The sequence below is a fragment of the Saccharothrix saharensis genome, from assembly GCF_006716745.1.
Lineage (GTDB): Bacteria > Actinomycetota > Actinomycetes > Mycobacteriales > Pseudonocardiaceae > Actinosynnema > Actinosynnema saharense.
This window is the reverse complement of the sequence record NZ_VFPP01000001.1, coordinates 1,721,764-1,778,895: the sequence shown is the minus strand read 5'-3', so window position 1 is coordinate 1,778,895 and position 57,132 is coordinate 1,721,764. Positions and strand designations below refer to the sequence as shown.

Below are 57,132 nucleotides of genomic sequence, written 5' to 3'. Positions count from 1 at the left end.
GTCCCGTCACGGGCAGCGGCACGAGGTGCACGCCGCAGCTCGCGCCGCCGTTGGGCGTGCGGACGACGTGCGCGGTGCCCCCGGGTCGGGTCCGCCGGAGCAGCAACGCCGATCCCGCGCCGTGCGGCACGGGCGGCGCCGTCCCGACGGGCAGCACCCCGGCGGCCAGTTCACCGCTCGTGCTGCCGGCGGCGAGCACGACGCCGGAAGCGGCCACGACCTCCCGGACGGTGCCGGCCACCAGCGCCACGCCACGCCGCCGGGCGGCTTCCACCGGGGCCGTGAGCACGGCGCGCGCGTCGACGCACCCCTCGCGGTGCAGGTGCAGCGCGCTCCGGGGCGTGCGTGGGGTGCGGCCGCGAGGCCGGGGACGTCGGCGGGGTCGACCAGGTCGTGCGGCTTGTGGCAGTCCAGCGCGGCCCGGCGCAGGGCGGCGAAGTTGTCCTCGGCGATCGTCCCGGCCCCGTTGGCCGGCACGACGAACGTGCCCGGCACGTGCGAGTCGAGCGCGGCGCGGCCCGCCTCGGGCCCGGCGTCGTCGACGAGCCGGTCGAGCCGGGCCGGCCACCGGTCGAGCGCCTCCCGGGCGAACGCGAACTTCGCGCGGGCCGCCGGGTGCCGATCGGTGAGCCGCGTGACCTCGCCGAAGCAGTTGAGCATCGCCCCGGCCGCCGGGCCGGCCGCACCGGGCCGGTCGGGCGGGCCGAGCACCCCGTTGCCCACGACCGCGACGTCGACGTTCGCCGTACCTTCCTGATCGGCCGGCGCGACGGCCGCTGAAAGCGCGGGACATCGCCCGTTGGGCGGAACGTCGTCCCGGTCGCGCGGGGTCCGCATCGTTGCGGCCGGTGATGCGCGTTGCCGTAGGACGATGACGTGCGGTGGGTACTCGGCGATGGCCCTGGAACGGGCGGAGAGCGCCCGGCCAGCGGGTGTGGGCGTTCAAGGGCGCCTACGTCCTGCAGGCCGGGCAGGACATCCACGTCCACGACGTGGTCGACCAGCGGCGTCCGCTCCGGCGCGGCGACCTCGTGCGGCGGCCGCTCCCGGCGACCGTCCAGCGGACTCCCCGCGCGCCGCTGCGGGGCCGCGCCGACGACCTGGCCTTCGTGCGCGACACGGTGGCCGCGGGCAGCCACGTGGTGGTGACCGGGCCGAAGGGCTCGGGCAAGACGCTGCTGCTCCAGCACGCGGCGACCGCGGGGCGTTGTCCGGGCGCGTGCTCGGCGACGACGTGGGCGTGGTGTGGTTGAGCGAGGGGTTCCGGACCGCCGCGCACGCGATCCGGGAGCTCGTGCAGGCGTGCTTCGAGGTCGAGGACGACTCGGTCGTGGACGCCGGGCTGGCGCGTGAGGAGCTCGGCCGGGTCCGCGCGCTCGTCGTGCTCGACGGGGTGGACCTGCCTCCCGAGGAAGCGCGGCTGCTGCTGGCGGCCATGCCGCGCAGCGTGTTCGTGCTGTCGTCCCGGCGCGACGACCTGTGGGTGGCGGGCCGGAGGCGGCCGTTGGGCGGGCTGCCGCTGGAGGACGCGCTCGCGATGGCTCGGGACGAACTCGGCGACGACGTGGACGCGGCGGAGGTGGAGAGCGACTGGCGGGCGTGCGGCGGCAACCCCCTGGACATCGTGGAACGCGCCGCGGTGCGCGACTCCGCCCGACGCGTGGGCGCGGTGCCCGAGGGCGCGTCCAGCGCCGAGGTGGTCGAGCAGGCGGTCGCGATCGTCCTCGGCTCGCTGACCGACGACGCCCGTGAGGCCTTGCGGCCGCTCGTGGCGCTGGGCGACGTGCGGTGGGGTGCTTCCCTGCTCACCGCGGCCTGCGGTGTGCCCGAGGGCCGGGGTGCCGCCGTCCTGGCGCGCACGCGCCTGGCGCACCGGGAGGACGGCCGCTACCGCGTCAGCGACGTCGTGACGCGGTTCGCCGGCGCCGAACTGGTGCCGCTCGTGGCCCGCCTCGCGGAGTGGGCGGCGAGCGCGGAACCCGCCGCGGTCGCCGGGGAGCTCGACGTCGTCGAACGCGCGTTGGCACGGGCCCTCGACGCGGAGCAGCACGAGAGCGCGCTGGCGCTGGCCCGCACGGCGTCCGTCGCGCTCGCGCGGACCCGGCACTGGGGCGCGTTGGCGGTCGTGCTCACGCTCGGGTTGCGTGCCGCGATCGGCGCCGGGTCGGTGCGCGAGGAGGTCTCGTTCCGCTACGCGCTGGCCGTGTGCCGGCTCAACGACGGCAGCAGCCGGCAGGCCGCCGAGCTGCTGGCCGGTGCGCTCAGCCTGGGCGGGGACGACCAGGACCAGCGGCTCGCGGCCCGCGTGCGCGAGCTCAACGCGGAGATCGGCCACCTGTCCGCCCGGTCCTCGCCGTCCACCGCGGACCTGGTCGTGGCGCGGGTCGCCGAGCTGGGCGGCACGGCGGTCGCGTCGGCGAAGGCCGTGCGGGACGCGTGCGCGACCGTGCTGGCGGGCACGCCGGGAGGCACCCAGCTGCTGAAGCTGGCGCAGGAGAACCCGGCCGTGGTGCGCGGTGTCGTGTCGATCGCGGCGGTCACCGGGCTCGTGCTGGCCACCATGTCCGCGTCGGGCAGCCGGGAGGAGGCGACGGCCATGCCGCCGACCACCACCGTGACCGGGCCGCCGTCGTCGGGGCGGACCGGCGTCGCACCCGGCCCGACGACCACCGCACCGGGCGGCACGGCACCGACCGCGTCCGTGACCGCGCCTGCGCCTGCGCCTGCGCGGACGAACGCCACCACGCCGGGTGGCGTCACCGAGGACGGGCAGCCGGGCACCGGCGAGGTCGGACGCCCCGCAGACCCCGGATCAGCCCCCACGCCCCGGGTCGAGGTCGCCGCCACGTGGGGGCACGCCCGCGTCTGGCCGGTGGACGGCGCGGTCGGGACCACCCGGGTGCTGTCCGGGCCGGCGGTGCCCAACCACAACGAGGCGAACTGGACCTACGGCCCGTGGGAGATGACCACACCCGCGGCCGGCTACCCGACCGCCACGCACCTCGAGATCGGCAAGCAGCGGATCCGGCTGCCCGCCGTCGGCGCGCCCGGCGGCAGCGTGAAGGTGACGGCGCAGGACTACGCCGCGTGGGGCGGCAAGGTCGGCTACCAGCCGGGCGTGTCGTGCCAGCCGTCGACGTGGTTCCAGGACGGCGCGGACGAGGTGGTCGACGTGGTGTGCTTCGACCGGGCGGGCAACCCGGACGACGTGCCGTTCTTCCTGCGGTACGTGGCCGGGTCGGCGTCGTCCCGGCGCGGGTTCGTCTTCGACGACCAGCCCACCGCGCCGACCTTCGTGCCCGACTGGCGGCACGGCGTGAACGCGGGCGCGGTCACCAGGACGGGCGTCGGCCGCTACACGGCGGACTTCCCGGGGTCGGTGGGCGGCGCGGTCGAGGTGACCGCGGTCGGCCCGGTGGCGCGCCACTGCGCCGTGGTGGGACGGCGCGGGCAGCTCGCCGACCTGGCCTGCACGGCGCCGGACGGCTCACCGGCGGACACGGCGTTCACCGCCGCGTTCACCGTCCGGCACAACCTGCTGGACGACCCGCGCAAACCGGTCGGCGACTACCTCGTGGCCGAGGACTCGCCGTCCGCGCCCGCTCCGGCGATCACCACCCGCTGGGCGTCGGGCAACGCCCCGATGACGCTGGAGCGGACCGCGACCGGCAGGTACAAGGCCCACTTCGCCAACGGCTACATCCGCAGCACCATGCACGTGACCGCGAGCGGCGCGGGCCACCACTGCGCCATCACGCAGCTCAACGACTACAGCTTCGCGAACGACACCTCGATCTGGATCGCCTGCTTCGACCCCGCCGGCGCCCTGGTCAACAGCGGCTTCACGCTGATCTACACGTCGACCCGGATCTACTGACGCCGCGCGGTCACCGCCCCCGGGTCATCCAGTCGCCCAGGTGCGGCGCTTCCGCGCCGATGGTGGTGTCGTCGCCGTGCCCGGTGTGCACGACGGTGTCGTCGGGCAGGGTGAGCAGCCGCCGCGAGATCGAGTCGATGATGACGTCGAAGTCGGAGTACGACCGCCCGGTGGCCCCGGGCCCGCCGTGGAACAGGGTGTCGCCGGTGAACACCGCACCGAGGTCGGGCGCGTGGAAGCAGCACGCGCCGGGCGCGTGGCCCGGCGTGTGCAGCACGTGCAGCGCGACGCCCGCCACCTCCACCACCTGGCCGTCGGCGAGGTCGCCGTCCGGCTTCGCGTCCGGGTGGGTCAGGTCCCACAGCACCCGGTCGGCGGGGTGCAGCAGCACGGGTGCGCCGGTCGCGCGGGCCAGGTCCGGCGCGACGCGCACGTGGTCGTCGTGGGCGTGCGTGGCGAGGATCGCCCTCACCTCGCGCCCGCCGACGACCCGCAGGATCGCGTCCACGTCGTGCGGCGCGTCGATCACCACGCACTCGGTGTCGTCGCCGACGACCCAGATGTTGTTGTCCACCGCGAACGTCTGGCCGTCGAGGCTGAACGTGCCCCGCGTCACGGCGTGGTCGACGCGCACCATCAGAAGACCACCACCGAGCGCAGCACGTCACCGTGGTGCATCTTGGCGAAAGCGTCCTCGACCTGGTCGAGCGCGATCGTCTCGGTGACGAACGCGTCGAGGTCGAGCCGGCCCTGGCGGTGCAGGTCGATCAGGTAGGGGAAGTCGCGGGAGGGCAGGCAGTCGCCGTACCAGGACGACTTGAGCGCGCCGCCCCGGGAGAAGAAGTCGATCAGCGGCATGTCGACGCGCATGTCCGGGGTCGGCACGCCGACCAGCACGACGGTGCCGGCCAGGTCGCGGGCGTAGAACGCCTGCTTCCACGTCTCGGGCCGGCCGACCGCGTCGATCACGACGTCCGCGCCGAACCCGCCGGTCAGCTCCTGGATCCGGGCGACCACGTCCTCGGTGCCCGCGTCCACGGTGTGCGTGGCGCCCAGGCCGCGCGCCCACGCCAGCTTCCGCGGGTCGAGGTCGACGGCGATGATCGTGGTCGCGCCGGCCAGGTGCGAGCCCGCCACCGCGGCCGCGCCGACACCGCCGCAGCCGATCACGGCGACGCTGTCGCCGCGGCCGACCTTGCCCGTGTTCACCGCCGCGCCGAACCCGGCCATCACGCCGCAGCCGAGCAGCCCGGCCACGGCGGGCGAGGCCTGCGGGTCGACCTTGGTGCACTGCCCGGCGTGCACGAGGGTCTTCTCGGCGAACGCGCCGATGCCCAGCGCCGGGGACAGCGGCGTACCGTCCGCCAGCGTCATGGGCTGCGTGGCGTTGTGGGTGTTGAAGCAGTACCAGGGCTTGCCCTTCAGGCACGCCCGGCACGCGCCGCAGACGGCGCGCCAGTTCAGCACCACGAAGTCGCCCGGTGCGACGCCGGTGACGTCGTCGCCGACCTGCTCCACCACGCCGGCCGCCTCGTGGCCGAGCAGGAACGGGAACTCGTCGTTGATGCCGCCTTCCCGGTAGTGCAGGTCGGTGTGGCACACGCCGCACGCCTGCACCCGCACCACCGCCTCACCGGGGCCGGGATCGGGCACCACGACATCGGTCACCTCGACCGGGGCGCCCTTGCCCCGGGCCACCACGCCACGAACCGTCTGAGCCACGAAAACCCTTCCTCGTCGTCACAGCGGGTGCACGCGGCCGGCCGGTCCCGAGGGTCTTCGGCCCGACCTCCGCCACGCGGACCCCGAACGCCACCCTGGCAAGCCCCGGCCCGGCCCGCAACCGCTGCGACCGGTCGGGCCGGGTGGTCGACGTGATCACGCGAGGGTGTTCCCGGGGGCGTTCGGCCGGGTTCGCGCTGGTGATCGCGGCCGAGCGCACTCAGGAGGACCGTGTGCGACCACACACCGTGACGACGTGGACCGGGCTGCGTTGGTCCGCAAGGTCACTGGCCCGTCCACTGTGGACGGCTCGACCGAGCCGGCCGGACGTCACCGCTCCACGGCCAGCCGGACGCCCAGCCCGATGAACACGCCACCGGTCGCGACGTCGATCCGGCGGCGGGCGGCGTGCCTGCGGCGCAGCCAGCCGCCGATGCGGCCGGCCAGCACCCCGACCGCGCCGTCCACCAGGAACTCCAGGGCGATCAGGATCGCGCCCAGGATGGCGAACTGGAGCCACACCCGGCCCAGGTCCGGGTTGATGAACTGCGGCAGGAACGCGATCGTGAAGGTGACCATCTTCGGGTTGAGCAGGTTGGTCGCCATCCCGGTGAGGAAGGCGCGGCGGCCGGACATGCCGCCCGTCACCTGCTCGCCGACGACGGCCCGCCCGCGGTGGCGGATGGCCTGCACGCCCAGGTGGACGAGGTAGGCCGCGCCGACCGTGCGGACCACCGTGAACGCCACCGGCACCGCCGCGAACAACGCCGCCAGACCGGCGGCGGCCACGACCACGTGGACGGCCTCGCTCGTCGCCACGCCGGCGGTGGCCAGCAGGCCGGCTCGTGGCCCGCCGCGCATCCCGCACCCGAGGACGAACAGCATGTCCGGGCCGGGCGTGATCATCGCGACGACGGTGGTCAGCGTGAACAGGACGAGCAGGTGCTGGTCGATGGGCATGCCGCGATGCAAGCACCCCCCGACCGCCCGCGCACCCGGATTCCCGGTGGCCGGACCCGCCCGTCGCGGCCGTCCCGGCGAACCTGTCGACGGGCCGGGATCGTCGTACCCCTTCGACATCATCGACCGCACCGGGGAGGCGGGTGCGCGGGCGGTGCACGTGGCGAGCAGGCGGCGTGGTGCGGCGTGGTCGGCGAAGCGCATCCGGGGGCGGCGGTGGTGGACGTGACGTCGAAGGGGTCGCAGCCGTGGGTGCGGCTCAGCCCGTTCCACCCGCACGGCGGCATCCCCGTGCCGTTCGCGCCCGACGGGCGCCGCAGTCGGTGGAGCGCGTCCGGCAGGCGTTGGAGGTCTTCGAGGGCGAGGATTTCGACCGGGGCAAGCTCGACGTGACCCGGGTGGCCGGCCCCAAGCGCACTCGCCGGAGGAGCCGGGCGGGGCGGGTGACGTGGTGCTGCTCGACTGCACGACGAACGGCGACGTGGCGGACCTGGCGACGCCGCTGTCGCACGCCGCCCTGATCGCCGGCCGCGCACCTGGAGGACCGCTGGCCGTAAATTGGTGCCATGAGCAGCGCGACGGGCAGCGGCCAGCAGCCGCGGGTGGTTTCCGGCAGGCAGTCGGAGCTGCTCGGTCTGCTGCGCGACGAGGGCGCGATGTCCCGGGTCGCGCTGGGCGAGCGGCTGGAGCTGCCGCGGGCCAAGCTGACGGCCGAGCTGGGCCGGCTGGTGGACGTCGGCCTGGTGCAGGTCGGCGGTCCGGCGGCCAGTCGGGGCGGGCGGCGGTCGACGTTGGTGCACCTCGCCGACGACCTGCGGGTGCTGGGCGTGGACGTGGGCGCGACCTCGGTGACGGTCGCGGTCACCGACGGCCGGTGCGAGGTGCTGGAGAGCCGCAGCGAGGACTGCGACGTCCGCAGCGGTCCGGCGCAGGTGCTCAGCCGCGTCGCCGAGCTGGCCGACGTCGTCTACGCCAAGGCACCGGGCCGGCTGATCGGCGCGGGCATCGGCCTGCCGGGTCCGGTGAGCTTCCGCGACGGCATGCCGGTCGCGCCGCCGATCATGCCCGGCTGGGACCGCTACCCCGTGCGCGACGAGCTGGCCGGCCGGTGGGGCTGCCCGGTGACGGTGGACAACGACGTGAACGCCATGGCGCTGGGCGAGCGGCACGCGGGCGTCGCGCGGTCCCTCGAAGACCTGATCTTCGTCAAGGTCGGCACCGGCATCGGCTGCGGGATCGTGCTCGGCGGCAAGGTGTACCGGGGCGTCGCGGGCACCGCCGGCGACATCGGCCACATCAGGCTGGACGACTTCGGCCCGGCGTGCGCGTGCGGCGAGGTCGGCTGCCTGGAGGCGTACTTCGGCGGTGCGGCGCTGGCGCGTGACGCGACGACGCTGGCCCGCAGCGGCCGGTCCGTCGCCCTGGCCGGCGCCCTGCACGACAAGGGCGTGCTGACCGCCGAGGACGTCGGCGCGGCCGCCGCGGCGGGCGACTTCGCGGCGGCGACCCTGGTGCGCGAGGGCGGCCGGCGGCTCGGGCACGTGGTGGCGTCCCTGGTCAGCTTCCTGAACCCGGGCATGGTCGTCATCGGCGGCGGCGTGTCGCGGCTGGGCCACTCGCTGCTGGCCGAGGTGCGCAGCGCCGTCTACCGGCGGTCGCTGCCGCTGGCCACCGGCAACCTGCCGATCGTGCTGTCGGAGCTGGGCGAGCTGGCCGGCGTGACGGGCGCGGCCTGGTCCGGGACCGACCGCGCGTTCTCCCCGGCCGGCTGACCCCGCGTCCCGCAACGCCGGCGCGCGACGGGACGATGCGGGGGTAGGGCTGTCGTCGGATCGGGGTGGGCCGGTGGGTGATCGGGCTCGGCGGGTGTTCGTCAGCCACACGTCCGAGCTGCGGCGGCTGCCCGAGGACGGGTCGTTCGTCGCGGCGGTCGAGCGGGCCGTCCTGCGGCTGCGGGACGCCCCGGTGGACATGGAGTACTTCACCGCGCGGGACCAGCCGCCCGCGCAGCTGTGCCGGGACCGGGTCGCCGAGTGCGACGTGTACGTGCTGGTGGCCGGGTTCCGCTACGGCTCGCCGGTGCGGGAGCGGCCGACCGTCTCGTACACCGAGCTGGAGTTCGAGGCCGCGACCGAGCTGGGCAAGCCGCGCCTGGTGTTCCTGCTGGACGAGGCGGCGGTCGGGCCGGGCCCGTTGTTCCGCGACCCGGAGTTCGGCGCGCGCCAGGAGGCGTTCCGCCGCCGGCTGCTGATGGACAGCGGCCTGACCGTGAAGACCGTGCGGACACCGGCCGAGCTGGAAACCGCCGTGGCGCAGGCCTTGGCCGCGCTCCCGGCCGCCGACACCGGCTCGCCGGGGCAGGCGCGTGCCGTGCGGGTGTGGAACGTGCCGGCGCGCCTGCACGGCTTCACGGGCCGGGGTGAACTGCTCGACGAGCTGGCCGCGGCCTTGGCGGACACCGGCCCCGTGGTGGTGCGGGCCATCGCCGGGATGGGTGGCATCGGCAAGTCCAGCACCGCGATCGAGTACGCGCACCGGCACGACGAGGCCTACGACGTGGCCTGGTGGGTGCCCGCCGAGGACCCCGACCTCGTCCCGCAGCACCTCGCCAGGCTCGGCCACGCGCTCGGGCTGGTCGACCCGGACGCCCCGGTCGCCGCCGCCGTGCCGCGCGTGCTGGGCGAACTGCGCCGCCGCGACCGGGCGCTGCTGATCTTCGACAACGCCGAGCACCCCGACGCCGTGGCGTCGTTCCTGCCGGGCGGCCGGGCCCGGGTCGTGATCACCTCCCGCTACCCCCGCTGGGACGGCGTCGCCAAGACCCTGGAACTGGACGTCTTCACCGCACCCGAATCGGCCCGGTTCCTGCGCTCGAAGGCACCCGTCCTCACCGACGACCAGGTCGAGGCGATCGGCGAGGCACTGGGCCACCTCCCGTCCGCCCTCGACCAGGCCGCCGCCCTGCTCACCGACGGCGGCCTGAGCCCCGGGCAGTACCTGTCCCTGCTCGACACCCGTGCCCGCGAACTGCTGCGCCGAGGCCACGACGCGGGTCGGGTGTCGGTGGCCGCGTCGTGGTCACTGGCCTTCGACAACCTGGCCGACCGGGACCCCGCCGCCCTGCAACTGCTCACCCTGATGGCCTGGCTGGCCCCTGAACCGGTGCCGCTGTCCCTGATCACCGACCACTCCGAGGTCCTGCCCGAACCGCTGGCCACCGTCGCCGCCGACCCCTTGTCGTTCACCGACACGGTGCGCGGCTTGCGCCACCGCGCCCTGGTCCGGGTGGACACCGACACCCTGCTGCTGCACCGCATCCCCGCCGCCCTCCTCCGCGCCGGCACCGACCGGGCGCCGGGTGGACCTGAGCACAACTGGGCCGCCATCGCCCTGTTGCTGCTGCATCGCAACCGGCCCGCTTATGCGTGGAACACCCCGGCGGTCTGGCCGCAGTGGCAACGGCTGCTGCCGCACCTGCTCGCCGTGGTCGCACCCGACCGCGAACCCCTGATCACCGCTCACCGCGAAGACCTGCTGACACTCCTGGGCGGCATCTCCACCTACCTCGCCACCACGGGACAGTCCGACCACGCCCTGGCGCACGCCCAGCGCACACACCGACTCGCCATCGATCACCACGGCGACGACCACGCCCTCACCCTGGTGTACGCCAACAACCTCGCTCTGCGACTGCACATCTCGGGCCGGCACGAGGCGGCGCGCGAGCTGAACGAGGACACCCTGCGCCGCAGCAGGCGCGTGCTCGGCGACGATCACCCCGACACATTGAGCTCCGCCAACAACCTGGCGGTGAGCTTGACGGAGTTGGGCGAGCACGAGGCGGCGCGTGAACTGGACGAGGACACCTTGAGCCGCCGACGGCGCGTGCTCGGCGACGATCACCCCGACACGCTCACGTCGGCCGCCAACCTCGCTGTCGACCTGTCGGCGGCGAACGAGCGCGAGGCGGCGCGTGAGCTGAACGAGGACACCCTGATCCGGCGGCGGCGCGTGCTCGGGCACGACCACCCCGAGACGTTCCGCAGCGCCAAGAACCTCGCCCTCGACCTGATGGTCCTGGGGGAGCACGGGGCCGCGCGCGAGCTGGCCGAGAAGACGCTGGCCGATTGCCGGCGCGTGCTGGGCGACGACCACCCGGACACCGTGCGAGCCGGGCTGGTCCTGGCCGAGGTCCTTCGCGCCGCCTCCGAAGGCTCCTGATCGCGCCGCGGCGCGGATCAGGCCGCGCACGGCGGTTCGCGAAAGCAATCACGAGCTTCTGTCAGAAGAGGGCCGACTTTTGCAACGAATCGACAAAAGTGGGCCCTAGTTCTTGTCAGAGCGCGCGACCAACTGTCAGGATCTGCCGCAACTCACCGGAGAACGTGAGCTGGACCACCTCGTTCGATCGACTCCCTCGACGAAGTCGGAGTACCGATGCAGGCGCAGACCGAAGGCAGGCGCGGGGCCAAGCGCGCCCTTCCCCTGCGCGCGCTCCGCGTCCGCGGTCCCCTCTCGCGCGCTCAACCGGCCGTCCGCTCCGGCTTGTCGAAGGTTGCCGTCGCCCCGCTCCCGGCCGACCTCGAGAACCGCGGCCTGGTCGAGCGGACGGGCACCACGACTTCCCGGAGCAGGCCCGGCCGGCTGGTGGAACCGCGGCCCGGCGCGGTCCGCCCGCGTCGCCGGGCCGACCGCGCCACGGCCGACCGGCCGCGCCGGCGCGACGGGGCCGTGGTGGCCGGCCTGCCCCTCTGCCGGCTCGACCTGGACAACGAGGTCGACCTCGCCGCCCGCGCCGAGCGCGGCAGCGACCCCGTCGACCACCTCGTGCACCTCAACGGCGACCGCACGGTGCCGGACCCGCTGGGCGGCACGTCCCGCGCGTGCGGCCGGCGCGGCTGCCGGGAGACGCGGGTCGGGCCGGGCGCGGACGCGCCACACCGCACGGCCGACGCCCCGGCGTCCGGCCTGTCGGTCCTGCTCACCCCGCGGAAGATCGTGCTCGGCGGCTACTCCGCCGCACTGCGGGACTGGTTGGCCGCACCGCGGCGGCACGGGCGGACGGCGATCGCCGCGTCCACGCCCGGCTCCACCGCGGGCGGCGGGGGCGCGGCGCCGGCCGCGCTGCGGCGGGTGCTCGACGACCCGGCCGTCGTCCCGGTCAAGGCAAGTGCCCCGAAGACGGGCGGTTCACACGAAGGGGCCTCGGCATGACCCTGCTCCGGATGACCGGCATCGGCAAGACCTTCCCCGGCGTGCGCGCGCTGGACCAGGTGGACCTGGAGGTCGCCGAGGGCGAGGTGCACTGCCTGCTCGGCCAGAACGGCGCGGGCAAGTCCACCCTGATCAAGGTGCTGGCGGGCGCGCACCAGCCCGACGAGGGCGAGATAACGTGGCGCGGCGAGAAGGCCACGCTCCCCTCGCCGGTGGCCGCGTTGCGGCTGGGCGTCGCCACCATGTACCAGGAGCTGGACCTGGTGCCGGACATCTCGGTGGCGGAGAACGTGTTCCTGGGCCACGAGCCGACCCGGTTCGGCTTCACCCGCCGCCGGGCCGCCCACGACCTCGCCGCGACGTTGATGGCCCGCCTGGGCCATCCCGAGATCGGGCCGGACCGGGAGGTGGGCCGGTTGTCCGCCGCCGGTCAGCAGCTCGTGTCGATGGCCCGCGCCCTGGCGCACGACGCGCGGCTCATCGTGATGGACGAGCCGACCGCCGCCCTGGCCGCGGACGAGGTGGACAACCTGTTCCGCATCGTCGGCGAGCTCACCGCGGACGGCGTCGCGGTCCTCTACATCTCGCACCGGCTGGAGGAGATCCGCCGCATCGGCAGCCGCGTCACCGTGCTCAAGGACGGCCGCACGGTCGCCGCGAACCTCCCCGCCGACACCCCGACCTCCGAGCTGGTCGACCTGATGTCCGGCCGCAAGGTCGAGACGGTCTTCCCGCACCGCGAAGCGTCCACGGTGGACACCGCGCGGGAAGTGCTGACCGTCACCGGGCTGACCCGCAAGGGCGAGTTCCACGACGTCGGCTTCCACGTGCGCGCGGGGGAGATCCTGGGCATCGCGGGGCTGGTCGGCGCGGGCCGCAGCGAGATCCTGGAGACCGTGTTCGGCGCCCGCAAGCCCGACACCGGGCACGTCGCGGTCGACGGGAAACCGGTCCGGCCGGGCAGCGTGGTCGCCGCCGTGAAGGCGGGCATCGGCCTCGCGCCGGAGGAGCGCAAGGCGCAAGGCCTGCTGCTGGACCTGCCGGTCGCGCACAACGTGACGCTGTCGAGCCTGTCCGCCTACAGCCGCGCCGGTTTCGTGGACCGCGCCCGCGAGCTGAAGGACTCCCGGGCCACGCTGGAACGGCTGGACCTGCGGCCCGCCGACCCGCGCCGGCTCGTCGCCGAGTTCTCCGGCGGCAACCAGCAGAAGGCCGTCGTGGCGCGGTGGCTGGTCCGGGGCTGCAAGGTGCTGCTGCTGGACGAGCCGACGCGCGGCGTGGACGTCGGCGCCCGCGCCGAGCTGTACCGGGTGATCCACGAGCTGGCCGCCGCCGGTGTGGCCGTGGTGCTGGTGTCCAGCGAGGTCGCCGAGGTGCTCGGCCTCGCCGACCGGGTGCTGGTGCTGCGCGACGGCGAGGTCATCGCCGACCGGCCCGCCGCCGAGCTGACCGAATCCGCCGTCTTGGACCTGGTGATGGCGGGCAGCGCCGTCACCGAAGCCGCCGTGAACGAGGAGGCCCCGTGACCGAGGTGAGGGTCCTCGACCCCAAATCCGCCGCTCCCCAGGAGCCGCGCAAACACCGCCGAGCCCTCGACCTGAGGCTCACCGGCCTGCTCGGCGTGCTGGTGGTGCTGTGCGTCGTCGGCTACGCCACCCGGCCGGACAGCTTCCTCACCGAGGCCAACATCTCCACGATGCTGCGGCTGGCGGCGGCGATCGGCGTGGTCAGCGTCGGCATGACGTTCGTGATCATCAGCGGCGGCATCGACCTGTCCGTCGGCTCGATCGTGGCGCTGTCGGGCGTGTGGATGACGACCGTCGCCACCCAGTCGTACGGCCCCGTGGTGATGGTGCTGTGCGCGCTGCTCGTCGGCCTGGGCTGCGGCCTGGTCAACGGGGTGCTGATCTCCTACGGCAAGATCGTGCCGTTCATCGCGACCCTCGCCATGTACGCGTCGGCGAAGGGCCTGGCCGAAAGGCTGTCCGGCCGCCGCACGCAGGTCGTCACCGAGACCGGGTTCACCACGTTCTTCCGCGGTGACATCCTCGGCATCCCGGTGCTGATCTGGCTGCTGGCCGCGGTGTTCGCGGTCGGCTGGGTGCTGCTCAACCGCACCACGTTCGGCCGCCGCACGTTCGCCGTCGGCGGCAACGCCGAAGCCGCCCGGCTGGCCGGCATCGACGTGCGCCGGCACACCGCGCTGGTCTACGGCCTGGCCGGCCTGTGCTGCGGCATCGCCGCGCTCATGGTCGTGGCCCGCACCACCTCCGGCGCGTCCACCAACGGCATGTTCTACGAGCTGGACGCGATCGCCGCGGTCGTCATCGGCGGCACGCTGCTCAGCGGTGGCCGGGGCTCGCTGATCGGGACGCTGATCGGCGTGCTCATCTTCACCGTGGTGGGCAACATCTTCACCCAGAACAACCTCGACACCGACATCCAGAACATCGCCAAGGGCGTGATCATCGTCGCCGCGGTGCTCCTGCAGCGCACCACCGCCCGCCGCCGCACGCACGCCACCTGACGCGCCACACCCCGCCTCCACGACCCCGCCTCCACCACCCCGACACACGACCCGGGAGTCCGCCATGCCCTCACTCGACCGCCGCCGCTTCCTCTGGGGCACCACCGCCGTGGGCACCGCCGCCCTGCTGGCCGGCTGCACGTCCAACGAGTCCGCCAACTCCGCGCCGAACGCCGTCGCGGGCGGCTCGGGCCAGAACAGCCAGCCCGGCAAGCAGGTCACCATCGGCTTCTCCGCGCCCGCCGCCGACCACGGCTGGATGGCGGCGATGACGAAGAACGCCAAGGCGCAGGCCGACGAGTTCTCCGACGTCACGTTCAAGGCCACCGAGGGCACCAACGACGTCAACCAGCAGATCGCCCAGGTCGAGACGCTGATCAACGACAAGGTCGACGTCCTGGTGGTGCTGCCGTTCGACGGCAAGGCGCTCACCGAGGTCGGCCGCCAGGCCATGGACGCGGGCATCCCGGTCATCAACCTCGACCGCGTCTTCGACACCCCGCTGGCCTACCGGCTGTGGATCGGCGGCGACAACTACCGCATGGGCGTCAACGCGGGCGAGTACATCGCCGCGCAGCTCAAGGCGAAGAACGTCAGCAACCCGGTGATCGGCGAGGTCGCGGGCATCGACTCGCTGCCGCTGACCCAGGAGCGCAGCCAGGGCTTCAAGGACGCCCTGGCGAAGGCGGGCTTCTCGGTCGGCCCGCGCGTCGCGGCGGCGTTCACCTCCGAGTCCGGCGAGCAGCAGACGGCCAACCTGCTCCAGTCCGCGCCCAGGCTGGACGCCCTGTGGAACCACGACGACGACCAGGGCATCGGCGTGATGGCGGCCATCGACAGCGCGGGCCGCAAGGAGTTCGTCATGGTCGGCGGCGCGGGCTCGCGCAACATGATGGACCTGATCAAGGCCGACAGCGGCGTGGTCAAGGCGACCGTGCTCTACAGCCCGTCGATGGCGTCCTCGGCGATCGCGCTGGCCCGCCTGCTCGGCCAGGCCAAGGGCATCGGCGACATGGCCGAGCACGACATCCCCGCGTCCATCACCACCTACTCCGCCGTGGTGACCAAGGAGAACGTCGACCAGTACCTCGACGTCGGCTTCGACTCCTGACCCGGTTCCCACCTGTCGCGAAAGGCTGCTGATGACGGAAGAGATCGGCGTGGGCATGGTCGGCCACGCGTTCATGGGCGCGGTGCACTCGCACGCCTGGCGCAGCGTCCACCGGTTCTTCGACGTGCCCCTGACGCCCCGCCTGGCCGTCCTCGGCGGCCGTGACCCGGTGCGCACGAAGGAAGCCGCGACCAAGTACGGCTGGGCCGCCGCGGAAACCGACTGGCGCGCGCTCGTCGCCCGGGACGACGTCCAGCTCGTCGACATCTGCACGCCCGGCGACACGCACGCCGAGATCGCGCTGGCCGCGCTCGCCGCGGGCAAGCACGTGCTGTGCGAGAAGCCGCTGGCCAACACGGTCGCCGAGGCCGAGGCGATGGCCGCGGCGGCGGAGGAGGCGGCGGCACGCGGTGTCCGGTCGATGGTCGCGTTCAACTACCGGCGCGTGCCCGCCATCGCGTTGGCCCGCAGGCTGGTCGAGGAGGGCCGGATCGGCGAGGTCCGGCACGTGCGCGCGGTGTACCTGCAGGACTGGCTGTCCGACCCGGCGTCGCCGATGACGTGGCGGCTGCGCAAGGAGAAGGCCGGTTCGGGTGCGCTCGGCGACCTGGGCGCGCACATCGTGGACGCCGCCCAGTACGTCACCGGTGACCTGATCACCGGGGTCAGCGCCACCACCGAGACGTTCGTCCGCTCGCGGCCCGACGGTGACGGGGTCGGCGAGGTGACCGTGGACGACGCGGCCGTGTTCCTGGCCCGCTTCTCGTCCGGCGCGCTGGGCACGTTCGAGGCGACCCGGTACGCGCTGGGCCGCAAGAACGCGATGCGGCTGGAGGTCAACGGCACGCGCGGCAGCCTGGCGTTCGACTTCGAGTCGATGAACGAGCTGTCGGTGTACTCGGCCGACGACGGCCCGTCGGCCGGGTTCCGGCGGGTCCTGGTCACCGAGGCCGACCACCCGTACGTGGGCGCGTGGTGGCCGCCGGGCCACCTGCTCGGCTACGAGCACACGTTCACGCACGAGGCAGCGGACTTCCTGACGGCCATCGGCGACGGTGTCGACCCGGCGCCGAGCTTCGCCGACGGGCTGCGGGTGCAACGGGTGCTGGCGGCGGTGGAGGACAGTGCCGGGCAGCAGTCGACGTGGACCACGATTGGAGAGTCGCGATGAGCCGACCGGTCACGCTGTTCACCGGCCAGTGGGCCGACCTGCCGTTCGAGGAGGTGTGCCGGCTGGCCTCCGGGTGGGGCTACGACGGATTGGAGATCGCTTGCGGGGGTGACCACTTCGAGGTGGACAAGGCGTTGGCGGACGACGACTACGTGCCCGCCAAGCGCGCGATGCTCAAGCAGTACGGGTTGGACGTGTGGACGATCTCCAACCACCTGGTCGGTCAGGCCGTGTGCGACGACCCGATCGACTTCCGGCACCAGGCGATCCTGCCGTCGCGGATCTGGGGCGACGGCGAGCCGGAGGGCGTGCGGCAGCGCGCCGCCGCCGAGATGGCGGACACCGCGCGCGCGGCGGCACGGCTGGGCGTGGACACCGTCGTCGGGTTCACCGGGTCCTCGACCTGGAAGTACGTGGCGATGTTCCCGCCCGTGTCGCAGGCCGTGATCGACGAGGGCTACGCCGACTTCGCCCGCCGCTGGAACCCGATCCTGGACGTGTTCGACGAGGTCGGGGTGCGGTTCGCGCACGAGGTGCACCCGTCGGAGATCGCCTACGACTACTGGACGACCCGCAAGGCGCTCGACGCGGTCGGCAACCGGCCCGCGTTCGGCCTGAACTGGGACCCGTCGCACTTCGTGTGGCAGGACCTCGACCCGGTCGGCTTCATCCTCGACTTCGCCGACCGGATCTACCACGTGGACTGCAAGGACACGAAGAAGCGCTTCGACGGCCGCAACGGGCGGCTCGGCTCGCACCTGGCGTGGGCCGACCCGCGCCGCGGCTGGGACTTCGTCTCCACCGGGCACGGCGACGTGCCGTGGGAGGAGTCGTTCCGGGCGTTGAACGCGATCGGCTACACCGGGCCCATCTCGGTCGAGTGGGAGGACGCCGGCATGGACCGGCTGCGCGGGGCTGAGGAGGCGGTCGGGTTCATCCGGCGGCACCTGTTCGACCCGCCCGCCGCCTCGTTCGACGCCGCGTTCAGCACGGGGGAGTGACCGACCGGCGCCCGCTCACGGGCGGGCGCCGACCTCCTACCGCACGCCCCGCGCCCGCACGTGCCGGGGCACGGTGACGTGCCTACCAGGTGACCGGCAGGGAGCGCAGCCCGTAGATCGGGGCGTCGAACTTGAACTCGACCTCCTCGAACGGCACGGCCACGCGCAGGTCCGGCAGGTCGGTCACCAGCGCGCGCAGCGCCACCCGCATCTCCAAGCGCGCCAACGAGTGCCCGATGCACTGGTGCACCCCGCTGCCGAACGCCAGGTGCGCCCGCGCGTCGCGCCGCAGGTCGAGGCGGTCGGGGTCGGGGAACGCGGCCGGGTCGCGGTTGGCGGCGAACAGCGACGCGATCACGCCCTCGCCCGCCGCGAGCGCCGTCCCGCCGACCACCGCGTCACGGGCCACCGCCCGCACCACCCCATGGTGCACGGGGCTGAGGAACCGCAGCAGTTCCTCCACCGCGTCGTCGACCAGGTCCGGCGACGCGACCAACGCCTCCCACCACGTCCGGTCCCGCTGCAACGCGAGCACGGACAGCGCGATCGAGTTCGCCGTGGTCTCGTGCCCGCCGACGAGCAGCAGCACGGTCATCCCCACGGCTTCCTCGTCGCTGAGCCCCGGATCCTGCACCAACCGGCTGATCAGGTCGTCCGCGGGCGTGGCGCGGCGGGACCGGATCAGGTCCGCCAGGTACCCGTGCAGCTCGTCCAACGCCGCCTGCACCTGTGGCGCCGACAACGACCGGTCCAGGTGGGCGCGGCTGCGGGTGGAGAAGAACTCCTGGTCCGTTATCGGCACGCCGAGCAGCAGGCAGATCACGTCCGACGGCACGGGCAGCGCGAACCCGCCCACCAGGTCCGCGGGGCGGGGCCCGGACCGCAGCGCCGCCAACCGCTCCCGGGTGATCCGCTCCACCTCGGGGCGCAGCGCCGCCATCCGCCGCACGGTGAACTCGCCGGTCAGCATCCGCCGGTACCGGGTGTGCTCGGGCGGGTCGGTGACCAGGAAGCTGCCCGGCGCGGCCTTGCGGTCCACCACGGGCCGCAACTGCGGGAACCCCGGCGTGCCCGGGTCCGACGAGAACCGGCCGTGGTCGCGCAGCACGGCCCGCACGTCGTCGTACCGCGTCACGAGGTGGGCCTGCTGGCCGTGCCGCAACGACACCGGGCACACCGGCGCCTGCGCCCGCAGCGACGCGAACTCCGCCGGCGGGTCGAACCCGGGTCGACGCGCGATCGGGTAGTCCATGGTGCCCGACACTATCGCCGCCGCACCCGACGTTGTGACGTCCCGATCCCCACGACCTCACCGAGCGGCCGGGCGAGCTGCTGGTCGTGAGGTCGGAAGAACTTGGGGTCGGGGCCGGCGGTCAGGTGCGAGATGGCCACGTAGCCGCCGCAGGGGAGGGCCGCCCGGTAGCCGCCGCCGAGGAGGTAGTCGTAGACGCGCGCGGCGGACGGGCGTTCGGTGTCGACGTCCGCGGGCACCCGGTCGGGATCGGTCACGGTGTCCCTCCTCCACGGCGGCCCGGCCTGGCCGGCGACGCCACCAGCCCGACCCTGGTCGTTCCGGCGCAACGGCCTGCCGCCGTTCGGCGCAGCCCCGCCCTCGGCTGTCCACAGAGGACTTCCCGGTCCGGTGTCCGGAGTGGCACGCGGCTCACCTGCGTGATCGACCCGCGTGGTGAAGGGACAAACGGGCACTGGAAGTGTTACGACTGAAACGCACGTTCGAGTGGTAGCCCGATCGGGTACCCCCGTCGCCGGACGTGCGCGCGACGTTGGGAGCACGGGTGGAGGACCGCACTATCGCAGGCCGGTACCGGCTGACGGAGAGGATCGGCACGGGTGGGATGGGGGTGGTGTGGCGCGCCGAGGACCAGCGGCTGCGTCGCGTCGTCGCGGTCAAGGAACTGCTGTCCCGCATCGGGTTCGACCAGGAGTCGATCGACCGGGCGGTCCGGGAGGGGCGCATCGCGGCCCGCCTGTCGCACCCCAACGTGATCGCGCTGTACGACGTGGTCGAGCACGACGGCCACCCGTGGCTGATCATGGAGTACCTGCCGTCGCGCAGCCTGGCCACGGTGATGACCGAACGCGGCACGCTGCCGGCCGACGAGGTGGTCCGGCTGGGCACGCAGTTGGCGAACGGGCTCGCCGCCGCGCACGCGGCGGGGGTGGTGCACCGGGACGTGAAGCCGGGCAACGTGCTGGTCACCGAGTTCGGCACGGTCAAGGTCACCGACTTCGGCACCTCGCGCGCGGCCGACGAGGCGACCGTCACCGCGTCCGGGATGCTCGTCGGTACCCCGGCCTACCTGGCCCCGGAGGTGGCGCGCGGTGGCAAGGGCGAGTTCCCGGCCGACGTGTTCGCGCTGGGCGCGACGCTCTACGCGGCGCTGGAGGGCACGCCGCCGTTCGGCGTGGACGGCAACACGATCGCCCTGCTGCACCGGGTCGCCGACGGCCGGTTCCCGCCGCCGCGCAACGCCGGTCCGCTGGAGCCGGTGCTGATGCGCCTGCTGGATCCGAACCCGGAGACCCGGCCGACCATGGCCGAGGCGGCGGACATGCTGCGCGGCGTGCGGTTCGACGGCGCCGCGCCGCCCGTGCCGCCGAAACCCGCGCCCACCGCGATCCTGGCCGCACCGCTGGACCCCGTGCCCGAGCCGGAACCCGCACCGCCGCCGGCCGCCGCGAAGCCCGAGCCGGAACCGGCCGAACCCGCGCCGACTCCCCAGCCGGCACCCGTCCAGCCGGCACCCGTCCAGCCGGCACCCGTCCAGCCGGCACCCGTCCAGCCGACACCGCCTCCTCAGCCGGCGCCGACGCCGACGCCCGCCGACGTGGCGCCGCGCGGCGAGGAGAAGCGCGGCGACCGGAAGGCGCTGATCGCGCTCGCCGTCGTGGCCCTGCTCGCCATCGCGACCGTCGCGTACCTGCTCAACCGGGGTGGTGAGGGCGGCTCGCCGTCGGCCGGTTCGGGCACCACCACCGCGACCACCGCCCAGCCCACGTCCGCCGCCGAGGACCCGCCCGCCCAGACCACCACCGACCAAGCCGAGCCGACCACGACCACCACCACGACCGCCGCGGTGGAGCCGACCTCCACCCAGGACACGACCCAGCCGCCCGCCGAGATCGGCCCGGACCAGGCGTTGAGCGACTACTACGGCCTGCTGCCGACCAACCTGGAACCCGCCTACGCCCGCCTCACCGACGGCTTCAAGGCCGCGCGGGCCCGGACCTTCGCCGACTACCAGGGCTGGTGGGGGCAGATGAGCGCGGTGAGCGTGAGCAACGTGCGCGCGGTCGGCCCGGAGCAGGTGACGGCGACCGTGTCGTACACGTTCAAGGGCGGCGCCACGCAGTCCGAGAACCACCTGTACACGCTGGTCAAGGTCAACGGGCAGTGGATGATCGACGGACAGCAGAACGCCTGACGGCGGAGGAGCCGGTCGTCCGCCGCGACGAGGGCCGGCGTCGTGAGCCGGCCGAGGGGCCGGCCCGACGCCCGGCCCTCACGCGACGCGGACCCGCCACACGTCGATGACCAGCACCGGCCGCATCCCCACCGACTCGTACAGGGTCAGCGCGGGCGTCGGGTTGTTCGAGTCGACGTGCAGGATCGTGCCGACCCGGCCGGCGGCGGCGTCCAGGTGGAACGCGTGCCCCAGCAGGTGCTTCGCCACGCCGCGGCCCCGCGCCTCCGGCACCACGCCCAGGTGGCCGACGTACCCGCACTTCTCGTCGGCGAACTGGTCGGTCCACGCCAGGAACCCGGCGGGCCGCCCGTCCAGCTCGGCCAGCCACAGGCCCGGCCAGTCGAAGGTGGACCTGGCCTCCAGCTCGGCGTGCCACTGCCCGTACGGCTTCGGCACGAACCCGAAGTGCCCGTCGAACGACGCGTTCCACACCTCGTGCGCGACCCGCCGCACGTCCTCGCGCACGCCCTGCCGCAGCACCAGCCCCGGCACGGGCGCGGGCGGCGGCACGGCGCCGACGTGGTCGATCCGCATCCGGTGGAACGTGGTCGCCGCCGCGAACCCCAGGGCCGCCACCCGGGCCCGCAACGCCGTGTCGTCCCGGTAGACGCCCTGGTCCACGGTCACCTCCTCGTGCCCGCCCGCGCGCCCGATCTCCCGCGCCCGGTCCAGCACCCTGGTGAACAGCCAGTCCGCGACCGCCGGGTCGGCCGACACCACGTCGACGTCGACCTGGTCGCTGCCGCTCTTGCCGTTCGCCGTCGCGTACCCGACCGGCGCGCCCGCCGCGTCGAGCACCAGCCACGCGTCGCGCGCCAGGTCGAAGCCCGGGCGGGACAGCTCGTCGCGCATGTCGTCGAGCGTGTAGTCGGCGAACCCGATCACCGCCGTGGTGTAGGCGTGCACCAGGCCGAGGATGGGTTCGGCGTCGTCCGGGTGTGGTGACCGGACGGTGAGGCCGGCGGGCAGGGCGTTCATGGCGCACATGGTGCGCCGCGCTCCGGGCCCTGTCGAACGTGTTTCCGCCGGAGTAGGGTCTGCCGATGATCCGCCGGGTGTTGGTCCCGCTCACGGTGATCGCCGTGGTGGGTGTGCTGGCCGTGCTCGCGTTCCGCCCGCCCGCGCCGGTGGCGGACGCCCCGCCGGCGGAGTTCGCCGCCGGCCGCGCCGAGCCGCACCTGCGGGCCGTCGCGCAACGGCCGCACCCGATCGGGTCGGCGGACAACGAGCGCGTCCGCGACTACATCGCCGACACCGCCCGCGGCTTCGGCGCCGAGGTGGCGGTGGAGTCCGACGACGTGGTCCGGCCGTGGCGGGGCGTGCTCCGGGTCGCCACCACCCACAACGTCGTGGCCCGCGTGCGCGGCACGGACCCGTCGGTGAGCGGCGGCAAGGCGTTGCTGCTGGTCGCGCACCACGACTCCGTGCCGACCGGCCCGGGCGCGGCCGACGACGGCGCGGCGGTGGCGGCGATGCTGGAGGCGCTGCGGGCGTTGACGTCCGGCGGCGGTGTGCGCAACGACGTGGTGTTCCTGTTCACCGACGGCGAGGAGGCCGGGACGCTCGGCGCGCAGGCCTACGTGCGGCGCAACGGGGTCGACGGGGTCGGCGCGGTGCTGAACTGGGAGGCGCGGGGCAGCGGCGGGCCGGTGTGGATGTTCCAGACGGGGGCGGACAACGCGCCGTTCGTGTCGGCGTTCGGCGGGGCGAGCAGCAGGCCGATCGCGAACTCCTTCGCCTACGAGGTGTACCGGCGGATGCCGAACTACAGCGACTTCACCGTGTTCCAGGAAGCGGGCGCACGAGGGCTGAACAGCGCGTTCATCGAGCACGTGCGCGACTACCACTCGCCGTACGACGACGTGGAGCGGTTGGACCGGGGCAGCCTGCAGCACCACGGCGAGACGATGGTGGGCCTCGTGCGGGCGTTGGGCGACCGAGACCTGCGGGTGCGCGGCGGCGACGCGGTGTACTTCGACCTGTTCTCGCGCGTGCTCGTGCGGTACCCGACGTGGCTCGCCGTGGTGCTGGCCGTCCTCACGGTGTCGGCCCTGGCGGCGCTGCTGGTGCCGGGTGCGCGTCGGGGACGTCTGCGGTGGCGGGGCGTGGCGGCGGTGGCCGGGGTGGCGGTCGGCGCGGTGGTCGTGGCGGGCGCCGTGTCGTTCGGGGCGTGGCTGCTGGTGGCGGCGGTGCGACCGGGGTTGGGTTTCCTGGCGCTGTCGGAGCCGCACGAGCGGGGCTGGTTCGTGGCCGGGTTCTGCGTGCTGGGGTTGGCGGCGCTGGTCGCGGCGGCCCGCGTGGCGCGGCGGTGGTCGGTGGACGAGGTGGTCGCCGGGGTGCTGGTGGTGACGGCCGTGCTGCTGGCGGTGTCCGTGGTGGCGGTGCCGGGCGCGAGCTTCCTGTTCCAGTGGACGCTGCTGGCCGGCCTGCCCGCCTTGTGGACGACGCGGGCCGCGTTCCTGCCGCCGCTGGTGGCGGCGGCGATCTTCCCGCCGCTGGTCGGCACGATGGCGGTGGCGCTGGGCATGCCGTTGAGCGCGGTGGCGGTGGTCTTCGGCGTGCTGGCGGGCGTGCTGCTGCTGCCGTTGCTGTCCACGGGCTCGTGGTGGCCCGCGCTCGGCGTCACGGCGGTCGCGGTGGCGTTGCTCGCGGTGGGCACCGCGCGGTTCGGCTTCGCGCCGGACGAGCCGCGTCCCGACTCGCTGATCTACCTCCAGGACGCCGACGGCGGCCGGTCGAGCTGGCTGTCCGCCGACCCCGAGCCCGACGAGTGGACCTCGCGGGTGCTGGGGCAGGACCCGGAACGGGTGGCGTCGGCCCACCCGGTGTCCGCGCAGCCGATGATGCGGGCCGACGCGCCCGACCTGGCCCTGCCCGCGCCCACCGCGACGCTGGTGACCTCCGCCGACGCGTCGGTGCGGACCGTGACGTTCCGCGTCACGCCGACCGGGCGGGCGTGGCGGACGCACGTGGAGCTGTCCGACCGGGGCCTGCGCGGCTGCCGCCTCGGTGCGGCCGACCTGCCCGGCTCGGCGTTCGAGCTGTACGGACCGGTCAGCCGGGAGATCACCTGCGACCTCGACCCCGGCGCGCCGCTGGAGGTGGCGGTGGCCGACCAGTGGGTGGGGCTGCCCGCCGAAGCGGCGTCGCTGGTCGGCCCGCGCCCGCCGGACGCCATGCCGGTCCAGTCCGGGAACCGGCCGTTCGACGGCGCGGTGGTGCGCGCCGCGTTCCGGCTCTGACCGGTTCCGGCCGCCGCTACGGTGGACGCCGGGGGTGGTGTCGTGGCGCGACCGGACGAGTGGTCCGAGGTGCTGACCGCGCTGGAACGGCAGTCGGGGTGGCGGCACCCGTCGCCGGACCGGGTGGACCTGGTCGACCTGATGCGGCTGTACGACGTGCCGGCGGTCAGCGTGGCGGTGCGCCGGGACGGCGAGGGGCACTGGGCGGGCGGCTTCGGCGCCGGTCCGCGCACGCCCTTCCAAGCCGCGTCGATCAGCAAGCACGTCGCCGCGTTCGGGGCGCTGCGGCTGGTCGACCAGGGAGTGCTGGACCTCGACGAGGACATCCACGCGTACCTGACGTCGTGGCGCGTGCCGGAGACCGGCGGGCGGCGGACCGTGATCACCCTGCGGCACCTGCTCGCGCACACCCGCGACCGTGGTGGCCCAACCGCCGCTGCCGCTGTCCCCGTTGCCCGACGGCCGGTTCCGCGTGGTCGACCTGAGCTGCGAGCTCACGTTCACCGACGACGCGGTGGAGGTCCGCCAGGAGGGCGTCACGCTGACCGCGCCGAGGGTCGGGCCCTGACCACCCCGGCCACCGCCACCGCCGCAGTTCCCCCGAAGCCGGGGGAACGCGCGCAGGTGCGGCCCCGCTCCGGGCCGCCCACCACCAGGGCACCGCTCGCCGCTCACGGAACGCCCGCACCTCCGCCAGCGCACGATCGTCGCGTTCGGCCCCGCCTGCTCCCGCGTCCGCGAGCAGACGACGTTCGGGGTCCGCCGCCAGGTCCCGGCGAACTCCACCATCGGCGCGGGCAGGGCCGCTCACCAGTCGTGGAGGGTTCCGTCCGCCAGCCGGTTCACCGGCAGGTACGCGGCGCGGTAGGGGAACCGGGCCGCGGCGGCCACGTCCAGCTCCACCCCCAACCCCGGAGCGTCGGACGGGTGCAGCAGGCCGTCCGCGAACGTGTACGAGGTCCGGAACACCTCCAGCGTCTCCGGCGCGTGCCGCATGTACTCCTGGATGCCGAAGTTGTGCACGGCCAGGTCCAGGTGCAGCGCGGCGGCCATGCCGACCGGCGAGATGTCCGTCGGCCCGTGCATCCCCGACTTCACCCCGTACACGGCGGCGAAGTCGAGCACCCTCTTCAACGCCGTCACGCCACCGGTGTGGGTGACCGCCGACCGGACGTAGTCGATCAACCGCTCGCCGAGCAGCGTCGTGTAGTCGTGGATCGAGTTGAACACCTCGCCGATCGCCAGCGGCGTGGTGGTGTGCTGCCGGATCAGCCGCAACGCCGCCTGGTCCTCGCCCGGCGTGGCGTCCTCCAGCCAGAACAGGTCGTACGGCTCCAGCGCCTTGCCCAACCGGGCCGCCTCGATCGGGGTCATCCGGTGGTGCCCGTCGTGCAGCAGCGGCAGCGACGGGCCGAACTCCGACCGCACCGCCTCGAACACCGACGGCACGTGCCGCAGGTAGGCGCGGGTGTCCCAGCTCTCCTCCACCGGCAACGCGGTGGGGCGCGCCGGCTCGTAGTCGTACCGGTCACCGCCGCCGGCCGCCGACGCCGCCACCCCGTACACCGTGTCCAGCCCGGGGATGCCGGTCTGCACCCGGATCGCCCGGAACCCCAGTTCGAGGTGCAGCCGGATCGAGTCGAACAGCTCCGGCAGGTCGCGCCCGGACGCGTGCCCGTACGCCAGCGCCCCGACCCGGCACGCCCCGCCGAGCAACTGGTACAGCGGCATCCCGGCCGCGCGCGCCTTGATGTCCCACAACGCCGTGTCGACGGCGGCGATCGCGGCCATCGTCACCGGGCCGCGCCGCCAGTACGCGCCCCGGTACAGGTACTGCCAGGTGTCCTCGATCGCCGACGCGTCCCGCCCGACCAGCAGCGGTACGACGTGCTCCCGCAGGTACGCCTCCACCGCCAGCTCACGCCCGTTGAGCGTGGCGTCGCCCAGGCCGGTGATCCCGTCCTCGGTGGTGACCCGGAGCGTGACGAAGTTCCGCCCCGGGCACGTCACCACGACCTCCGCCGCCGCGATCCTCATGCCGGCACCTCCCCGACGAGCACGCCGAACGCACCCAGCTCCACCGCGTCCCACGGCGAGCCGTCCAACCCCGCCAGCGACCCGCCGGCCACCACCGGCTTCACCACGACGGGTGACGGGTGCCCGCTCACGAACCACGCGAACACCCGACCGTCGACGGAGTGCTCCATCAACCCGGTCGACACCAGCGGGTCGTCCACCCGCACCCGCGGCGGCACGCCCGCCACCTCGGCCAGCGCCGCGTACAGCCGCCACGTGGGCTCCGGGTTGACCCGGGGCGTCATGGCGGCCATGTGCTCCACCGGGTAGGTGCACAGCACCAGCCACCCGTCACCGACCCGGTGCCGCAGCAGCGCGGGCCGACCGTGCCCGTTCACCGCGACGACTTCCGCCCCGTCCGGCACCACCGGCAGGAAAGCGCGGGACCCGTCCGTCCCACCGACCCGGAAGACCAGTTCCTCGCCCGCCCCGATGCCACCGAAGTCGCGCTGGAGCACCATCCGCAGCTCGTCGTCCTCGATCGGGTCGACCAGCCCGTACCGCAGCTGCTTCACCACGCCGAACGTCTCGTCCAGCCTCGGCCACCACGGTCCGCGCTGCGTCCGGTGCTCGCCGACGAAGTACGACGCGTAGACCACCGCGCCCGCCTCGGCCCGCTGCACCAACGTCCGCCACGTGGGCGCGGTGAGCTGCTTCATCGACGGCACGAGGTACAGCGCGCAGTCGTCGGGCACGCCGTCCAGCTCGCGCGCCACTCCCACCGGCAGGTCGGCCTCCCGTGCCGCGATGTACGCCTGCCGCGCGTTGTTCACCACGCTCGTCGCGTCCTCGGGCTGCGTGAACGGGTAGCGCGCTTCCAGGAAGGACGACACCAGCAACGCGATCGGGGTGTCCGGTCGCCGCAACCGCGCGAAGTCCGTGCGCCGCAACACCTCCGTGAACGCCCGCACCTCCCGCAGCCGGGCCTTCGGTCGCCCGGCGGAGTCGGTCAGCCCGAAGTGCATCTCGAACGGGTGGTGCCGGTACGGCTCCTGGTCGGCCAGGTCGTCGTAGTCGGTGTTGTTCCACGGTATCCAGCCGGTCGCGCCCGCCGGCAACGTCGTGTGCAGGACCTGCCGGTAGTAGTGGGCGGCGTTCTCCTCCGACGCGTGGTCCGACGTCACCCCGAACTCCTCCACGACCACCGGCTTGCCGCCGATGTCGAGCAGCTCGCACACGAACGCCGCGCCGAGGTGCAGCCGCAGCTGGTCGTCGTCCATCCGGTACACGTGCGGCCCGTGGAAGTCGATCAACGGGGTCGGATCGCGGACCCGGAAGCCGTTGTCCAGTCCGGCGACCTCCACGCCCCACGCGCCGTCGCCGACCGACACCGGCTGCGTCGCGCCCGCCGCCCGGATCTCGGAGAACAGCGCCGCCGCCCACGCCGTCACCGCGTCCGCGTCCAGCGTGCCGATGCCCCGCGACCGCCGGTCGGCGTAGATCGGGATCTCGTTGCTCAGCAGCCACCCCGCCACCGCCGGGTGGTCCTTCCACCGGCCGGTCAGCTCGCGCACGTACCAGCGCTGACGGTCCGGGAACGACGCGTCGGTGAAGATGCCCCGGCCGCCCCGCCACGCCGGGTCCCAGTTCTGGCCGGACATGTGCCCGACGACGAACGTGGGGACGGTCCGCATGCCCAGCGCGTGGTGCCGGTCGAGGAAGTCGTCGTAGCGGGTGAGCAGCTCGCCGTCCAGCGAGTGCTCGGTCGGCATGAAGTCGGGCCAGTGGAAGAAGCTGCGGGTCGGCCCGATCCCGTGCTCGCGCATCACCCGCAGCTCCTCGTCCACCACGGCCGGGTCGTAGTGGCGCCACATCAGCGGACCGCCCGTCCGCGACCAGTGGTTGACCCCCACCCAGGTGTCGGGGCCGGCGAGCCTGGCGGACTTGCGCTGCATGGCACAGGTATATCGTTTAACCTGGCGTCTGTCGAGGTCAGCCGCGCAACCGGTGTAACGTTTGCCGGGTGTCAGGTCGCAAGCCGACGATCACCGACGTCGCCGCTCTCGCCGGGGTGTCGGTGGCGGCCGTGTCGAAGGTCGTCAACGGCAAGGGCAGCATCTCCGCGGCCACCCGCGAACGCGTCCTCACCGCCGCGAGCAAGCTCCAGTGGACCCCGTCCGCCGCCGCCGTCGCCCTGCGCTCGGCGAAGACCCGCGCCATCGGCATGGTCGCCAAGCGCTCGCCGGACCTGCTCAGCGCCGACCCGCACTTCAGCCTGCTGATCTCCGGCATCGAGGGCGAGCTGTCCCCGCTCGGGTACGGCCTGCTGCTGCACATCGTCGGCGAGCAGCCCGGCCCCGGGGAACCCGACCCCGAGGAGGCCGCCTACCGCAGGCTGGCCGACGAACGCCGGGTGGACGGCGTCGTGCTGACCGAGAGCCGGATCGGCGACACCCGCTTCGAGCTGCTGCGGACCCTCGGCGTGAACGCCGTGCTGGTCGGCACGCCGTGGCGCGCCGACCCGGTGCCGTCGGTGCAGGCCACCGGCCTGGGCAGCGGCATCCGCGCGGCCGTCGACCACCTCGTCGGGCACGGGCACCGCCGCGTCGCCTACGTGTCCGGCCCCGAGGACCGCGTGCACACCGTCCACCGGCGGCGCGTGTTCGAGGACGCCCTGGCCGCCCGCGGCCTCGCACCCAGCCACTCGCTCGTCTCCGACTTCACCGCCGCCGGCGCGGTGGACGCGATCAGCGCGCTGCTGGCCGACCGGCGCCGCCCGACCGCCGTGCTGTTCGCCAACGACTCCATGGCCGTGGCCGGCCTGAGCGCGGCCCGCCGGCTGGGCGTCGACGTGCCCGGCGAGCTGTCCGTGATCGGTCATGACGACCTGCCGCTCGGTGAGCTGGTCTACCCCCAGCTCACCACCGTGCGCCAGGACCTGGTCGGGCTGGGCCGCGCGGCGGCCCGCGTGCTGCTCGCCTCGCTCGGGGAGGTCGACGCCGAACCGGTCGAGGTGCGCCCGCCGGAGCTGGTGGTCCGCGAGTCCACGGGCCCGGCTCCCGACCGCACGTAAAGTGGGGACATGCGCACACGGCCGACGCTGAGCTGGACGCCGACCGGTGCGCCGCTGCCGCGCACGACCAGCCTGGACGAGGTCGTGCGGGTGGTCGCCGCCGGGCGGGTGCTGGTGCTCAGCGGCGCCGGGCTGTCCACCGAGTCCGGCATCCCGGACTACCGGGGCGCGTCCGGCAGCCTGCGCAAGCACACCCCGATGACCTACGACGAGTTCGTCGGCGGCGAGGCGGGCCGGCGCCGGTACTGGGCGCGCAGCCACCTCGGCTGGCGGACCATCGCCCGCGCCGCGCCCAACACCGGCCACCGCGCCGTCGCCGAGCTGCACGCCCGCGGCCACCTCTGCGGCGTCATCACGCAGAACGTCGACGGCCTGCACCAGGCCGCGGGCACACCGGACGTGGTCGACCTGCACGGCAGCCTCGACCGGGTGATCTGCCTGGACTGCGGCGCGGTGAGCGCCCGCGAGGACCTCGACCGCCGGTTCCGCGCCGCCAACCCCGCGTTCGAGGCGACCGCGACCCGCATCAACCCCGACGGTGACGTGGACCTGCCCGAGCACGAGGTGCGGTCGTTCCGGCTGGTCGACTGCGCCGACTGCGGCACCGGGGTGCTCAAGCCGGACGTGGTGTTCTTCGGCGAGAACGTGCCCCGGCCGCGGGTCGAGCGGTGCTACGGGCTGGTGGACGCCGCCGACGCGCTGCTCGTGCTCGGCTCGTCGCTGACCGTCATGTCGGGTCTGCGGTTCGTCCGCCACGCCGCCGCCGCGGGCAAGCCGGTCCTCATCGTCAACCAGGGCGAGACCAGGGGCGACGTCCACGCGACCGTCCGCGTCGACCTGCCCCTCGGCCAGGCGCTCACCACCCTGCTCGCCCGCCTGTGACGCGCGGTCCTGTGGGCACCGTTGGGCGAGAAAGTTCTGTCACCTGACGGGGTGAGCGCTATCCGCCTGTCGTGTGCCGGCGGAACAGCCCGGGTACGCACCGTGCATGACGAGCGAAACCATCGAGGCGCCCGCGCGGACGCCGGTGGCGCCGGGCGGGAGGTTGGGCGCCGCGCGGCGGCACCCCGGCCTGAGCGATCCCGCGTACCTGCGCCGCCGGGACGCGATCGTGGCGGCGGCCGAGGGCCACGAGGTGGGCGCGCCCTCGCCGCCGGTCACCTACACCGAGCGCGAGCACGAGACCTGGCGACAGGTCCACACCGCCCTGACGGCGGTCCAAGAGGACACCGTGTGCCGGAAGGTGCTGCAGGCGCGGGACGCCGCGCCCGTCCCCGCCGACCACGTGCCGCAGCACGCCGAGGTCGGCGACCGCCTGCACGCGCTCACCGGGTTCCGGTTCACCCTCGCCGGCGGGCTCGTACCGGACAAGCGGTTCCTGGGTGCCATGGCGCGCGGGTACTTCCACGCGGTGCAGTACGTGCGGCACCCGGCGATGCCGCTCTACACACCCGAACCCGACGTCGTGCACGACGTGTACGGCCACGGCACGCACCTGTCCTCGCCCTGGTTCGCCGACCTGTACCGGCTGGTCGGCGCGGCGGCGTCCCGAGTGGACAGCGCGGACGCCCTCGACCTGATCAGCCGCGTGTACTGGTTCACCCTGGAGTACGGCGTCGCGCACGAGCGGGGACGGCCGAGGGCGTACGGGGCCGCGCTGCTGTCCTCGTACGGCGAACTGGGCCGGCTGCACCGCGCCGAGATCAGGCCGTGGTCCGTCGAACGCGTCGCGGACACCGCCTACACGGCGGCCGGGTACCAGCCGGTGCTGTACGCGATGCGCTCGCTGGACCACCTCGCCGACGCGCTGCACGACTTCCTGGACGGGTTCGACGACACCACCCGCGACCGCCTGCGCCTGCCCGCGCTGCACGAGCGCGGCGCGGTCACCTGACCCCGTCCTGGCCGCGCCTCAAGCGCAACACGATGTCCGAGCGCGTCCCGTGCTCGCCGTCGGGGCCGGTCAGCTCCCGCTCGACCGACTCGTCCACCTCCACCACCCACTCCGGGCCGAGGCGCAGCGACGCCAGCACGTCGGCGTTGGTCGGGAACACCACGTCCACCGGCGGGTTGTCCCGAAGGAACGTCGGCCAGCCCGCGTGTCCCACCACCAGCAGCACACCACCGCGCGCCACCGCCCCGGCCGCCCGCGCCAGGATGCCCTCCCGCTCACCCTCGCCGGCCACGGACGAGTGCAGGAACTGCGCCGACACCAGGTCGAACGACCCGGTCGGGAACGACCGCGCCAGGTCGTGCCGCTGCCAGTCGACCCGCGCGGCCACACCCCGCTCGACCGCCCGGGCCGCACCCCTGGCCAGGGCGACGGCGGACACGTCGACCGCGGTCACCCGCCAGCCCTGCTCGGCCAACCACAACGCGTCGCCGCCCTCACCGCAGCCCAGGTCCAGCGCCGTGCCCGGCTCCAGGTGCGCGACCTCGCGGACCAGCAGCTCGTTGGGCTTGCCGGTCCAGACCTGGTCCCGGTCGCGGTAGAAGGTCTCCCAGTACTCCTCAGTCGCGTTCATGCCTCGATCCTGCGGGCGGCACCGGTCGTCCGGCAAAGAAAGTTGCCGAACCGGCAACTCGCCCGGATGTCGTTGCGTGATCAGCAAGATCGCTCGATCGGGTAGTCGCCTATCGCTCGAACGTGGCGCGGACCTGCGGGTCCTACGCTGCCCTTCCGATATCGGGACCACACCGACCGCTTCCGCGCGCCGGCTGTCTCCACGGGCCGTCATCTCCAGGGAAGGGTCGCGTGACTGGCTACCTCGAACTCGCCGCCTCCGCGGTGCTGTACGCGCTGGGCGTCGTCGCCCAGTCGATCGCGTCCCGTCGCGCCGGCGAAGGCGGCGGCGGGCTGGGGCTGCTCGCCCGGCTCGCCCGCGACCGGCTGTACCTGCTCGGTTTCGCGGGCCAGGTCGGCGGGTTCGCGCTGGCGTTCCTGGCCCGCGCCCGGCTGCCCCTCTACCTGGTCCAGGCCGGGTCGTCGTGCGCGGTGGGCCTCGCGACCCTGTTCGGCATCGCCGTGCTCGGCTGGCGGGTCCGCGCGATCGAGGTCGTGGTGCTCGTGGTGATGGCGACCGGGCTGGTGCTGCTCGTCGCGGCGGCAACCCCCTCGGCCGCGCACGACGTGCCCCAGGGGCTCGGCATCGTCCTGTTCGGACTCCCCGTGATCGCGCTCGTCCTGGTGCAGCGGCGGATCGGCGGCGTCGTGCCGCTCGCCGCGCTCGCCGGCCTGGCGTTCGCCGTGGTGGCCATCACCAGCCGCACCCTGGCCGACGAACCGCTGCCCACCCTCCCGCTGTACCCGTTGACGTGGCTGATGGTCGCCGCCGCGCTCGTCGGCCAGTCCTACCTCGCGCTGGCCCTGCGCCGCGGCTCGGCCACCTCGACCGTGGCCACCATGGACGCCACCACCGTCGTGCTCACCTCGATCATCGGCATCGCCGCCCTCGGCGACCGGATCACACCCGGCCGCGAGTGGTGGGTGGCGCTGGGCGTCGGGCTCGTCGTGTGCGGCGTGCTGCTGCTCGGCTACGCCGACCGCTTCGCCAGGACCCCGGCGGAGGCGGCCCGGTGAACACCGCCAGCGTCTCCCTCGACCTCGACAACCTCTGGGCCTACCTCAAGACCCACGGCGACCCCGAGTGGGAACGCCGCCCGAGCTTCCTGGGCACCGCCGTGCCGCGCCTGCTCGACGTCTTCGGCGCGCACGACCTCACCACCACCGTGTTCGTCGTCGGCGCGGACGCCGAGCGGGACGACGGCGCGCGGGCCGTCGCCGACATCGTCGCCGCCGGCCACGAGATCGGAAACCACTCCTACGGCCACGAACCCTGGCTGCACCGCTACACCCGCGACCGGCTCGAAGCCGAACTCGCCCGCACCGAGGACGCCCTCGTCGCCGCGGGCGCGCCCCGGCCGACCGGCTTCCGCGGCCCCGGCTACAGCGTCACCCGGGACCTGCTCGAACTGCTCGCCGAACGCGGCTACCGCTACGACGCCAGCACCCTGCCCACCTGGATCGGCCCGCTGGCCCGCGCCTACCACAACCGCACCGCGCCGACCGGCGGCGAACGCGACCTGTTCGGCGGCTTCGCCCGCGTCCGCGCGCCCAACCGCGCCTACCGCTGGCGCGTCGGCGCGGGCCTGGTCGAGCTGCCGGTCACCACCATGCCGCTGCTGCGCGTCCCCATCCACGGCTCGTACCTGCTGCAACTGCACCAGCTCTCGCCGCGGCTGGCCCGCGCCCACTTCACCGCGGCGCTGCGGTTGTGCCGGGCGCGTGGCGTCCAGCCGTCGCTGCTGCTGCACCCCACGGACGTGCTCGGCGCGGCCGAGGCGCCCGGCATGGAGTTCTTCCCCGGCATGGCGGTGCCCGGCGCGCGGAAGGTCGAGTTCCTGGGCTGGGTGCTCGGCGCGCTGCGGGCGCACCACTTCGAGGTCGTCGGCACCGGCGCGCACGTCGACCGGCTGGACGCGGGCCTGCGCGAGCACGACCCGGACCTGCTGGCGCGGTGCGGCGGATGACCTGGCTGGTGCGGGCCCTGACCTGCACGACGGTGTTCGTCGCGCCGCTGGAGGGCTACCTGCTGCAGGTCCACGGCCACCTGGCCAAGGTGCCGCCCGCGCTGCTCGTCGCCACCTGGGCCGTCGTGCGCGTGCGGCAACGCCGGGCCCCCGAGCCGCACCCCGCGCACCTGGTCCTCGCCGCGCTCGCGGTCGTGCTGCTCGCGTCCTGGGCGGTGCACGCGGGCGGCCCGTACGCGACCGGGTACGCCCTGCGCTGGCTGCCGTTCCTGGTGGTCGCCGTGGTGCTGATCGACGTCGTGTCCCGCGAGGTGCCGGTCCGCGCGGTGCTCGCCGCGAGCGTGGCGGGCGCCGTCGTCGCCGCCGTGGGCGCGCTGCTCGGCATGGTCGCCGAAGGGCAGACGCGGGCCGCCGGCCCGTTGGAGGACCCGAACGACCTCGCCTACTTCCTCGTCGCCGCGCTGCCGCTGCTGGTCGCCCTGCGCCACCGCGCCCTGACCGCCGTGGCGGCCGTCGTCCTCGCGGCCGGCGCGGCGGCCACGTTCTCCCGGGGCGGCGCGCTCGCCCTCACCGCCGCCGTGGCGTGGCTGCTGGCCCGCCGCGCGCTGCCGCTGCGGGCGCTGGCGGGCGGAGTGGCCGCGCTGGCCGTGCTCGGCGTCGCCGCCGTGCTGTTCGCCGGCCCGGAGCTGGACCGGGCGGTGCGGGAGAAGACCCACGTCGCCGGGACCAACGTGGACACCCGCGAGCTGCGCTGGCAGGCCGCCGCGCGGATGGTCGCCGACCACCCCGCCCTCGGCGTCGGACCGGGCGGGTTCCGCGAGGGCTACCCGGCCGCCTCCCGCAACGCCGAGATCGACGAGCAGAGCCCGGTGGCGCACAACATGTACCTGGAGGTCGCGGCCGAACTGGGCGTGCCCGGCTTCGCCCTGTTCGTCGCGCTCCTGGCGCTCACCGCCGTCGTCAGCGAACGCGTGCGCCGCACCACCCCCGACCCGATGCCGGTCCTCGCCGTGCAGGCCTCCCTGATCGCCGTCGTGGTCGCCTCGACCTTCCTGTCCCAGCAGTACTACCTGCCGTTGTGGTCGCTGGTCGCGGTCGTGGCCGCGGCCGACCTGCGTCTGAGGAGGACGAGCGACGTTGCGTGTGCTCCACGTGATCAGTGAGATGGGAACCGGCGGCGCCGAAGCGCTCGTCGCCGGGATGGCCCGCTCCGGCGCCCACTACGGCTGGCAGTCGGCCGTGGCCAGCGGCGGCGGGCACCGGGCCGAGGCGTTGCGCGCGTGCGGCGTGCCGACGTTCACCGTGCCGGTGGCCCAGCGCAGGGCGACCGGTGTGCTGCGCGCGACCACGGCCACCAAGGCCGCGATCCGCACCTTCCGGCCGCAGGTCGTGCTGGCGCACAACGTGTCCGCCAGCCTCGTCGCGCGCCTGGCCGCGCTGCCGCGGAAACTGCCGCTGCTGACGGTGTTCCACGGCGTCGCGGACACCGACTACACCGGCGCGGCGCGCATCCTCAAGCACACCTCCCGCACGGTCGTCGCGGTCGCCGACGCCACCGCCGACCGGCTGCGCGCGGCGGGCCTGCCCGACCCGGTGGTGATCCCGAACGCGGTGTTCCCGCAACCCGAACGGGTGGACCGCACCGCGGTCCGCGCGGTGCACGGCGTCGCGCCGGACGCGCCGGTCGCGCTGTGCCCGGCCCGGCTGGAACCCCAGAAGCGGCACGACGTGCTGCTGGAGGCGTGGGCGAAGGTGGACGACGACGCCGTGCTGTGGCTCGCGGGCGACGGCAGCCTCCGCGACGAGCTGCGGCAGCGCGCCGCCGAGCTGGGCATCTCCGACCGGGTCCGGTTCCTGGGCAACCGGTGCGACGTGCCCGACCTGCTCGCCGCCGCCGACGTCACCGTGCTCACCAGCGACTGGGAGGGCATGCCGGTCGCGGTGCTGGAGTCGCTGGCCGCCGGGCGTCCCGTGGTCGCGACCGACGTGGACGGCGTGCGGCAGGCGCTGGCCGGTGGCGGCGGGCTGGTGGTGCCGCGCCGCGACCCGGGCGCGACGGCCGACGCGCTGAGGTCGCTGCTGTTCGACCCCGGAGCGCGTGCCCGACTGGCCGAGGAAGGCCTGGCGTCCGTGCACCGCGAGCACGACCCGCGTCTGCTGATGCGGTCCTACGACGAACTGCTGCGCACCGCGATAGGAGCGTCCTGATGGATCTGAGCGTGTTGCGCGACCTGCGCGTCCCGGACGTCCTGAAGCGCCCCCTGGCGTTCAGCGTCGCGGTCGCGCTGCTGGTCGCGGTCGCCGTGGTGGTGGCCGTCGAAGTGGCGGGCAAGGAGTACGAGAGCCGCGTCGGTCTGCTCGCCGTCCCGGCCGTCGGCGACCCGGAACAGCCACCGCCCGGCGGCTTCGGCGAGGTGGTCGCCCTGTCGCTGCCCGCGCTGGTCGAGGTCGCCCGCACCCCCACGGTGCTGCGGGCGGCGGCCGACGAGCTGGGCACCACCGCCGACGACCTGGCGCGCCGCGTGTCCGTGGAACTCGTGCCCGCGTCCGGCCTGGCGCGGCTGTCGGTCCGGGCCGACACCGCCGACCGGGCCGCGCAGGCCGCGACCCGGATCGCGCAGACCGTGGTGGACGCCGGCCTGTTCGCGCCCGTCGCCCGGCTGCGCCTGCTCGACCGGCCCGAGACCACGCAGGTCGCACCGGACCGCCCGCTGGCCTACGGCCTCGCGCTGATCGCCGGCGTGCTGGCGGGCCTGGCCGCGCACGCCGTCGGACACCTGCGCCGGACCCGGCCGCGCGACCTGGTGCGCGCCGCGCTCACCGCCGGTGGCGTGCGACGACCGGTGGCCGTGCTGCCCGACGACGACCCGGACCTGGCGCGACGGCTGGCGCTGCTGTGCGAGGCGTCGGCACGGCCCGCGCGCGTGGTCGCCGTGGTGCCGGGCCTGGCCGAACGCGCCGAGGAGCTGGCCGCGGAGCTGCCGGACAAGACCGGCGAGCCCGCCGACGGTGACGCGGTGATCGCGGTCGTGCCGGACGGCGGACCGCAGGACGAGCTGGCGACGGTGGTCGGCGCGCTGCCGGCCACGGCGACCCTGGTGGCGGTGGTGACGTGCTGAAGACCGCGGTGGTGAAGGACAAGGCGCGGCTGCTCACCGCGCTGGCGGCGGTGCTCGGCGCGGCGGCGGCGTGGCGCGCGCTGCGCCCGTCGTGGCAGGCGCCGGTCCCCACGTGGGCCAACCTGCCCGAGGAACGCCTCCAGGACTTCCGGGACGCGCTGTACTTCCCGATCCGCGAGTTCCTGGCGGGCGGCAACCCGTACCTGCCGGCGACGATGTTCGAGCACTGGCCGGTGCGGCAGGCCTTCAACCTCTACCAGCCCTACCACCTGGTGCTGCACGCGCCGTTCGCGCTGCCGGGCTACCGGGTCGGCGCGGTGGCGTTCACGCTGGCGTCCCTGGTGCTGCTGGTCGCCCTGGCGGTGCTCGCCGCCGGCCGGTTGCGCCCTCACGTGCCGCTCGCCCTGGGCACCGCGGTGATCGCGACCCTGCTCGTGCTCAGCCAGGTCGGCAAGGCGCAGCTGTACGTCGGCCAGGTGAACCCGCTGATCGCGGTCGGCGCGGCGGGCGCGTTGCTGGCCCGCCGCGACGCGCCGAAGTGGGCGGCGGTCGCGCTGGCCCTGGCGTGGCTCAAGCCGCAGTTCGGCCTGCCGCTCGCGGTGCTGCTTTTCGTGCGCGGGTCGCAGCGGGTGGCGGTGACCGGCACGGCGGTGGCGGCGCTCGCGAGCACGGTCGCGGTGGTGCCGCTGGTGGTGCGCGGCGGCGGGGTGGGTCCGTTCCTGGACGTCATCGCGGTGAACCTGGCGCACGCGGGCGAGACCGCGTACGGGGCGGTGGACTCGATGACGGCGCAGCGGGTCGACGCCGCGGCCGTGTTCTACCGCGTCACGGGCTGGCTGCCGGGAGGCGCGGAACCGCTGGCGCTGGCGGGCGTGCTGGTGGCGAGCGCGGTGCTGGTGCGCCGGCTGGACCGGATGGGCCAGCCCGCCGCCGCGGACCTGCTGACGTGCCTGGCGGTGGTGGCCGCCATCGTGCACCAGCCCGGTGACGTGCTGATCGCCGTGCCGTCGCTGGTGGCGGTGTGCGTGGTGTGGTGGCGGCGCAAGTGCGAGCGCGACTGGCGGCTCGGGCTGTCGGTGGTGCTGCTGCTGGTCCCGTTCGCGCACCTGCACTTCGTCAGCGAGGCCGTCCGGGAGGTGTCGAGCGCACGGGTCGACGTGACGGTCGACGGCGTCGCCGTCGTGGCGGCGTGGGCGTTGGCGGCGGTGTTCGCGGCGACCCGCCGGTGCTCGGCCGTCGGCACGGTCCGGACGTGACCCCTCGGCACGGTCCGGACGTGACACCGGTCGGCCGGCGGGCCGTGCGCGGCTCGCTGTGGCTGTTCCTGGTCAACCTGGTCGGCAAGGGCAGCCAGATGGCCGTCACGCTGGTGCTGGCCGCGTTCCTCACCGAGGAGGGCCTGGGGCTGGTGGCGCTGGCCGTGGCGCTGGTCAACATCGGCCAGGTGATCCAGTCGATGGGCGTCTACGACGTGGTCAGCCGCACCGGGCGCGACCCGCGCCGCATGGCCGGCACGTTGCTCGTGCTCAGCGCGGGCACCGGCGCGGTGCTGGCGGCGGGACTCGTGCTCGCGGCCGACGGCGTCGCGCACGCGCTGGACGCGCCGTCGGCGGCGCCGCTGCTGCGGCTGGCGGCGGTGAGCCTGCCGTTCTCGGCGGTGGCCGGCGTGCAGATGGGGCTGCTGCACCGGGACCTCGACTTCCGGCGTCGGCTGCTGCCCGACGCGGGCGGCGCGGTGCTCGGCGCGGCGGTGACGATCGCGCTCGCGGTGGCCGGCGCCGGACCGCACTCGCTCGTGATCGGCCTGCTGTGCACGGCGGTCGCGCAACCCGTGCTGGGCGTCGTGGTGGGCGTGCGGGTGCGGCCCGCGTGGGACGCGGACGCGGCGGCCGAGGCGGTGCGGTGGATCGCGCTGGTCGGGCCGGGCGCGCTGGTCGCGGTGCTGCTGATCAACCTGGACTACCTGGCCATCGCGCGGGTGCACGGGCCGGAGGCGGTCGGCGTGTACTCGTTGGCGTACCGGATCGCCTGGGTGCCGTACATCCTCGTCGCGGTCGTCATCGGCGGAGTGGTGCTGCCGTTGTGCGCCAAGCTGGTCCGGGACGGGGAACCGCTGTCCGAAGTGGTCGGACGGGCCACCGCGGCGGTCCTCGCGGTGACCGGCGGGCTGTACGCGGTGACGGCGGCGGTGGCCGACCGGGTCGTGGTGTTCGGCGCGCGGTGGTCTGACGCGGCCGTGCCGCTGGCGCTGCTGTGCCTGTACGGCTTGGGGATCGGCCTGCTGCACGTGTGGTACCAGGTGCTCAAGGCCGCCGGGCACGCCCGCCGCTACCTGGCGCTGGAGGTGACCCACCTGGTGCTGCTGGTCGGCGGGCTGCTCCTGGCCACCCGGCACGGCGTGGTGGCGGTCGCGGTGGTCCAGGTCGCCGCGGCGTGGCTGCTCGTGCCGTGCACGTGGTGGGCGTTGGCGCGGCGGGGGATCGGCCCGCCGCTGCCCGCCCTGGCCCGCGGTGGCGTCGGGGTGGTCGCGGCGGCGGGCTGCTGCGCGGCGGTGTCGTCCTCGGTCGGTGACGTGTTCGGGCCACCCGGCTCGGTGGTGGCCGCGCTCGGTGAAGGGGTCGTGTTGGCGGTGGTGTGCGGCGTGGTCGTGCTGGTGGCGAACCGGGAGGTGGTGCGCCGGTGAGGGTGGTGCACGTGAGCCAGCCCGTCACGGGTGGCGTGGCGGCGGTGGTGCTGGAGCTGGTGCGCGCGCAACGGGACCTCGGGTGGTCGGTGGTCGTGGTGTGCCCGCCGGGTCCGCTCGCCGACCGGGTGCGCGCCGTGGGCGTGGACGTGCGGACGTGGCGCGCCGGGCGGCACCCGGGGCTCTCGGTGGCCGGGGAGGCGGTCCGGCTCCGGCGCCTGCTGCGCGACATCGGGGCCGACGTCGTGCACCTGCACAGCTCCAAGGCCGGCATGGTCGGCCGGCTGGTGGTGCGCGGGCGTCGGCCGACGCTGTTCCAGCCGCACATGTGGTCGTTCCAGAGCGCCGGCGGCGTCGTGTCGCGGGCGGCCCGGATCTGGGAACGGGTCGCGGCGCGGTGGACGCACCGGCTCGTGTGCGTGAGCGACGACGAACTGGCCGCCGGGCGTGCCGCCGGGGTGCGCGGGTCGGCGGAGGTCGTGTGCAACGGCGTGGACGTCGAGCGGTTCCACCCCGGCGACCGGGCCGCGGCGCGGGCCCGGCTGGGGCTGCCGGACGTGCCCACGGCGGTGTGCGTGGGTCGGCTCGTGCCCTACAAGGGGCAGGACCAGCTCCTCGCCGCCTGGCCGCTGGTGCGGGCGCAGGTGCCGGACGCGCGGCTGGTGCTGGTCGGCGACGGCCCGATGGCGCAGCGGTGGCGCGCGGCGTGCGACGACGAGTCCGTGCGCTGGTGGGGCGCGGACGACGCGGTCGCCGACTTCTACGCCGCCGCCGACGTGGTCGTGCTGCCGTCCCGCGAGGAGGGCATGGCGCTGGTGCCGCTGGAGGCGATGGCGTGCGGGCGTTCCGTGGTGGCGTTCGACGTCAGCGGCGTGCGGCAGAGCGTCGGCGAGGCGGGCGCGGTGCTGCCCGCCGGTGACGTCGCCGGGTTGGCCGAGGCGGTCGCGGTGCGGCTCGCCGACCCGTCGGCGGCGGACCTGGAGGGCGCGCACGGGCGGCGGCGGGTGGAGCTGCTGTTCGACCGGCGCCAGGTGGCCGACCAGGTCGCGACGCTGGTCGACGAGGTGCTGGTGGGCGCGCGGTGAAGGGGCGGCTGCGGGTCGCGTACGTGCTGACCCAGGACAGCGGCGGGCCGGTGGACGTCACGGTGCGGCTGGCGCGGGCGCTGATCGCGTCCGGTGAGGCGGACGTGCGCGTGTTCGGGCCGGTGCCGCGACGGGGCGCGGACGTGCTGGCCGGGCACCACGAGGTCGTCGAGGTGGGCGACAAGGCGGACGTCCGGGCCGGGCGGCGGGCGCGGGCGCTGGTGCGGGCGTGGCGGCCGGACGTGGTGCACGCGCAGGACCGGCGGGCCGGGCTGGTCAGCGCCGGGCTGCGGTGGCGGCACAAGGTGCTCCAGACCTACCACGGCGTGCCGGACGACGTGGGGGAGGAGTGGTTCCGGGGCGTGCCGCGGGCCGTGCCGCCGTCGGCGTACACGCGGACCGTGCTCGCGGCGGACGCCGTGGTGGCGCGGGCCGTGCACCGCACGGTCGTGCCCGCGCCGGCGATGGGGCGGTTCCTGTCGGCCCGGTTGCGGGTGCCCGCCACCCGGTTGGCGCACATCGACAACTGCGTGGAACCCGCGCACGTGCAGCCGCCCGTCGGGCCCGTGCGGCGGTTGGTGTTCGTGGGGTTGCTGGTGGAGCGCAAGGGGTTGGCGGCGCTGCTGGCGGCGTTGGCGCTGCCGGGCGTGATGCCGGCGGACGCCACGTTGACCGTGGTGGGTGACGGGCCGGAGCGGGCGCGGGCCGAGGCGTTGGCGGGCGCGTTGGGCGGGCGGGTCGAGTTCCTCGGCTTCCGGGCCGACGTGCCAGAGCTGCTGCGGCACCACGACGCGCTCGTGCTGCCGTCCACGATGGAGCAGCAGCCGCTGGTGGTGGCCGAGGCGATGGCGGCGGGCAAGCCCGTGGTGGCGACGGACACCGGCGGGGTCGCCGACATGCTCGGGCCGGTGGGCTCGGCCGGTGCGCTCGCCGAGCCGGGCGACGTCGACCAGTTGGCCGCCCGGTTGCGCGCGCTGTTCGCCGAGCCCGACCCGGCCCGGATCGGGCTGTCGCTCGCCGAACGGGCCCGCGAGCGGTTCGCGCCGCACGTGTGCGCGCGGCGGCACCTCGACCTCTACCGCGACCTCATGGGGTGGGACTCGGCGACGACGTAGTGGTCGTGGTCGGCTCGGTGGTGGCCGTCGTCGTCGTTGTCGTCGGCTCGGTGGTCGTGGTGGTCGGGTCCGTGGTGGTCGTCGTGGTCGTGGTGCCCGGCTGCGTCGTGGTGGTCGTGGTGGTCGTGGTGGTCGCCGGAGTGGTCGCGGTCGGCGTGGGTCCCGCGGGGTTCACGAGGATCACGGCGTCACCGGAGGCCAGCTCGATCGTGGTCGGCGCGGCGGCACCGCCGTCGACGTTGACCAACCCGGGCGGTGGCGTGACCCGCGCGGACTTCCCGGTCGGGTTCACCGCCACGTACCCGCCGGTGAACCGGCGGTCCCACACGCCCGACGGCAGCCGGTTCGCGGTCTCCGTCGCCTCGCCCAGCTCCGCGTCCTGGTACTTCGACCAGTCCGGGTCGCGGTAGTCCCTCGTGGTCGCGCCGGACCAGCAGGTGTGCGGGCTCGCCAGCAGCGCCGCCGTGGCGTACCCGACGCGTTCCTCCCGCGCACCCTTGGTGTGGGTGATCAGCAGCAGCCACGTCTCGCCGAGCGCGGCCTGGGACCGCAGCTCCTTCCACTCGTTGCCCTTGAACGTGAGCAGTTCACCCGTGCCGGTGTCGCGCAGGCCGAAGTTCTCCTCCATCGCGCCGTCGTAGCGCGAGTGCGCCGTCCACCGTCCCGCGGTCAGGTGGGATTCGGACACGTTCGGGATCAGCATCTTCCCGGCCTTGTGCAGCGCGTCACCGGCCGTGGTGAGGAACGTGTCCATGCCCTCGCGGATCACCCGGTCGGACTCGGCCGCGTCCGCCGTGCCCTTGAGCACCGCGGACGAGTAGTACCTCAGGGAGCTGAAGTCGTTGTCGGCGAACACGCCGTCCCAGCCCTGCGCCACGACCTCGGCGGTGACCGCCTCGCTCCACGCCTTCTGGTAGGTCGGGTCCCACACCGTCATCTGCCAGTGCTTCGGGTAGACGACCCACTCGATCCGGTTGTCCTTGGTGTCCACCGCGAACCAGTGCGGGTTCTCCCGGTGCGCCTTGAAGTAGCCGATGCCGGTGGGCAGCAGCGGCGCGTCCGCCTCGCCCTCGACCGCGCCGGGGTAGTTGCGCGCGCTGGAGAAGTCCTTGTAGACCAGCACCTTGATCTTGGGGTTGAGCTGCTTGAGCCGGTGCAGGGCGGCCGTCTCGGTCGCGTTGAGCACCACCAGGCTGTAGTGCTCCGCGGCGAACGCCATGTCCCGGGGCGTGGGCGGCTCGCCGATGCCGTACCACCAGCCGCACGGCGCGAGCGGCTTCGGCACCGGGCCGAGGGGGTCGCCCGGCGGGGTCGGTCGGCCCGCGGCGGCGCCCGCCGTGCACGCCGCGCTCGACAGCAGGAGCGCGGCGGCGCACACCAGCCCGAGCACGCGACGGGGTCGTCGGTTCAGCGATTCCTTCGGCACACCAGTTCACCCACCGTCTGCAACAGGATTTTCACGTCCAGCCACAACGACCAGTTGGCTATGTAGTAGTTGTCGTACCGCGACCTGTCGACAATCGAGGTGTCACCCCGCAGGCCGTGCACCTGCGCCAGTCCGGTCAGCCCCGTGGGAACGCGGTGCCGGGCCCAGTATAGCTCGTGGATCGCGGAGAATTCGCGGACGAAACCCGGTCGTTCCGGGCGCGGCCCGACGATGGACATGTCACCCCGGAGGATGTTCCACAACTGGGGCAGTTCGTCCAGCGAAGTGCGCCGCAGGAATCGCCCGACTGGCCCGACCCGGCGATCCCCGACCACCGACCAGGTGACCTGGGAATCGTCTTCACCGTTCATTCTCACGCTGCGCAGCTTGTAGAGCACGAACGGCTGATCGTCCATGCCGACCCGGACCTGGCGGAAGATCACCGGTCGGCCGCTCTCCAGCAGCACGGCCAGCGCGCACAGCGCGATGACCGGCGCGAGCACGACCAGCGCCACGGCGGCCAGCAGCACGTCCATCGCGCGCTTGACCCACCAGCTCGGCCGGCTGGTCGGCGCGGTGCCCAGCCTCATCAGGGGGTAGCTGCGCAGCCGTTCGATGTCCGGCCCGTCCTGGTAGAGCTCGAACATCCGGGGCACGACCAGGGTGGTGCAGCCGAGCCGGTGGGCGGTGATGGCCGAGTCGACCACCGACGACTCGCGGGCGTGGGAGAACGCCAGCACGACCGTGCCGACCCCCAACCGGGTGATCGCGTCGGCCAGGTCCTCGTCCATCAGCTCGACCGGCAGCGCGGCGCGGTCCACGGCCGGCTCGGGGTCGACGAACCCGACCGGGCGCAGGCCGAACTCCGGGTGCGCCTGCATCGCGCCGACCAGGTCGATCCCCACCTTGCCCGCGCCGACCACGATCGTGCGGTCGCAGCGGTGGAACCGGCGCCGGCACCAGCGGCCGAACGCGAACACGACCAGCCGCGCCGGTTCGCTGAGCGCGGCGAACGCCAGCACCGCCCACTGCGCCGCCGCGCCGCCCGGCGGCCCGCCGCCGACCAGCCCGACCAGCGTGACCAGGGCGAACGCGACGGCCGTCGCGCCGACCGAGCGCGGCAGGTCGTGGAACCAGGACAGCCACAGCCGCCGCCGGTACAGCCGGCACGCGGCGCGCACGCCCAGCAGCGCGGCCACCAGCACCGCCGTCCACCGCGCGCCCGGCGCGTACCGCACCGCCACCGCGGCCACCGCCGTCACGTCCACCGCGACCAGCAGCACCGCCACCGCGTTCACCCGGCTGAGCAGGTCCGCGCCCGACGCCTCGCGCGGCCTCGGGTGCCGCCGTCGCGACGCCAGGGTCGGGGTGGTCGCCGAGCCGACCCCGTTCACCTCGGACCGCCCTTGCCCGGGACCGAACGCGTCCCGTCCACGCCACACCACATCCGGCCGACGTCCTTCCCACCATGAACCCGATTATTTGGTCACCCGTTCGAGACCATCCGAACGGGAAGCTCTGCTCACTCGGTGTGCATCAAACGTAGTTCAGTGGCGCTTATTCACTCTTTCGGTGATCACTATTCCCCTTCCTGGCGGCTTCCGCTTCCGAGTCCGGCGGTAATTCATCCAGACGTGCGACACCGATACCGGCGGGGTGGTCCAATCCCGGCGCGGTCCGGAGGCGAATAATTCTGGACCGTCATCCGCCATCCAGTGAAATGGGGCCCATTGAGCGTCGATGAAGGCGACGTGCGCACCGCGTCGGAACAGGGCGGACCGGCCCTCTCCGGCGAACCGCGCACCCACGCCCGTGCCCACGTCGTGCTGCCCGCCTACAACGAGGCCGCCTCGCTGCCGCCGCTGCTCACCCGGCTCGCGGAGGTCGGCCGCACCCGCGAGCTCACCGCCTGGGTCGTGGACGACGGCTCGTCGGACGGCACCGCCGACGTCGTCGCCGACGGCTGGCCCGAGCTGGACGTGCGGCTGGTCAGCCACCCGGTCAACCTCGGCCTCGGCCAGGCCGTCCGGTCGGGGCTGCGCGCCGTGCTGGCCGAGGCGGGCGACGAGGACGTCGTCGTCGTGATGGACGCCGACGACACCCACGACCCGGCGCTGATCCGGCGGCTGGAGGACGAGATCGCGGCGGGCGCGGACGTGGTGATCTGCTCCCGGTTCGTCGACGGCGGCGACGACGCGACCGCGCCGCCGGTGCGCCGGCTGCTCTCGCGCGGCGCGGCCGTGCTGTTCCGCCGCGTGCTGCGGGTCGACGGCGTCCGCGACTTCACCAGCGGCTTCCGCGCCTACCGGGTCGGCCTGCTGGCCCGCGCCGAGGGGCACTGGGGCGAGCGGCTGATCGAGGAGCGCGGTTTCGCGTGCATGGTCGAGCTGCTGCTCAAGCTGCGGCACTGCCGGCCGGTCGTCACCGAGGTGCCGCTGGCCCTGCGCTACGACCGCAAGCGCGGCCCGAGCAAGATCCGGATCGCCCGCACGGTGTGGCAGTACGTGAAGCTGCTGGTCCGCGACCGGCTCACGCCCGCGCCGTACCGGGCGCTGTGATGCGGCGGGCGGACCACGGGCACGTGGTCGTGGTCGGCGGCGGCATCTGCGGCCTGGCCACCGCGCACGAGCTGGTGCGCGCCGGCACCGGGGTGACGCTGCTGGAGGGCAGCGACCAGCTCGGCGGGCTCGGCACGTTCTTCGCCTGGCGCGACCGCTGGGTGGAGCGGTTCTACCACTGCGTGATGCCGACCGACGACCACCTGCTCGACCTGCTCGGCGACCTCGGGCTGCGTGACGCGATCGCGTGGCGGCCGACCCGGATGGGCATGGTGGTGGACGGCCGGGCGTTCCCGTTCAACACGGCGCTGGACCTGCTCAAGTTCACCCCGTTGGGTGTTCTCGACCGGCTGAGGTTCGGCGCCGTCTCGGTGCTGCTGCGGCGGTTGGGCCGCGGCAAGGACCTCGACCGCACGCGCACGGAGGACTGGCTGCGCGGCCTGTACGGCGACCGGGTGTGGGAGCTGCTGCTCGCGCCGCTGTTCGGGGCGAAGTTCGGCGCCCGGTTCGGCGACGTGCCCGCGCTGTACCTGTGGCAGCGCCTGGGCCGCGAGGGCGCGGTGTCGGTGCGCGGCTACCCCGACGGCGGCTACCGGGCCGTGATCGACGCGCTGAGGGCGTCGATCGAGGCCGGTGGCGGCGTGGTGCGCCTGGACGCGCCGGTGCGGCGGATCGGCGTGACCGGCGGGCGCGCGCGGATCACCCTGGACGGTGACGAGGTCGTGACGGCGGACCGCGTGGTGTCGACGCTGCCGCTGCCGTCGCTGCGCCAGGTCGCCGACGACGACCTGGCCGCGCGGCTGCCCGACGTGCGGCTGCCGTACCAGGGCGTGGTGAACGCGCTGTTCTTCCTGCGCCGGCCGCTGTCGGGGCACTACTGGACGCCGGTGGTGCGGTCCGGCACGGAGTTCGACGGGCTGATCCAGATGACGCCGCTGGCGGGCGTCGACCCGTACGACGGGCGGCACCTGGTCTACGCGATGCGCTACACCGACCGGGAGTCCGCGCTGTTCCAGGAGGACGACGCGGCGGTCGCGGCGCGGTGGACCGCGCAGCTGCTGGCGCTGCACCCCGGTCTGCGCCACGAGGACGTGGACGACGTGCGGGTGTTCAAGGCACCGTTCGTGGAACCGGTGTACCCGCTCGGGTACTCGTCGCGCCGGCCGCCCGTGGTGGTCGCCGGCACCCCGCTGCTGCTGGCGACCACCGCGCACGTCTACCCGGACGTCACGAGCTGGAACTCGAGTGTGGGACTGGCGCGGCGGGTCGTCGCGACGCTGGCGCAGGCACCACAACCCGTTCCGGGCTGAGCTGCCGGGCGTGCACCGGCTCGCCCCGGACGAGCTGCCGCAGCGCGGCGGCGATCCGCGCGGACGGCGAGCCGGTGCCGTACGGCGACGGGATGTGCTCCAGGCGTTCCCGGTGGCCCGGCACGTCGTCCAGCCACCGCAGCACCTCCGCGCACACCCGCGGCCCCGGCGGCACCAGCGTGCCGAACGTGCCCTCGATCTCGGGGCGTTCGGTGCTGCGGCGCACCACGACGACCGGCCGCTTGAGCACGCTGACCTCCTCCTGGATGCCGCCGGAGTCCGACACCACCACGGCGGCGCAGCGGGCCAGCGCGAGGAAAGCCGGGTACGCCTGCGGCTCGACCACCCGCAACCGGCCCAGCAGGGCGGTCAGGCCGAACGCCTCGACCCGCTTGGCCGTGCGCGGGTGCAGCGGCAGCACCACGGGCAGCGGCAGGCGGTTCAGCTCGCGCAGGACCGTCTCCAGGGTGACCGGGTCGTCCACGTTCTCCGGCCGGTGCACGGTGGCCAGCACGTAGCCGTCGCGCCGCAGCTCGTGCGCGGCCAGCACGACGGCTTCCTCGTCCCGGCCGGGCAGCGCGGTGACCAGCGCCTCGACCACCGTGTTGCCGGTGATCGCGATGCGCTCCTCGGGCACGCTCTCGGCCAGCAGGTTGGTGCGGTTGAGCGGGGTCGGCGCGCAGCACAGGTCGGCGAGGTGGTCGATGGCCACCCGGTTGTGCTCCTCGGGCATGGCCCGGTCGAAGCTGCGCAGGCCCGCTTCCACGTGCACCAGCGGCACGTCGTTGGCGTTGGCGGCCAACGCGCCCGCGAGCGCGGACGTCGTGTCGCCCTGCACGATGACGGCCTGCGCGGGGTGCCGGGCCAGCACCTCGTCCACGGCGGTGATGGCCGCGCCGAGCTGGCCGCCGCGCCGGCCGCCGCCCACGGCGAGTTCGTGGAACCGGCCCGGCCGGCCGATGTCCTGCCGGATCCGGTGGTACATCGCGGTGTCGTAGTGCTGTCCGGTGTAGACGACGGTGGCGTCGGCGCCCAGCACCCGGATCAGCGGCGCGAGCTTGATCAGCTCCGGCCTGGTGCCGCACACCATCGTGACGGTGCCGGGGATTGCCTGGTCTATCGGACCCACCTCCAGTCGCGGACGACGCGCGCCCGGGGCGCGATCGCGGAGAAGGTTAGAGTCCCGTGGGGAGATTTCCCTTGTGCCTCAGTCGATCGAGTGAACTTGGCCGTCGTCGGTCTCGAAGCGTCGGTGTGGCTCAGTAGGTTGGTGAGTGGATCAATCCCGATAGGACGGAGTAGGCGATGCGAAGACACGTGGCCCTGGTCGCCACGGGGGTGCTCGTGGCGGCGCTGGTGGGGCCGTCGCACGCGCAGGCGGTCGGGCTGGTCCTGCTGCCCGACCTGAGGCAGGCGCCGGTGGGCTGCGCGGGCGGTTTCGCCGGCGACCCGGCGGGGTGCGTCGACTGGGACGTGTGCCCGGTCGCCGACGCGGCGGCACCCAACGGCGAGTGCGTGGCGACGGGCCCGATCGGGGCGGTCCGGCTGCGGTTCACCACGTCGGCGGACAACGTCGGCGACGGCCCGCTGCTGATCCACGGCAGCCGGCGGGACACCGGTCAGGCGCGGATGACCGCGCGGCAGGCGTTCCAGTCGGCCGTGGACGGTTCGGTGCCGATGACCTTCGAGCAGGCGCAGCAGGCCATCCCGACCACCCTGTACTACGAGCCGGCGGCGGCGCACCAGCACTGGCACCTGCTGGGCTTCGAGCACTTCCAGCTGCGCTCGCGGTCCGGTGAGACGGTGGTGGTGGACCGCAAGAACGGCTTCTGCCTGGGCGACCGCTACCCGACGGCCGACCGCCTGCCCCACCGCCCGGCCGACGGGCTGAGCCCGGAGGGGCGGCTGGCGGCGTTCCTGCGGGAGAACCGGTGCGGCCACCACGCGCCTGAGGCGTTGACCGCGATGCAGGGCATCTCGGTCGGGTACGGCGACGACTACCTGCACACGGTCGACTTCCAGTGGCTCGACATCACCGCGGTGCCGTCGGGCGTCTACGACGTGGTGAACGTCGTCAACGGCGACCGCACCCTCACGGAGAAGTCGTACTCGAACAACGCCTCCTCCATGGCGGTCTCGATCCGGTGGCCCGGCGGCGCCACCCGGCCACCGGCCACGATCACCCAGCCGCCGGAGGTGCGCATGGTGCGCAACTGCCCCGGCACCGCCCAGTGCGCCACCTCCCGCGACTGAACCCGGCCGATCCGCGGTGACATGACCGGGGACCGCGCCACGTGGTTCCCGGCATGCCGCTTCCGCCGCACTCGGCCCGGACGCCCTCCGACCGGCGTTTGGGGGAGTCGGTGTCCGGGAATTCGGTGACGTCCGAACAGACGACCCGAAGGGTGGGGCCATGTCGTTGGCCACCGACAGCCGAGTCCTCGCGGGTCGCTACCAGTTGAGGGGCAGGATCGGCGTCGGCGGTGCGGCCGAGGTCCACCGCGGGTGGGACGTGCTGCTCCGCCGGTTCGTGGCGGTCAAGGTCGTGGCCGGCGAGGGGGATGACCGCCGGTTCGACAACGAGGTCCGCACGTTGGCCGGGCTGTCGCACCCCGGCCTGCTGTCGGTGTACGACGTCGGCACGGACGGCGGGACGTCGTTCGTCGTCCTGCAGCTGGTCGAGGGCACGACGTTGCGCGACCGGCTGGTGGCCGGCGCGTTCACGCCCACCCAGGTCCGCGCGCTGGGCCACCAGGTCGCCGACACCCTCGCCCACGTGCACGACCAGCGCGTCGTGCACCGGGACGTCAAGCCGTCGAACATCCTGCTCGACGGCTCCGACACCGCCTTCCTGGCCGACTTCGGCCTGGCCCGCTCGCTCGGCCCGACCCCGGTCGCCAAGACCCGCGGGGTCGTCGTCGGCACCGCCTCCTACCTGGCGCCCGAGCAGGTCCGCGGCGACGACGTCGGCCCGCCCGCGGACGTCTACGCGCTCGGCCTGGTCCTGCTGGAGTGCCTCACCGGCTACCGCGAGTACCAGGGCGACCGGGTGGAGGCCGCCGTCGCCCGCCTGCACCGCCCGCCGTCCATCCCGCACGACGTGCCGGCCGGCCTGGCCCGGCTGCTGGCCGCGATGACGTCGCTGTCCGCCGACCGCCGCCCGACCGCCGCCCAGGTCGCCGACCGGCTCCGCCCCGCACCGGCCGCCCTGCCACCCGACCGGCTGCTCTGCGGCGTCCGACCGGCCACCCCGCCGCCGTTGCGGGCACGCCCGGCCTAGACCCCGGCCAGGAACCGCTCGACCGCGTCGCTGAACGCGTCCGGCCGTTCGAGGTTGGGCAGGTGGCCCGCGCCGGGGATCACCGCCAGCGCCGAGCCGGGGATCGCCGCGTGCATCCGCTCGGCCACGGCGACGGGCGTGTACTCGTCCTCCTCGCCGACGACCACGAGCACGGGCACGGTCGCGCGGGACAGCGAGTCGACGTAGTCGGGCCGTTCCGCCCGAGCCCGCCACGCGACCGCCGCGCCCACCGGTGACGTACCGCGCATCATCCCCAGCACGTGCTCGGCGACGGCCGGCAGCGCGACGACGTTGCGCGGCGAGAGCATCTTGTCCAGCACCTCGTCGGCGTAGCCGCCCATGCCCTCCCGCAGCACGCGCGCGGCCATCCCGTGCCGCAGCTCGCGGCCCGCCACCGTCTCGCCCTCCGGGAACGTGTCGGCCAGCACGAGCGCACGGACCCGTGACGGATGGGCGCGGTGCACCTCCATGACGACCTGGCCGCCCATCGACAACCCGCACAGCACAACCCGCTCCAGGCCGAGCCGGTCGAGCAGCCCGATCAGGTCATCGGCGAACGCGGTCCACGGCAGTGAACCGGACCGCACCGGCGTCTCACCGAATCCCCGCAGGTCAGGCGCGATCACCCGGTAACGGGAACGAAGCCGTTCGACCTGGGGACGCCACATCGACCGGTTGAACGGGTGGCCGTGCACCAGCACCACCGGGATGCCGTCACCCTCGTCGTCGTAGGCGATGTCGATGTCTTCCACGCGCATGGTTCCCCCTGGTCCGTTGACGTCCGAAGCCTAGGAACGCCACCATGCTCGGTGCAATCAAAACAATGCTCTCGGTGCAATGTGAGGTGCTCGCGTGGCGGATTACCGCCTGATCGCCGACCGGCTCGCCGCCGACATCGCGGCCGGCCGGCTCAAACCCGGCGACCGCCTCCCACCGCAACGCGCGTTCGCCCGCAGGCACGGCATCGCCGGTTCCACCGCGGCCCGCGTCTACGGCGACCTGGTCCGGCGCGGCGTGGTGGTCGGCGAAGTCGGGCGCGGCACGTTCGTCCGGGCACGGCCACCCGTCGAGCCCCCGCTGGGCGACCCCGGCGGCGCACGGGTCGACCTGGAGCTGAACTTCTGCGTGCTGCCCGACCAACCCGACCTGCTGGCCCCCGGCCTGGACCGGCTCATCCGGCACGACCTGCCCGACGCGCTCACCCCCATCGGCGTTCGCGGCACACCCGCGGCACGGGCCGCCGTCGCCCGGCTGACGGCCCGCGGCGGCTGGACCCCGGACGACCGCCACGTGCTGTTCACCGGCAACGGCAGGCAAGCCATCGCGGCGGCGGTGTCGGCACTCGTGCCGGTCGGCGGGCGGCTCGGCGTCGAAGCCGTCACCTACCCGGTGGTGAAGGCCATCGCGGCCAGGTCCGGCATCACGCTCGTGCCGCTGCCCGTGGACGACGCCGGCGTGCTGCCGCGAGCCATCCGCGCCGCCGACGTGCGCGCCGTCTACCTCCAGCCGACCCTGCACAACCCCCTCGGCACCACCATGCCCGCCCAGCGCCGCGCCGAACTCGCCGACACCGTGCGCGACCTGGACGTCCAGGTCATCGAGGACGCCATCTACGCCTTCCTCGGCCCCGACCTGCCCCCGCTCGCCCCCGAGCGCACCACCGTCGTGGACAGCCTCTCCAAACGCCTCGCGCCCGGCTTGACCGTCGGCTTCGCCGTCCCACCCGGGCACCTGGTCGACCGCGTCGCCGCCGCCGCGCGCTCCGGCGGCTGGGCCGTGGGCCACTTCGCGCTCACCGCCGCCGCCGGCTGGCTCGCCGACGGCACCGTCCAGTCCATAGTGGACCGTAAACGCGCGGTCGCCCTGACCCGGCAACGACTCGCGCGGGAACGCCTGGCGGGCTTCGACATCCACTCCGACCCCGGCGCCTACCACTGCTGGTGGCGACTGCCGGACCACTGGCGCGCGGAGACGTTCGTCGCCGCCGCGGCCCGACGCGGTATCGCCGTCACCCCCGCCGCCGCGTTCGCGGTCGTCCCCGGTCACGCGCCGAACGCCGTCCGCCTCGCTCTCGCCTCGACGCCCGAACCCACCCTCACCGCCGCGCTGGACGTCCTGGCCGCACTCGCCGCGGGCAGCCCCGAGGACGAGGCGGTCGACTAGAGTCACGCCATGACGAGCAGGATCCCGTGGCTCCTCGACTCCGATCCTGCGCTGCGCTGGCAGGTCGAGCGCGACCTCCTCCACGAACCGGCGCCGGTGTGGCAGGCGACCCGGGCCAGGATCGCCACCGAGGGCTTCGGCGCGCGCCTGCTCGCGCTCCAGGACCCGGACGGCCGGTGGGCGGGTGGCGCGTTCTTCCCGGCGGGCTTCGACTTCCACGGCCCCGAAGCGGCCGAGGGCGCCGGACAGCCGTGGACGGCGACGACGTGGACGCTGAACTCGTTGCGCGAGTGGGGCATGGACCCCGCCGTGCTGCGCGAGCGGCGCACCGCCGAGCTGCTCGAGCGGAACTGCCGCTGGGAGTACGACGACCTGCCGTACTGGGGCGGCGAGGTCGACTGCTGCATCAACGCGTGGACCGTGCAGAACGGGCTGTGGCTGGGCGCGGACGTCACCGGCATCGTGGACTGGTTCGTGGAGCACCGCCTGCCCGACGGCGGCTGGAACTGCGAGTGGGTCGAGGGGTCCACGCGGTCGTCGTTCCACTCGACGCTCAACTCCCTCAAAGGACTGCTCGACCACGAGGCCGCGACCGGCGGCACGGCCGCGACGCGTGCCGCCCGCCGCGGCGGCGAGGAGTACCTGCTGGAACGCGGCCTGTTCCGCCGGCTGTCCACGGGCGAGCCGGTGGCACCCTGGGTGAACCGCTTCTCCTACCCGTTCCGCTGGTTCTACAGCGTGCTCAACGCGGCCGACTACTTCCGCCGCGCGTCCCTGCTCGACGGCAGCGGCCGGCCGGACCCGCGCATGGCCGACGCGATCGAGCTGATCCGCGCCGAGCGGCAGCCCGACGGGACGTGGTTGCAGGCCCGGCGGCACCCCGGGCGGGTGTGGTTCGAGGTCGACGTGCCTGCGGGGGAGCCGTCGAAGTGGCTGACGTTCCACGCGACCCGAGTGCTGGACTGGTGGGACGCTGCGTAACCGTCCGATCATCTCCACGTCGACGGCGTTCCTGCCGTGGTTGGTGACGAAGTACGCCCCGGTCCGGGCACCTCGTGCCGAAGGTCCCGCTTCCTGGCGTTTCCGTTTCGGGACGGTGCTGTTCCTGACGACGATCCCGGGGTTCGTCTTCGGGCAGGCGCAGGCGAAGGTGGTCACCCGCCGGCGTACCGCCCGCCGGCGGAGGCCCTGGAGGCCCCGGAGGCCGAGCTCCGGGTGCTGGTGAGGCGGATCGGCCGGGCGGTTCCGACCATGCTGACGGGGGCGGGGCACTGGCCGGGTCTCTGCCCCACGTCCCGTTGCTGTCGCTCGTGCCGGGCGGGCTGGTGTGGGACGCGACCTGGGCCGACGTGGTCGCCGCCGTCATGCCCGCCGCCCGGTGGTGGGGTCCGCTCCGGGACTTTGAGTCGCGGGGCGGCCCAACCCTGGCGCGCCCCTTTCTCCGGCTCTCCGGCGGTGTTTCACTCCGCCGGCCGGCCGTCTTCGTCCTCGACGTGCATCGCCGCGTCCTCGGGTCCGAGCAGGTGGTCGAACCCGGCTTCGTCGGCGATCGAGGTGGGCTCGTCGTCGGTGAGGTCACCGCGGTCGTCGGGCGCGGTGTACTGGTGGCCCGACGAACCGGTGGCGGGTGCGCTGTGCGTCGTGCCCCAACCGGGTTCGAGCTCTTCCTGCTGCTCGGACATCGGCGCTCGATAGGTGTGCTCGTCGGCCATTCGCGTCGCTCCTCCGGGTGCGTGATGGGGCACACCGACGGGTTACCCGCACCCCCGATCGGGGACACGGCCCGTTTGCCCCGGGGTGGCGCGGTGAACCCCCGGGGGCATGACGAGGAGCGGCACGATGGCGGTGTCGGTCGACGCCTGGGGCGTCGACCTGGCCGCTGACCTCGGCGTTCCGGCGGACCCGGCCGGCGTGGTCGTGTTCGCGCACGGTTCGGGCAGCTCACGGCACAGCGCACGCAACCAGGCCGTGGCGGGGTCCCTGCGCCGGGACGGCTACGCGACCCTGCTGCTCGACCTGCTGACCGAGCACGAGGACCGCGAGGACCGCGTCACGGGCCGGCTGCGGTTCGACATCGGGCTCCTGGCCGAGCGGGTGGCGGCGTCGGTGGAGTGGACGTCGCGGGCGCGGGCGACGCGCGGATTGCCGATCGGCCTGTTCGGTGCGAGCACGGGCGCGGCGGCGGCGCTGGTGGCGGCGGCGGGGACCTACCTCGTGCGGGCCGTGGTGTCACGCGGCGGCCGGCCGGACCTGGCGGGACGTGCGCTGGCACGAGTGCAGGCGCCGACGCTGCTGATCGTGGGCGGCCGGGACCGGGAGGTGCTCGAGCTGAACCGTGCGGCGGCGTCGCAGTTGCCCGCGTTGTGGCGGCTCGAGGTGGTCGAGGGGGCGACGCACCTGTTCGAGGAGCCGGGGGCGTTGGACGAGGTCGCGCACCTGGCGGGCGGGTGGTTCCGGGACTTCCTGTGAGGTCGCCCGGTCGCGGTGAGCGGTCCCGTCAGTGGTCAGTGGTCGGTGGTCCAGTGGTGGCCAGTAATCCGGTGGCAGTGGTGGGTGGCCCGGTCGTGCTGCGGCTGCTCGGCCGCTGGGTGCGTCTTGGGCGGTGTGCTGGTTGCTGTTGCGGGTTGTGTCGTGATGCCGGGATCGGGGGTCAAGGGCCAGGGGCCGGGGTCCGGGGATCGGGTGGGTTGGGGGATCGGGTGGGTTGGGGGCGGGGGCGGTTGGTTGGCGGCCTCGTTGTTTCAACCGACGTTCGAGAGGCTGGATAACGGCGTTTTATGTGATGTCGACTGCAAGATCACTCGTCTGGGTGACCCGGCGAAGTGCCGATAGGACGCGCCTTCCTGATCATACCGCGATGCCCATGAGCAAGGCGGTACGAAGTGGACGCGGCGCGACGAGGAGTCGCGCCGCGTCCCGGTCCGGTGTCAGCCGCGCCGCCACTTCTGGTTCGCCGTGCCGGCGCAGTCCCACAACTGGAGCACCGCGTCGTTGTTCGGATTCCAGTCGGCGATGTCGACGCACTTGTTCGCCTGCGGGTTGACGAGGTCGCCGGCGGCCGTCAGGACGAAGTGCTGGGCCGGGTTGCCGCTGCACCTGGCGACCTGGATGGCCGCGCCGTTGGCGGTCGAGCCCCAGGCGACGTCCATGCACATGTTGTTCTCCGTGCGGAACGTGCCGGCGGTCGCCTCCCACTTCTGGTTGGTGCCGCCCGTGCAGTCCCACACGATCAGGCGTTGACCGTCGGCGAAGTTCCAGTTCGGCACGTCGACGCACTTGCCGTGCCACGCGCTGACGATGCTGTTCGCGGATCCCGGCGGAGGAGTGCCGCCGCCGCCCGTGAACGGGGTCAGGATGATCCCCGCCGAACGCGGGTCGCCGTCGTGCACCAACGACTCCTGCGCCTGCACGTCGTCGAACGCGAACCCGTACGCCTTGCCGTCCACCATGTTCCGGTGCACCAACCGCGAGTAGTGGTTGGTGATCGCACCCTGGTAGAAGTCCGCGGGGCCGCCGCCGGGCTGGGTGTCGATCGTGCCGAGCGTGGAGCGGTGCAGGGCGGCGCACAACGTGCGCGCGATCGGGCCGACGACCTGGTCGTTGGGCGCGTGCAGCGCGCCGTCGCAACCCCACACGTTCGCCGTCGACGGCTTGGCGAACGACGCCACCTGCCTGCCGGCCGAGTCGGTGAACGCCAACGTCGTGCCCGACGTGCGGCCGAAGTAGCGGATGTCCGGCCGGTCGCCGAACGGCACCACGGTCAACGTCTTGGTGGTGTAGGCGTTCCACGCCTGCGTGATGTACGGGTCCAGGTAGCCGCGGTCGAACAGGCCCGCGTCGGCGGCCTTGCCCGGCGCGAGCACGCGCACCACCGTGCCGTCGCCACGGGTCCGGACCGTGTTCGCCCAGCCCGCCTGGCCGCGCAAACCGTTGATCACGTTGTCACGGCCGCCGGCGACGAGCTCACCGGTCTTCTTGGTGGCGCCGCCGGCTCCGGTGACGGTGACCGCGTGCGGAACGGCGAACATGTCCACCTGCGAGCTGTTCAACCACAGGCCCGCGTCGTTGTAGGTGAACTCGCTCCAGTCGAACAGGATGTCCCGGTTGGGGTCGCCCGGCGACCACGGCGCGGGCTGCACCAGGCCGTCCGGGGTGAGGAAGAACTTCAGCTTCTCGCCGAACGACATGTAGACGCGGCCGGAGATGAACCGCGGCACGCGCAGCGTCACGCTGCCACCGTTCGCCGGTCCCGCGATCGACACGTCCGGTGCGGGCACGGGCGGGTTCGCGCCGGCCGGCCACGGGGTGAACGCGCCCGACTGGTTGACGTACCCGAGGCGTCCGCCGGGCCGGATGTCCGTGCCCAGGACGTACAGGTGGACGGCCTCCGCGCGGCCGCTGTTGTTGGTGACGGTCAGCGGCAGCAGGTCGGGACCGACG

The 57,132-nt window shown here is 74.1% G+C and carries 48 protein-coding genes and 2 pseudogenes (1 of these 50 only partly in view); 34 read left to right on the top strand and 16 right to left on the bottom strand.

From position 1 onward, the window contains the following. Positions 1-6: 6 nt before the first annotated feature. Positions 7-723: a hypothetical protein gene (locus FHX81_RS07060; RefSeq protein ID WP_141976209.1), complete on the bottom strand. Its 717-nt coding sequence runs from the start codon at positions 721-723 to the stop codon at positions 7-9. A 158-nt stretch (positions 724-881) separates the two neighbouring features. Here FHX81_RS07060 and FHX81_RS07055 point away from each other — a divergent pair, with 158 nt between their 5' ends. Both FHX81_RS07055 and FHX81_RS07050 read left to right on the top strand, forming a co-directional pair. Beyond that, positions 882-1,253, top strand: a complete 372-nt coding sequence (locus tag FHX81_RS07055; protein WP_141976207.1) for a P-loop NTPase family protein — start codon at positions 882-884, stop codon at positions 1,251-1,253. Beyond that, positions 1,208-3,877, top strand: coding sequence for a YML083C domain-containing protein (locus FHX81_RS07050; protein WP_141976205.1), 2,670 nt, complete (start codon positions 1,208-1,210; stop codon positions 3,875-3,877). The genes FHX81_RS07055 and FHX81_RS07050 overlap by 46 nt, the downstream gene beginning before the upstream one ends. A gap of 10 nt (positions 3,878-3,887) precedes the next feature. Here FHX81_RS07050 and FHX81_RS07045 read toward each other — a convergent pair whose 3' ends face one another. From FHX81_RS07045 to FHX81_RS07035, 3 genes are all read right to left on the bottom strand, one after another. Further along, the gene (locus FHX81_RS07045; RefSeq protein WP_141976203.1) at positions 3,888-4,517 is read right to left on the bottom strand and encodes an MBL fold metallo-hydrolase; all 630 of its coding nucleotides are present in this window, start codon (positions 4,515-4,517) and stop codon (positions 3,888-3,890) included. Beyond that, positions 4,514-5,599 carry an S-(hydroxymethyl)mycothiol dehydrogenase gene (locus FHX81_RS07040; protein ID WP_141976201.1) on the bottom strand — a complete coding sequence of 362 codons (1,086 nt, stop codon included), beginning with the start codon at positions 5,597-5,599 and terminating at the stop codon, positions 4,514-4,516. Before FHX81_RS07040 ends, FHX81_RS07045 begins: the two co-directional genes overlap by 4 nt. Before the next feature lie 330 nt (positions 5,600-5,929). Continuing rightward, on the bottom strand, positions 5,930-6,559 hold the full coding sequence (locus FHX81_RS07035; protein ID WP_141976198.1) for a LysE family translocator: 630 nt from the start codon (positions 6,557-6,559) through the stop codon (positions 5,930-5,932). Between the two features lie 6 nt (positions 6,560-6,565). Between FHX81_RS07035 and FHX81_RS42965 the strand changes: the two are divergent. The 9 genes and pseudogenes from FHX81_RS42965 to FHX81_RS06990 all read left to right on the top strand — a co-directional run bounded on the left by FHX81_RS42965 (position 6,566) and on the right by FHX81_RS06990 (position 17,583). Next, positions 6,566-7,080: pseudogene (locus tag FHX81_RS42965) on the top strand (DUF6939 family protein). A 45-nt stretch (positions 7,081-7,125) separates the two neighbouring features. Further along, positions 7,126-8,331, top strand: a complete 1,206-nt coding sequence (locus FHX81_RS07025) for an ROK family transcriptional regulator (protein ID WP_141976196.1) — start codon at positions 7,126-7,128, stop codon at positions 8,329-8,331. Between the two features lie 73 nt (positions 8,332-8,404). Further along, on the top strand, positions 8,405-10,780 hold the full coding sequence (fxsT, locus tag FHX81_RS41175) for an FxSxx-COOH system tetratricopeptide repeat protein (protein ID WP_141976194.1): 2,376 nt from the start codon (positions 8,405-8,407) through the stop codon (positions 10,778-10,780). A 216-nt stretch (positions 10,781-10,996) separates the two neighbouring features. After that, positions 10,997-11,773: a hypothetical protein gene (locus tag FHX81_RS07015; protein ID WP_141976192.1), complete on the top strand. Its 777-nt coding sequence runs from the start codon at positions 10,997-10,999 to the stop codon at positions 11,771-11,773. Then, complete coding sequence (locus FHX81_RS07010; protein ID WP_141976190.1) at positions 11,770-13,299, top strand: sugar ABC transporter ATP-binding protein; 1,530 nt, start codon at positions 11,770-11,772, stop codon at positions 13,297-13,299. The genes FHX81_RS07015 and FHX81_RS07010 overlap by 4 nt, the downstream gene beginning before the upstream one ends. A 5-nt stretch (positions 13,300-13,304) precedes the next feature. Beyond that, complete coding sequence (locus FHX81_RS07005) at positions 13,305-14,300, top strand: ABC transporter permease (protein WP_246108232.1); 996 nt, start codon at positions 13,305-13,307, stop codon at positions 14,298-14,300. A 64-nt stretch (positions 14,301-14,364) separates the two neighbouring features. Beyond that, the gene (locus FHX81_RS07000) at positions 14,365-15,411 is read left to right on the top strand and encodes a substrate-binding domain-containing protein (protein ID WP_141976186.1); all 1,047 of its coding nucleotides are present in this window, start codon (positions 14,365-14,367) and stop codon (positions 15,409-15,411) included. Between the two features lie 31 nt (positions 15,412-15,442). After that, positions 15,443-16,582: a Gfo/Idh/MocA family protein gene (locus FHX81_RS06995; protein ID WP_141976184.1), complete on the top strand. Its 1,140-nt coding sequence runs from the start codon at positions 15,443-15,445 to the stop codon at positions 16,580-16,582. Further along, positions 16,579-17,583: a sugar phosphate isomerase/epimerase family protein gene (locus tag FHX81_RS06990; protein ID WP_141976182.1), complete on the top strand. Its 1,005-nt coding sequence runs from the start codon at positions 16,579-16,581 to the stop codon at positions 17,581-17,583. The genes FHX81_RS06995 and FHX81_RS06990 overlap by 4 nt, the downstream gene beginning before the upstream one ends. Positions 17,584-17,665: 82 nt before the next feature. Here FHX81_RS06990 and FHX81_RS06985 read toward each other — a convergent pair whose 3' ends face one another. Together FHX81_RS06985 and FHX81_RS06980 are read right to left on the bottom strand one after the other, a co-directional pair. Continuing rightward, positions 17,666-18,835, bottom strand: a complete 1,170-nt coding sequence (locus FHX81_RS06985; protein WP_141976180.1) for a cytochrome P450 — start codon at positions 18,833-18,835, stop codon at positions 17,666-17,668. Between the two features lie 11 nt (positions 18,836-18,846). Beyond that, a complete protein-coding gene (locus FHX81_RS06980; RefSeq protein ID WP_141976178.1) occupies positions 18,847-19,092 on the bottom strand; it encodes an SAM-dependent methyltransferase in 246 nt (81 codons plus the stop codon). 287 nt (positions 19,093-19,379) lie between these two features. Here FHX81_RS06980 and FHX81_RS06975 point away from each other — a divergent pair, with 287 nt between their 5' ends. Next, positions 19,380-21,029 (top strand): serine/threonine-protein kinase, encoded by a 1,650-nt coding sequence (locus FHX81_RS06975; protein ID WP_246107669.1) that lies wholly within the window; start codon positions 19,380-19,382, stop codon positions 21,027-21,029. 78 nt (positions 21,030-21,107) lie between these two features. Here the strand turns inward: FHX81_RS06975 and FHX81_RS06970 are convergent, their stop codons facing one another. Next, a complete protein-coding gene (locus tag FHX81_RS06970; protein ID WP_141976176.1) occupies positions 21,108-22,049 on the bottom strand; it encodes a GNAT family N-acetyltransferase in 942 nt (313 codons plus the stop codon). Between the two features lie 65 nt (positions 22,050-22,114). Between FHX81_RS06970 and FHX81_RS06965 the strand changes: the two genes are divergently transcribed. The 3 genes and pseudogenes from FHX81_RS06965 to FHX81_RS40345 all read left to right on the top strand — a co-directional run bounded on the left by FHX81_RS06965 (position 22,115) and on the right by FHX81_RS40345 (position 24,881). Then, positions 22,115-24,313, top strand: coding sequence for a M20/M25/M40 family metallo-hydrolase (locus FHX81_RS06965; protein WP_141976174.1), 2,199 nt, complete (start codon positions 22,115-22,117; stop codon positions 24,311-24,313). 141 nt (positions 24,314-24,454) lie between these two features. After that, positions 24,455-24,712, top strand: a pseudogene (locus FHX81_RS42960) (serine hydrolase); the annotation flags it as partial. Between the two features lie 19 nt (positions 24,713-24,731). Beyond that, complete coding sequence (locus tag FHX81_RS40345) at positions 24,732-24,881, top strand: hypothetical protein (RefSeq protein ID WP_170231961.1); 150 nt, start codon at positions 24,732-24,734, stop codon at positions 24,879-24,881. Between the two features lie 239 nt (positions 24,882-25,120). On the opposite strand, the gene manD is transcribed toward FHX81_RS40345, so the two are convergent. Further along, positions 25,121-26,350 (bottom strand): D-mannonate dehydratase ManD, encoded by a 1,230-nt coding sequence (manD, locus tag FHX81_RS06955; RefSeq protein WP_141976172.1) that lies wholly within the window; start codon positions 26,348-26,350, stop codon positions 25,121-25,123. Beyond that, positions 26,347-28,284: a glycoside hydrolase 5 family protein gene (locus FHX81_RS06950; RefSeq protein WP_141976169.1), complete on the bottom strand. Its 1,938-nt coding sequence runs from the start codon at positions 28,282-28,284 to the stop codon at positions 26,347-26,349. The genes manD and FHX81_RS06950 overlap by 4 nt, the downstream gene beginning before the upstream one ends. Before the next feature lie 68 nt (positions 28,285-28,352). Between FHX81_RS06950 and FHX81_RS06945 the strand changes: the two genes are divergently transcribed. From FHX81_RS06945 to FHX81_RS06935, 3 genes are all read left to right on the top strand, one after another. Continuing rightward, positions 28,353-29,402: a LacI family DNA-binding transcriptional regulator gene (locus FHX81_RS06945; RefSeq protein ID WP_141976167.1), complete on the top strand. Its 1,050-nt coding sequence runs from the start codon at positions 28,353-28,355 to the stop codon at positions 29,400-29,402. 9 nt (positions 29,403-29,411) lie between these two features. Next, entirely contained in the window at positions 29,412-30,284 is an 873-nt protein-coding gene (locus FHX81_RS06940; protein ID WP_141976165.1) for an NAD-dependent protein deacetylase, read from the top strand. 106 nt (positions 30,285-30,390) lie between these two features. Next, positions 30,391-31,296, top strand: coding sequence for a phenylalanine 4-monooxygenase (locus tag FHX81_RS06935; RefSeq protein ID WP_141976163.1), 906 nt, complete (start codon positions 30,391-30,393; stop codon positions 31,294-31,296). On the opposite strand, the gene FHX81_RS06930 is transcribed toward FHX81_RS06935, so the two are convergent. Beyond that, on the bottom strand, positions 31,289-31,927 hold the full coding sequence (locus FHX81_RS06930; RefSeq protein ID WP_141976161.1) for an SAM-dependent methyltransferase: 639 nt from the start codon (positions 31,925-31,927) through the stop codon (positions 31,289-31,291). The two genes, FHX81_RS06935 and FHX81_RS06930, sit on opposite strands and share 8 nt — an antisense overlap. Before the next feature lie 230 nt (positions 31,928-32,157). Here FHX81_RS06930 and FHX81_RS06925 point away from each other — a divergent pair, with 230 nt between their 5' ends. From FHX81_RS06925 to FHX81_RS06885, 9 genes are read left to right on the top strand one after another with little or no spacing between them, the layout of a single operon-like run. Beyond that, positions 32,158-32,982 carry a hypothetical protein gene (locus FHX81_RS06925; protein ID WP_141976159.1) on the top strand — a complete coding sequence of 275 codons (825 nt, stop codon included), beginning with the start codon at positions 32,158-32,160 and terminating at the stop codon, positions 32,980-32,982. Next, entirely contained in the window at positions 32,979-33,932 is a 954-nt protein-coding gene (locus FHX81_RS06920; protein WP_141976157.1) for a polysaccharide deacetylase family protein, read from the top strand. The genes FHX81_RS06925 and FHX81_RS06920 overlap by 4 nt, the downstream gene beginning before the upstream one ends. Continuing rightward, positions 33,929-35,095, top strand: coding sequence for an O-antigen ligase family protein (locus tag FHX81_RS06915; protein ID WP_141976155.1), 1,167 nt, complete (start codon positions 33,929-33,931; stop codon positions 35,093-35,095). The genes FHX81_RS06920 and FHX81_RS06915 overlap by 4 nt, the downstream gene beginning before the upstream one ends. Position 35,096: 1 nt before the next feature. Further along, positions 35,097-36,140 (top strand): glycosyltransferase, encoded by a 1,044-nt coding sequence (locus tag FHX81_RS06910; RefSeq protein ID WP_141976153.1) that lies wholly within the window; start codon positions 35,097-35,099, stop codon positions 36,138-36,140. Then, positions 36,140-37,051, top strand: coding sequence for a YveK family protein (locus FHX81_RS06905; protein ID WP_246107668.1), 912 nt, complete (start codon positions 36,140-36,142; stop codon positions 37,049-37,051). Before FHX81_RS06910 ends, FHX81_RS06905 begins: the two co-directional genes overlap by 1 nt. After that, on the top strand, positions 37,045-38,307 hold the full coding sequence (locus tag FHX81_RS06900; protein ID WP_246107667.1) for a glycosyltransferase family 87 protein: 1,263 nt from the start codon (positions 37,045-37,047) through the stop codon (positions 38,305-38,307). Before FHX81_RS06905 ends, FHX81_RS06900 begins: the two co-directional genes overlap by 7 nt. After that, entirely contained in the window at positions 38,304-39,734 is a 1,431-nt protein-coding gene (locus tag FHX81_RS06895; RefSeq protein WP_141976151.1) for an oligosaccharide flippase family protein, read from the top strand. Before FHX81_RS06900 ends, FHX81_RS06895 begins: the two co-directional genes overlap by 4 nt. A gap of 11 nt (positions 39,735-39,745) precedes the next feature. Next, entirely contained in the window at positions 39,746-40,819 is a 1,074-nt protein-coding gene (locus tag FHX81_RS06890) for a glycosyltransferase (protein WP_246107666.1), read from the top strand. Further along, positions 40,816-41,934: a glycosyltransferase family 4 protein gene (locus FHX81_RS06885; RefSeq protein WP_246107665.1), complete on the top strand. Its 1,119-nt coding sequence runs from the start codon at positions 40,816-40,818 to the stop codon at positions 41,932-41,934. Before FHX81_RS06890 ends, FHX81_RS06885 begins: the two co-directional genes overlap by 4 nt. On the opposite strand, the gene FHX81_RS06880 is transcribed toward FHX81_RS06885, so the two are convergent. Both FHX81_RS06880 and FHX81_RS06875 read right to left on the bottom strand, forming a co-directional pair. After that, entirely contained in the window at positions 41,906-43,324 is a 1,419-nt protein-coding gene (locus FHX81_RS06880; RefSeq protein ID WP_246107664.1) for a putative glycoside hydrolase family 15 protein, read from the bottom strand. The two genes, FHX81_RS06885 and FHX81_RS06880, sit on opposite strands and share 29 nt — an antisense overlap. 17 nt (positions 43,325-43,341) lie before the next feature. Further along, positions 43,342-44,754 (bottom strand): sugar transferase, encoded by a 1,413-nt coding sequence (locus FHX81_RS06875; RefSeq protein WP_141976147.1) that lies wholly within the window; start codon positions 44,752-44,754, stop codon positions 43,342-43,344. A 336-nt stretch (positions 44,755-45,090) separates the two neighbouring features. On the opposite strand from FHX81_RS06875, the gene FHX81_RS06870 reads away from it, so the two are divergent. Both FHX81_RS06870 and FHX81_RS06865 read left to right on the top strand, forming a co-directional pair. Beyond that, on the top strand, positions 45,091-45,918 hold the full coding sequence (locus FHX81_RS06870; RefSeq protein WP_141976145.1) for a glycosyltransferase: 828 nt from the start codon (positions 45,091-45,093) through the stop codon (positions 45,916-45,918). After that, positions 45,918-47,228 (top strand): FAD-dependent oxidoreductase, encoded by a 1,311-nt coding sequence (locus FHX81_RS06865; protein WP_141976143.1) that lies wholly within the window; start codon positions 45,918-45,920, stop codon positions 47,226-47,228. The genes FHX81_RS06870 and FHX81_RS06865 overlap by 1 nt, the downstream gene beginning before the upstream one ends. Here the strand turns inward: FHX81_RS06865 and wecB are convergent. Further along, positions 47,146-48,318, bottom strand: a complete 1,173-nt coding sequence (gene wecB, locus FHX81_RS06860) for a non-hydrolyzing UDP-N-acetylglucosamine 2-epimerase (RefSeq protein WP_141983777.1) — start codon at positions 48,316-48,318, stop codon at positions 47,146-47,148. The two genes, FHX81_RS06865 and wecB, sit on opposite strands and share 83 nt — an antisense overlap. A gap of 215 nt (positions 48,319-48,533) precedes the next feature. Here wecB and FHX81_RS06855 point away from each other — a divergent pair, with 215 nt between their 5' ends. Continuing rightward, positions 48,534-49,481: a lysyl oxidase family protein gene (locus FHX81_RS06855; RefSeq protein WP_141976141.1), complete on the top strand. Its 948-nt coding sequence runs from the start codon at positions 48,534-48,536 to the stop codon at positions 49,479-49,481. A gap of 160 nt (positions 49,482-49,641) precedes the next feature. Further along, positions 49,642-50,508, top strand: coding sequence for a serine/threonine-protein kinase (locus FHX81_RS06850; protein WP_141976139.1), 867 nt, complete (start codon positions 49,642-49,644; stop codon positions 50,506-50,508). Here the strand turns inward: FHX81_RS06850 and FHX81_RS06845 are convergent. Next, a complete protein-coding gene (locus tag FHX81_RS06845; RefSeq protein ID WP_141976137.1) occupies positions 50,505-51,287 on the bottom strand; it encodes an alpha/beta fold hydrolase in 783 nt (260 codons plus the stop codon). The two genes, FHX81_RS06850 and FHX81_RS06845, sit on opposite strands and share 4 nt — an antisense overlap. A 94-nt stretch (positions 51,288-51,381) precedes the next feature. Here FHX81_RS06845 and FHX81_RS06840 point away from each other — a divergent pair, with 94 nt between their 5' ends. Continuing rightward, entirely contained in the window at positions 51,382-52,692 is a 1,311-nt protein-coding gene (locus tag FHX81_RS06840; RefSeq protein ID WP_141976134.1) for an aminotransferase-like domain-containing protein, read from the top strand. A 9-nt stretch (positions 52,693-52,701) separates the two neighbouring features. Then, positions 52,702-53,673 carry a squalene cyclase gene (locus FHX81_RS06835; protein WP_141976132.1) on the top strand — a complete coding sequence of 324 codons (972 nt, stop codon included), beginning with the start codon at positions 52,702-52,704 and terminating at the stop codon, positions 53,671-53,673. A 479-nt stretch (positions 53,674-54,152) separates the two neighbouring features. Here FHX81_RS06835 and FHX81_RS06830 read toward each other — a convergent pair whose 3' ends face one another. After that, positions 54,153-54,404: a hypothetical protein gene (locus tag FHX81_RS06830; RefSeq protein ID WP_141976130.1), complete on the bottom strand. Its 252-nt coding sequence runs from the start codon at positions 54,402-54,404 to the stop codon at positions 54,153-54,155. A 127-nt stretch (positions 54,405-54,531) separates the two neighbouring features. Here FHX81_RS06830 and FHX81_RS06825 point away from each other — a divergent pair, with 127 nt between their 5' ends. After that, on the top strand, positions 54,532-55,161 hold the full coding sequence (locus FHX81_RS06825) for a dienelactone hydrolase family protein (RefSeq protein ID WP_141976128.1): 630 nt from the start codon (positions 54,532-54,534) through the stop codon (positions 55,159-55,161). A 458-nt stretch (positions 55,162-55,619) separates the two neighbouring features. Here the strand turns inward: FHX81_RS06825 and FHX81_RS06820 are convergent, their stop codons facing one another. Further along, on the bottom strand, positions 55,620-57,132 hold the 3' portion of the coding sequence (locus tag FHX81_RS06820) for a glycoside hydrolase family 64 protein (protein WP_141976126.1). 83 nt of this gene lie beyond the right edge of the window; 1,513 of the gene's 1,596 nt are visible here — the last part of the coding sequence; the start codon falls outside the window, past its right edge; it ends in the stop codon at positions 55,620-55,622.

Excerpts from the sequence above, each read along its gene's own strand:
- FHX81_RS06935 (WP_141976163.1), top strand. The coding sequence starts at position 30,391 with ATGACGAGCGAAACCATCGAGGCGCCCGCGCGGACGCCGGTGGCGCCG.
- FHX81_RS06965 (WP_141976174.1), top strand. The coding sequence starts at position 22,115 with ATGATCCGCCGGGTGTTGGTCCCGCTCACGGTGATCGCCGTGGTGGGT.
- FHX81_RS06845 (WP_141976137.1), bottom strand. The coding sequence starts at position 51,287 with ATGCGCGTGGAAGACATCGACATCGCCTACGACGACGAGGGTGACGGC.
- FHX81_RS06855 (WP_141976141.1), top strand. The coding sequence starts at position 48,534 with ATGCGAAGACACGTGGCCCTGGTCGCCACGGGGGTGCTCGTGGCGGCG.
- FHX81_RS06830 (WP_141976130.1), bottom strand. The coding sequence starts at position 54,404 with ATGGCCGACGAGCACACCTATCGAGCGCCGATGTCCGAGCAGCAGGAA.
- FHX81_RS06985 (WP_141976180.1), bottom strand. The coding sequence starts at position 18,835 with ATGGACTACCCGATCGCGCGTCGACCCGGGTTCGACCCGCCGGCGGAG.
- FHX81_RS07010 (WP_141976190.1), top strand. The coding sequence starts at position 11,770 with ATGACCCTGCTCCGGATGACCGGCATCGGCAAGACCTTCCCCGGCGTG.
- FHX81_RS07025 (WP_141976196.1), top strand. The coding sequence starts at position 7,126 with ATGAGCAGCGCGACGGGCAGCGGCCAGCAGCCGCGGGTGGTTTCCGGC.
- FHX81_RS07015 (WP_141976192.1), top strand. The coding sequence starts at position 10,997 with ATGCAGGCGCAGACCGAAGGCAGGCGCGGGGCCAAGCGCGCCCTTCCC.
- FHX81_RS06940 (WP_141976165.1), top strand. The coding sequence starts at position 29,412 with ATGCGCACACGGCCGACGCTGAGCTGGACGCCGACCGGTGCGCCGCTG.
- FHX81_RS06995 (WP_141976184.1), top strand. The coding sequence starts at position 15,443 with ATGACGGAAGAGATCGGCGTGGGCATGGTCGGCCACGCGTTCATGGGC.
- wecB (WP_141983777.1), bottom strand. The coding sequence starts at position 48,318 with ATGGTGTGCGGCACCAGGCCGGAGCTGATCAAGCTCGCGCCGCTGATC.
- FHX81_RS06835 (WP_141976132.1), top strand. The coding sequence starts at position 52,702 with ATGACGAGCAGGATCCCGTGGCTCCTCGACTCCGATCCTGCGCTGCGC.
- FHX81_RS06910 (WP_141976153.1), top strand. The coding sequence starts at position 35,097 with ATGGGAACCGGCGGCGCCGAAGCGCTCGTCGCCGGGATGGCCCGCTCC.
- FHX81_RS06825 (WP_141976128.1), top strand. The coding sequence starts at position 54,532 with ATGGCGGTGTCGGTCGACGCCTGGGGCGTCGACCTGGCCGCTGACCTC.
- FHX81_RS06865 (WP_141976143.1), top strand. The coding sequence starts at position 45,918 with ATGCGGCGGGCGGACCACGGGCACGTGGTCGTGGTCGGCGGCGGCATC.
- manD (WP_141976172.1), bottom strand. The coding sequence starts at position 26,350 with ATGAGGATCGCGGCGGCGGAGGTCGTGGTGACGTGCCCGGGGCGGAAC.
- FHX81_RS06915 (WP_141976155.1), top strand. The coding sequence starts at position 33,929 with ATGACCTGGCTGGTGCGGGCCCTGACCTGCACGACGGTGTTCGTCGCG.
- FHX81_RS07000 (WP_141976186.1), top strand. The coding sequence starts at position 14,365 with ATGCCCTCACTCGACCGCCGCCGCTTCCTCTGGGGCACCACCGCCGTG.
- FHX81_RS06930 (WP_141976161.1), bottom strand. The coding sequence starts at position 31,927 with ATGAACGCGACTGAGGAGTACTGGGAGACCTTCTACCGCGACCGGGAC.
- FHX81_RS06850 (WP_141976139.1), top strand. The coding sequence starts at position 49,642 with ATGTCGTTGGCCACCGACAGCCGAGTCCTCGCGGGTCGCTACCAGTTG.
- FHX81_RS07035 (WP_141976198.1), bottom strand. The coding sequence starts at position 6,559 with ATGCCCATCGACCAGCACCTGCTCGTCCTGTTCACGCTGACCACCGTC.
- FHX81_RS06950 (WP_141976169.1), bottom strand. The coding sequence starts at position 28,284 with ATGCAGCGCAAGTCCGCCAGGCTCGCCGGCCCCGACACCTGGGTGGGG.
- FHX81_RS06990 (WP_141976182.1), top strand. The coding sequence starts at position 16,579 with ATGAGCCGACCGGTCACGCTGTTCACCGGCCAGTGGGCCGACCTGCCG.
- FHX81_RS06970 (WP_141976176.1), bottom strand. The coding sequence starts at position 22,049 with ATGAACGCCCTGCCCGCCGGCCTCACCGTCCGGTCACCACACCCGGAC.
- FHX81_RS06905 (WP_246107668.1), top strand. The coding sequence starts at position 36,140 with ATGGATCTGAGCGTGTTGCGCGACCTGCGCGTCCCGGACGTCCTGAAG.